Origin of the sequence: Flexivirga meconopsidis (assembly GCF_026162425.1) — a bacterium.
In the GTDB taxonomy this organism is placed as follows: domain Bacteria; phylum Actinomycetota; class Actinomycetes; order Actinomycetales; family Dermatophilaceae; genus Flexivirga; species Flexivirga meconopsidis.
Genome location: NZ_JAOBQJ010000004.1, coordinates 166,334 through 221,542, shown reverse-complemented (window position 1 = coordinate 221,542; position 55,209 = coordinate 166,334). Strand labels below are relative to the sequence as shown.

General features: G+C 68.3%; 58 protein-coding genes, 1 tRNA gene and 1 riboswitch (2 of these 60 only partly in view). Of the genes, 21 read left to right on the top strand and 38 right to left on the bottom strand.

Features of this window, described 5'->3' with window-relative positions; all coding sequences use genetic code 11:
* Positions 1-722, top strand: partial view of an MFS transporter gene (locus N2M23_RS14580; protein WP_265446435.1) — the 3' portion only. The gene continues 757 nt to the left of window position 1, outside the view; the window shows 722 of its 1,479 coding nt (coding positions 758-1,479); its start codon lies beyond the left edge, outside the window; its stop codon occupies positions 720-722.
* Positions 723-733: 11 nt separating this feature from the next.
* Positions 734-1,954, top strand: a complete 1,221-nt coding sequence (locus N2M23_RS14575) for an MFS transporter (protein ID WP_265446433.1) — start codon at positions 734-736, stop codon at positions 1,952-1,954.
* Here N2M23_RS14575 and N2M23_RS14570 read toward each other — a convergent pair.
* Both N2M23_RS14570 and N2M23_RS14565 read right to left on the bottom strand, forming a co-directional pair.
* On the bottom strand, positions 1,951-3,762 hold the full coding sequence (locus tag N2M23_RS14570; protein ID WP_265446431.1) for a glycoside hydrolase family 2 protein: 1,812 nt from the start codon (positions 3,760-3,762) through the stop codon (positions 1,951-1,953). The two genes, N2M23_RS14575 and N2M23_RS14570, sit on opposite strands and share 4 nt — an antisense overlap.
* Positions 3,763-3,764: 2 nt before the next feature.
* The gene (locus N2M23_RS14565) at positions 3,765-4,805 is read right to left on the bottom strand and encodes a LacI family DNA-binding transcriptional regulator (RefSeq protein WP_265446429.1); all 1,041 of its coding nucleotides are present in this window, start codon (positions 4,803-4,805) and stop codon (positions 3,765-3,767) included.
* Positions 4,806-4,882: 77 nt separating this feature from the next.
* Between N2M23_RS14565 and N2M23_RS14560 the strand changes: the two genes are divergently transcribed.
* Genes N2M23_RS14560 through N2M23_RS14550 form a run of 3 tightly spaced genes read left to right on the top strand, consistent with a single transcriptional unit; the run spans position 4,883 to position 8,039 of the window.
* Entirely contained in the window at positions 4,883-6,235 is a 1,353-nt protein-coding gene (locus N2M23_RS14560; RefSeq protein ID WP_265446427.1) for an extracellular solute-binding protein, read from the top strand.
* Between the two features lie 8 nt (positions 6,236-6,243).
* The gene (locus N2M23_RS14555) at positions 6,244-7,191 is read left to right on the top strand and encodes a carbohydrate ABC transporter permease (protein WP_265446425.1); all 948 of its coding nucleotides are present in this window, start codon (positions 6,244-6,246) and stop codon (positions 7,189-7,191) included.
* Positions 7,188-8,039, top strand: a complete 852-nt coding sequence (locus tag N2M23_RS14550) for a carbohydrate ABC transporter permease (protein WP_265446423.1) — start codon at positions 7,188-7,190, stop codon at positions 8,037-8,039. Before N2M23_RS14555 ends, N2M23_RS14550 begins: the two co-directional genes overlap by 4 nt.
* Here the strand turns inward: N2M23_RS14550 and N2M23_RS14545 are convergent.
* From N2M23_RS14545 to N2M23_RS14505, 9 genes are all read right to left on the bottom strand, one after another.
* Entirely contained in the window at positions 8,032-8,892 is an 861-nt protein-coding gene (locus N2M23_RS14545) for a metal ABC transporter permease (RefSeq protein WP_265446421.1), read from the bottom strand. The genes N2M23_RS14550 and N2M23_RS14545 overlap by 8 nt on opposite strands.
* Entirely contained in the window at positions 8,889-9,713 is an 825-nt protein-coding gene (locus tag N2M23_RS14540) for a metal ABC transporter ATP-binding protein (protein ID WP_265446419.1), read from the bottom strand. The genes N2M23_RS14545 and N2M23_RS14540 overlap by 4 nt, the downstream gene beginning before the upstream one ends.
* Entirely contained in the window at positions 9,710-10,618 is a 909-nt protein-coding gene (locus tag N2M23_RS14535; protein ID WP_265446417.1) for a metal ABC transporter solute-binding protein, Zn/Mn family, read from the bottom strand. The genes N2M23_RS14540 and N2M23_RS14535 overlap by 4 nt, the downstream gene beginning before the upstream one ends.
* Before the next feature lie 86 nt (positions 10,619-10,704).
* Entirely contained in the window at positions 10,705-12,039 is a 1,335-nt protein-coding gene (locus N2M23_RS14530) for a C1 family peptidase (RefSeq protein ID WP_265446416.1), read from the bottom strand.
* Positions 12,040-12,101: 62 nt separating this feature from the next.
* Positions 12,102-13,427: an MFS transporter gene (locus tag N2M23_RS14525; protein ID WP_265446415.1), complete on the bottom strand. Its 1,326-nt coding sequence runs from the start codon at positions 13,425-13,427 to the stop codon at positions 12,102-12,104.
* Positions 13,428-13,546: 119 nt separating this feature from the next.
* On the bottom strand, positions 13,547-14,524 hold the full coding sequence (locus N2M23_RS14520; RefSeq protein ID WP_265446413.1) for a quinone oxidoreductase family protein: 978 nt from the start codon (positions 14,522-14,524) through the stop codon (positions 13,547-13,549).
* A gap of 10 nt (positions 14,525-14,534) precedes the next feature.
* A complete protein-coding gene (locus tag N2M23_RS14515) occupies positions 14,535-15,278 on the bottom strand; it encodes a DUF3626 domain-containing protein (RefSeq protein ID WP_265446977.1) in 744 nt (247 codons plus the stop codon).
* Entirely contained in the window at positions 15,265-15,927 is a 663-nt protein-coding gene (locus N2M23_RS14510) for a GNAT family protein (protein ID WP_265446412.1), read from the bottom strand. The genes N2M23_RS14515 and N2M23_RS14510 overlap by 14 nt, the downstream gene beginning before the upstream one ends.
* A gap of 2 nt (positions 15,928-15,929) precedes the next feature.
* Complete coding sequence (locus N2M23_RS14505) at positions 15,930-16,553, bottom strand: L-threonylcarbamoyladenylate synthase (RefSeq protein ID WP_265446410.1); 624 nt, start codon at positions 16,551-16,553, stop codon at positions 15,930-15,932.
* Positions 16,554-16,581: 28 nt separating this feature from the next.
* Here N2M23_RS14505 and N2M23_RS14500 point away from each other — a divergent pair, with 28 nt between their 5' ends.
* Positions 16,582-17,022: a cupin domain-containing protein gene (locus N2M23_RS14500; RefSeq protein ID WP_265446409.1), complete on the top strand. Its 441-nt coding sequence runs from the start codon at positions 16,582-16,584 to the stop codon at positions 17,020-17,022.
* 7 nt (positions 17,023-17,029) lie between these two features.
* On the opposite strand, the gene N2M23_RS14495 is transcribed toward N2M23_RS14500, so the two are convergent.
* Positions 17,030-17,566: a DUF1697 domain-containing protein gene (locus N2M23_RS14495; RefSeq protein ID WP_265446408.1), complete on the bottom strand. Its 537-nt coding sequence runs from the start codon at positions 17,564-17,566 to the stop codon at positions 17,030-17,032.
* Positions 17,567-17,572: 6 nt separating this feature from the next.
* The gene (locus N2M23_RS14490) at positions 17,573-17,998 is read right to left on the bottom strand and encodes an OsmC family protein (RefSeq protein ID WP_265446407.1); all 426 of its coding nucleotides are present in this window, start codon (positions 17,996-17,998) and stop codon (positions 17,573-17,575) included.
* 31 nt (positions 17,999-18,029) lie between these two features.
* On the opposite strand from N2M23_RS14490, the gene N2M23_RS14485 reads away from it, so the two are divergent.
* Positions 18,030-18,641, top strand: coding sequence for a histidine phosphatase family protein (locus N2M23_RS14485; protein WP_265446406.1), 612 nt, complete (start codon positions 18,030-18,032; stop codon positions 18,639-18,641).
* Between the two features lie 146 nt (positions 18,642-18,787).
* On the opposite strand, the gene N2M23_RS14480 is transcribed toward N2M23_RS14485, so the two are convergent.
* Positions 18,788-20,272 carry a glutamate-cysteine ligase family protein gene (locus tag N2M23_RS14480; protein WP_265446405.1) on the bottom strand — a complete coding sequence of 495 codons (1,485 nt, stop codon included), beginning with the start codon at positions 20,270-20,272 and terminating at the stop codon, positions 18,788-18,790.
* A 166-nt stretch (positions 20,273-20,438) separates the two neighbouring features.
* On the opposite strand from N2M23_RS14480, the gene N2M23_RS14475 reads away from it, so the two are divergent.
* The 3 genes from N2M23_RS14475 to N2M23_RS14465 all read left to right on the top strand — a co-directional run bounded on the left by N2M23_RS14475 (position 20,439) and on the right by N2M23_RS14465 (position 25,310).
* On the top strand, positions 20,439-21,614 hold the full coding sequence (locus tag N2M23_RS14475) for an exonuclease SbcCD subunit D (protein ID WP_265446403.1): 1,176 nt from the start codon (positions 20,439-20,441) through the stop codon (positions 21,612-21,614).
* A 13-nt stretch (positions 21,615-21,627) separates the two neighbouring features.
* Positions 21,628-24,822, top strand: a complete 3,195-nt coding sequence (locus N2M23_RS14470) for an AAA family ATPase (RefSeq protein WP_265446402.1) — start codon at positions 21,628-21,630, stop codon at positions 24,820-24,822.
* Between the two features lie 74 nt (positions 24,823-24,896).
* Positions 24,897-25,310 (top strand): glyoxalase superfamily protein, encoded by a 414-nt coding sequence (locus N2M23_RS14465; protein ID WP_265446401.1) that lies wholly within the window; start codon positions 24,897-24,899, stop codon positions 25,308-25,310.
* A 26-nt stretch (positions 25,311-25,336) separates the two neighbouring features.
* Here N2M23_RS14465 and N2M23_RS14460 read toward each other — a convergent pair whose 3' ends face one another.
* On the bottom strand, positions 25,337-25,804 hold the full coding sequence (locus N2M23_RS14460; protein ID WP_265446399.1) for a GNAT family N-acetyltransferase: 468 nt from the start codon (positions 25,802-25,804) through the stop codon (positions 25,337-25,339).
* Between the two features lie 87 nt (positions 25,805-25,891).
* On the opposite strand from N2M23_RS14460, the gene N2M23_RS14455 reads away from it, so the two are divergent.
* The 3 genes from N2M23_RS14455 (at position 25,892) to N2M23_RS14445 (ending at position 28,377) form a co-directional block, all read left to right on the top strand.
* A complete protein-coding gene (locus N2M23_RS14455) occupies positions 25,892-27,109 on the top strand; it encodes a pyridoxal phosphate-dependent aminotransferase (RefSeq protein WP_265446398.1) in 1,218 nt (405 codons plus the stop codon).
* A gap of 7 nt (positions 27,110-27,116) precedes the next feature.
* Positions 27,117-27,713: a histidine phosphatase family protein gene (locus N2M23_RS14450; protein ID WP_265446397.1), complete on the top strand. Its 597-nt coding sequence runs from the start codon at positions 27,117-27,119 to the stop codon at positions 27,711-27,713.
* Between the two features lie 256 nt (positions 27,714-27,969).
* The gene (locus tag N2M23_RS14445) at positions 27,970-28,377 is read left to right on the top strand and encodes a VOC family protein (protein ID WP_265446396.1); all 408 of its coding nucleotides are present in this window, start codon (positions 27,970-27,972) and stop codon (positions 28,375-28,377) included.
* Positions 28,378-28,634: 257 nt separating this feature from the next.
* Here N2M23_RS14445 and gcvP read toward each other — a convergent pair whose 3' ends face one another.
* The 12 genes from gcvP to N2M23_RS14385 all read right to left on the bottom strand — a co-directional run bounded on the left by gcvP (position 28,635) and on the right by N2M23_RS14385 (position 39,008).
* Positions 28,635-31,499: an aminomethyl-transferring glycine dehydrogenase gene (gene gcvP, locus N2M23_RS14440; RefSeq protein WP_265446395.1), complete on the bottom strand. Its 2,865-nt coding sequence runs from the start codon at positions 31,497-31,499 to the stop codon at positions 28,635-28,637.
* An 82-nt stretch (positions 31,500-31,581) separates the two neighbouring features.
* A riboswitch (glycine riboswitch) is annotated at positions 31,582-31,671 on the bottom strand.
* A gap of 58 nt (positions 31,672-31,729) precedes the next feature.
* On the bottom strand, positions 31,730-32,269 hold the full coding sequence (locus N2M23_RS14435) for a MerR family transcriptional regulator (RefSeq protein ID WP_265446976.1): 540 nt from the start codon (positions 32,267-32,269) through the stop codon (positions 31,730-31,732).
* Positions 32,270-32,487: 218 nt separating this feature from the next.
* Positions 32,488-32,976 (bottom strand): bifunctional nuclease family protein, encoded by a 489-nt coding sequence (locus tag N2M23_RS14430; protein ID WP_265446393.1) that lies wholly within the window; start codon positions 32,974-32,976, stop codon positions 32,488-32,490.
* Positions 32,977-32,986: 10 nt separating this feature from the next.
* A complete protein-coding gene (ftsR, locus tag N2M23_RS14425; protein WP_265446391.1) occupies positions 32,987-33,673 on the bottom strand; it encodes a transcriptional regulator FtsR in 687 nt (228 codons plus the stop codon).
* Entirely contained in the window at positions 33,670-34,164 is a 495-nt protein-coding gene (locus tag N2M23_RS14420) for an FHA domain-containing protein (protein WP_279672272.1), read from the bottom strand. The genes ftsR and N2M23_RS14420 overlap by 4 nt, the downstream gene beginning before the upstream one ends.
* A 30-nt stretch (positions 34,165-34,194) precedes the next feature.
* Positions 34,195-34,584, bottom strand: coding sequence for a glycine cleavage system protein GcvH (gene gcvH, locus N2M23_RS14415; RefSeq protein WP_265446389.1), 390 nt, complete (start codon positions 34,582-34,584; stop codon positions 34,195-34,197).
* A 54-nt stretch (positions 34,585-34,638) separates the two neighbouring features.
* Positions 34,639-35,466 (bottom strand): DUF881 domain-containing protein, encoded by an 828-nt coding sequence (locus tag N2M23_RS14410; RefSeq protein ID WP_265446387.1) that lies wholly within the window; start codon positions 35,464-35,466, stop codon positions 34,639-34,641.
* Positions 35,463-35,795: a small basic family protein gene (locus tag N2M23_RS14405; protein ID WP_171157714.1), complete on the bottom strand. Its 333-nt coding sequence runs from the start codon at positions 35,793-35,795 to the stop codon at positions 35,463-35,465. The genes N2M23_RS14410 and N2M23_RS14405 overlap by 4 nt, the downstream gene beginning before the upstream one ends.
* On the bottom strand, positions 35,792-36,742 hold the full coding sequence (locus tag N2M23_RS14400; RefSeq protein WP_265446385.1) for a DUF881 domain-containing protein: 951 nt from the start codon (positions 36,740-36,742) through the stop codon (positions 35,792-35,794). Before N2M23_RS14400 ends, N2M23_RS14405 begins: the two co-directional genes overlap by 4 nt.
* Positions 36,739-37,323, bottom strand: coding sequence for a cardiolipin synthase ClsA (gene clsA / locus N2M23_RS14395; protein WP_265446383.1), 585 nt, complete (start codon positions 37,321-37,323; stop codon positions 36,739-36,741). The genes N2M23_RS14400 and clsA overlap by 4 nt, the downstream gene beginning before the upstream one ends.
* 18 nt (positions 37,324-37,341) lie before the next feature.
* Positions 37,342-38,169, bottom strand: coding sequence for a formate dehydrogenase accessory sulfurtransferase FdhD (gene fdhD, locus N2M23_RS14390; protein WP_265446382.1), 828 nt, complete (start codon positions 38,167-38,169; stop codon positions 37,342-37,344).
* 17 nt (positions 38,170-38,186) lie between these two features.
* Complete coding sequence (locus N2M23_RS14385) at positions 38,187-39,008, bottom strand: class II glutamine amidotransferase (protein ID WP_265446381.1); 822 nt, start codon at positions 39,006-39,008, stop codon at positions 38,187-38,189.
* A gap of 101 nt (positions 39,009-39,109) precedes the next feature.
* Here N2M23_RS14385 and N2M23_RS14380 point away from each other — a divergent pair, with 101 nt between their 5' ends.
* Both N2M23_RS14380 and N2M23_RS14375 read left to right on the top strand, forming a co-directional pair.
* The gene (locus N2M23_RS14380; RefSeq protein ID WP_265446380.1) at positions 39,110-39,643 is read left to right on the top strand and encodes a cysteine hydrolase family protein; all 534 of its coding nucleotides are present in this window, start codon (positions 39,110-39,112) and stop codon (positions 39,641-39,643) included.
* A 122-nt stretch (positions 39,644-39,765) separates the two neighbouring features.
* Entirely contained in the window at positions 39,766-40,269 is a 504-nt protein-coding gene (locus N2M23_RS14375; RefSeq protein WP_265446379.1) for an HNH endonuclease, read from the top strand.
* A 1-nt stretch (position 40,270) separates the two neighbouring features.
* Here the strand turns inward: N2M23_RS14375 and N2M23_RS14370 are convergent, their stop codons facing one another.
* Entirely contained in the window at positions 40,271-41,161 is an 891-nt protein-coding gene (locus N2M23_RS14370) for a cation diffusion facilitator family transporter (RefSeq protein ID WP_265446377.1), read from the bottom strand.
* A 139-nt stretch (positions 41,162-41,300) separates the two neighbouring features.
* Between N2M23_RS14370 and N2M23_RS21025 the strand changes: the two genes are divergently transcribed.
* On the top strand, positions 41,301-43,274 hold the full coding sequence (locus tag N2M23_RS21025; RefSeq protein WP_265446376.1) for a cytochrome c oxidase assembly protein: 1,974 nt from the start codon (positions 41,301-41,303) through the stop codon (positions 43,272-43,274).
* Complete coding sequence (locus tag N2M23_RS14360; RefSeq protein ID WP_265446374.1) at positions 43,261-45,519, top strand: heavy metal translocating P-type ATPase; 2,259 nt, start codon at positions 43,261-43,263, stop codon at positions 45,517-45,519. Before N2M23_RS21025 ends, N2M23_RS14360 begins: the two co-directional genes overlap by 14 nt.
* Here N2M23_RS14360 and N2M23_RS21020 read toward each other — a convergent pair.
* Genes N2M23_RS21020 through N2M23_RS14335 form a run of 5 tightly spaced genes read right to left on the bottom strand, consistent with a single transcriptional unit; the run spans position 45,463 to position 49,540 of the window.
* The gene (locus N2M23_RS21020) at positions 45,463-46,317 is read right to left on the bottom strand and encodes a M56 family metallopeptidase (RefSeq protein ID WP_265446372.1); all 855 of its coding nucleotides are present in this window, start codon (positions 46,315-46,317) and stop codon (positions 45,463-45,465) included. The genes N2M23_RS14360 and N2M23_RS21020 overlap by 57 nt on opposite strands.
* Positions 46,314-46,715 (bottom strand): BlaI/MecI/CopY family transcriptional regulator, encoded by a 402-nt coding sequence (locus N2M23_RS14350; RefSeq protein WP_265446370.1) that lies wholly within the window; start codon positions 46,713-46,715, stop codon positions 46,314-46,316. Before N2M23_RS14350 ends, N2M23_RS21020 begins: the two co-directional genes overlap by 4 nt.
* Complete coding sequence (locus N2M23_RS14345; protein ID WP_265446368.1) at positions 46,705-47,481, bottom strand: ABC transporter ATP-binding protein; 777 nt, start codon at positions 47,479-47,481, stop codon at positions 46,705-46,707. The genes N2M23_RS14350 and N2M23_RS14345 overlap by 11 nt, the downstream gene beginning before the upstream one ends.
* Complete coding sequence (locus tag N2M23_RS14340) at positions 47,478-48,512, bottom strand: FecCD family ABC transporter permease (RefSeq protein WP_265446367.1); 1,035 nt, start codon at positions 48,510-48,512, stop codon at positions 47,478-47,480. Before N2M23_RS14340 ends, N2M23_RS14345 begins: the two co-directional genes overlap by 4 nt.
* The gene (locus tag N2M23_RS14335; RefSeq protein ID WP_265446365.1) at positions 48,509-49,540 is read right to left on the bottom strand and encodes an ABC transporter substrate-binding protein; all 1,032 of its coding nucleotides are present in this window, start codon (positions 49,538-49,540) and stop codon (positions 48,509-48,511) included. Before N2M23_RS14335 ends, N2M23_RS14340 begins: the two co-directional genes overlap by 4 nt.
* Before the next feature lie 121 nt (positions 49,541-49,661).
* On the opposite strand from N2M23_RS14335, the gene N2M23_RS14330 reads away from it, so the two are divergent.
* Positions 49,662-51,143 carry an HAD-IIIA family hydrolase gene (locus tag N2M23_RS14330; protein ID WP_265446363.1) on the top strand — a complete coding sequence of 494 codons (1,482 nt, stop codon included), beginning with the start codon at positions 49,662-49,664 and terminating at the stop codon, positions 51,141-51,143.
* 32 nt (positions 51,144-51,175) lie between these two features.
* On the opposite strand, the gene N2M23_RS14325 is transcribed toward N2M23_RS14330, so the two are convergent.
* Positions 51,176-51,913, bottom strand: coding sequence for a GAF and ANTAR domain-containing protein (locus tag N2M23_RS14325; RefSeq protein ID WP_265446361.1), 738 nt, complete (start codon positions 51,911-51,913; stop codon positions 51,176-51,178).
* A gap of 189 nt (positions 51,914-52,102) precedes the next feature.
* Here N2M23_RS14325 and N2M23_RS14320 point away from each other — a divergent pair, with 189 nt between their 5' ends.
* Positions 52,103-52,909, top strand: coding sequence for a sigma-70 family RNA polymerase sigma factor (locus N2M23_RS14320; protein ID WP_265446359.1), 807 nt, complete (start codon positions 52,103-52,105; stop codon positions 52,907-52,909).
* A gap of 106 nt (positions 52,910-53,015) precedes the next feature.
* Here the strand turns inward: N2M23_RS14320 and N2M23_RS14315 are convergent, their stop codons facing one another.
* Both N2M23_RS14315 and N2M23_RS14310 read right to left on the bottom strand, forming a co-directional pair.
* On the bottom strand, positions 53,016-53,195 hold the full coding sequence (locus N2M23_RS14315; RefSeq protein ID WP_265446357.1) for a hypothetical protein: 180 nt from the start codon (positions 53,193-53,195) through the stop codon (positions 53,016-53,018).
* Positions 53,196-53,270: 75 nt separating this feature from the next.
* Positions 53,271-53,621 carry a nuclear transport factor 2 family protein gene (locus N2M23_RS14310; RefSeq protein ID WP_265446355.1) on the bottom strand — a complete coding sequence of 117 codons (351 nt, stop codon included), beginning with the start codon at positions 53,619-53,621 and terminating at the stop codon, positions 53,271-53,273.
* 117 nt (positions 53,622-53,738) lie between these two features.
* On the opposite strand from N2M23_RS14310, the gene N2M23_RS14305 reads away from it, so the two are divergent.
* Positions 53,739-54,503, top strand: coding sequence for a helix-turn-helix domain-containing protein (locus N2M23_RS14305; protein ID WP_265446353.1), 765 nt, complete (start codon positions 53,739-53,741; stop codon positions 54,501-54,503).
* A 123-nt stretch (positions 54,504-54,626) separates the two neighbouring features.
* Positions 54,627-54,896: a DUF7218 family protein gene (locus N2M23_RS14300; RefSeq protein WP_265446352.1), complete on the top strand. Its 270-nt coding sequence runs from the start codon at positions 54,627-54,629 to the stop codon at positions 54,894-54,896.
* Positions 54,897-54,969: 73 nt separating this feature from the next.
* Here the strand turns inward: N2M23_RS14300 and N2M23_RS14295 are convergent.
* Both N2M23_RS14295 and der read right to left on the bottom strand, forming a co-directional pair.
* Positions 54,970-55,043, bottom strand: a tRNA-Pro gene (locus tag N2M23_RS14295).
* 88 nt (positions 55,044-55,131) lie between these two features.
* Positions 55,132-55,209, bottom strand: the end of a protein-coding gene (gene der / locus N2M23_RS14290) for a ribosome biogenesis GTPase Der (protein ID WP_265446349.1). Its footprint extends 1,389 nt past the window's final position; only the last 78 of its 1,467 coding nucleotides appear in the window; the start codon falls outside the window, past its right edge; the stop codon is at positions 55,132-55,134.

The following is a 55,209-nucleotide window of genomic DNA, read 5'->3' as shown; positions in this document are numbered from 1 at the left end:
CCGCCTCCGCCCTGCTCGCGGTCACGTTCGTCGCGGTTGAGCTCAAGCACCCACACCCCCTGGTGCGCCTCGGGATCCTTCGGTCGCTTCGACTCCTCCACGCGAACATCTCCGGCTTCGTGATGTTCGGTGGCTACGCGGCGTTCCAATTCCTGGTGACCCTCTACGTGCAGGACTCCCTCGGCTGGAGCCCGATGGGCATGTCGCTGGCTTTCCTGCCGGCCGGGGTGCTCGTGGTGGCCTCGGCGACCAAAATCGATCGGCTGCTGGATCGGGTCAACACCACTGCCCTCGTCGGAGCCGGCCTGGCCGCGTTCCTCGCGGCATACGCATTATTCCTGCGCGTGCAGCCCGGCATGAGCTACTGGAACTTCCTCTTCCCGACGATCTTGCTGCTCGGCGTCGGTTTCGCCCTCACCTTCCCCGCGATCAACTCCCAGGCGACCGAAGGTGTCGACAGTGACGAACAGGGCCTCGCCTCCGGCCTGCTCAACACGTTCGTCCAGGTCGGTGGCGCGGTGATGATGGCGGTGGTCACCGCGATCACCGCCGGCGGCAGCGGCGGCATCCGATCCGGCGCACTGTTGCCCGGTATGACGACCGCGGTGGTCGTCATCCTCGGCCTGACCATTGCCGGATTCGCGTTCACCGTGTGGGTGCTGCGTGCCACCCGCAGCCGGGATGACGCCCCGGCCCCGCAGGAGGCAAGTCTGCCGCGATAATGACGGCCGAGATGACAACGACCGAACCCGAGCCGACCGCGGCGCCTGCGGCCCGGCCCGCCATACCCCGCGAGGTATGGGTGATGGTCTGCGCGAGCTTCGTGATCGCGCTCGGCTATGGCGTGGTGGCGCCGGCGTTACCGGAGTTCGCGAGGAGCTTCGACGTCGGCGTCACCGCCGCGTCCGCGGTCGTCTCCGCATTCGCAGTGATGCGTCTGGTCTTCGCCCCGACGAGTGGCCGGCTGGTCCGCAAGCTCGGCGAGCAGCCGGTCTACCTGCTCGGCCTGCTCATCGTGGCGCTGTCGACGCTGGCCGCGGCATTCTCCCAAAACTATTGGCAACTCATCGTTTTCCGCGGACTCGGCGGCATCGGCTCGGTCATGTTCACCGTGTCGGCGATGGGTCTGATCATCCGCATCGCACCCCCGGCTATCCGTGGCCGGGTGTCCGGGCTCTATTCCTCGAGTTTCGTGCTGGGGAGCATCAGCGGCCCACTGCTCGGTGGTGCGCTGGTCGGATTCGGCCTCCGCGTGCCGTTCGTCGTCTACGCCGTTGCGTTGCTGGTCGCGATCGCGGTCGTCCGCTGGCAGCTGCGAGGCAGTCCGCTCACCGCGATCGACACCTCCCCCACGGTCGCCGCGATGCCGATGCGGGCAGCGCTCGCGATCGGCGCCTACCGCTCGGCCGTGCTCACGGCGATGATTTTCGGCTGGGTCTACGCGATGCGAGTTTCGTTGGTACCGCTCTATTTCGCCATCGTGCTGCACCAACAGCCGGGCGTCGCCGGACTTGCCCTCGCCACCTACGCCTGCGGCGACGTCCTGGCGATGTTCCCCTCCGGCCGATTGTCCGACCGCGTCGGTCGCCGGCCACTCATCGTCGCGGGTATGACGGTGCTCGCGCTCGCGACCGCGGCGCTCGCGCTGACCGAATCCGTGCCACTGGCCTTCGCCTTCACCCTCGTTGCCGGTGTCGGCACCGGCATGGTCAGTCCCGCCCAGCAGGCGGCGCTGGCCGACATCATGTACGGCCACGGCCGCGGCGGTCCGGTGCTCGTGACCTTCCAGATGTGTCAGGACGTCGGCACCGTGGTCGGCCCGGTGGTTGGTGGATTCCTCGCCCAGATGTGGGGTTTTCCAGTGGCATTCGGCGTCACGGCTGCCCTCGCTGCCGTCGCCGCGCTCGCCTGGGCAGTGGTGCGTGACACCACGTCAGCGACCGTCGGCAGCTAGGCGTCCGTCGACCGCTCGATAGCGGCTGGACGCTGCTGGACCTTACGGATCCGCTCGACATCCAGCTTCGGCGTGCGGTCGAAGAAGTAGATGCCGTTCTGCTCTTGGAAGACGTCGGTCAGCTGGGTGTAGCAGTAGCCGAACATCCGGGGGTCGTCGAGCAACACGTCGACCAGCCCCTGGAAGCGCTGGTAAACCTCCTGCTCGGACCGGACCGCCTGACCGTAGCCCCATGAGTCGTTCCCCTCTTCGCCCGCCGGGTTCCACCAGATGCCACCGAATTCGCTGCAGAAGTAGGGCTGTCCGGCGTAGGGCAGTGACCATTCGCCGCCCTCGTTGGTGTACGGGCGTCCGTCGGCGAGAGGTGCCATCAACTCGCCGAAGCGTGCCGGATCCTGCTCGTAGAGGTGCGAGTCGTAGATATCGGTTTGGTGCACCCGGTGCGCGTAGCCCGACGCATCCAGCACTGGTCGCGTGCGGTCGGCGAGCTTGGTGGCCAGAAACATCCCGCGCGTGACATCGTCCAGCACGGTGATCCGGTCGTGACGACGTTGATAGGTCTCGTTCAGCGGGCACCAGCCGATGATGCTGGGGTGACTGTAGTCCCGTTCGAGCGCCTCCAGCCACTGGGTGATGTACGACGCGTCCGGCCGCTGGTTCTCCAGATCCGCCGGCCCGGGCTCGCGACAACCCCAGTCGCCAAACTCCCCCCACACGAGGTATCCGAGCCGATCGGCGTGAAATAGAAACCGCTCCTCGAACACCTTCTGGTGCAGACGAGCTCCGTTGAATCCGGCCGCCATGGCCAGCTCGATGTCCTCGACGAGAGCCGCGTCAGAGGGCGCGGTCATGAGGCCGTCCGGGTAGTAGCCCTGGTCGAGCACCAGTCGCTGGAAGACCGGTTGCCCGTTGAGCAACACGGCAGGACCATCGATCACCACCGAGCGCAATCCCGCAAAGGAGGCGACCTCGTCCACCACCTGCCCGTCCGTGTCACGCAACACAAACCGCAGGTCGTAAAGGTGCGGGTCTGCTGGGGACCAAAGTCGGCGGGCGTCATCAGGGATCACGAGCGTAACGGTGACCGTGAAATCGGTTGCTGCCGAGACAGATTCACGGGTGACGACGCGGCTCCCGTCATACAGCTCGGCCACGACCTGCAGCCCGGCACGGTCTCCACGCACTGGCAACTCCACTCGGAAGCACGACGCGCCGACATCCGGTGTCACTCGTGGTCGCTCGAAACGGCGCCGCGGCACCGGCTCCAGCCACACGGTCTGCCAGATCCCCGTCGTCCGGCCGTAGAGCGCACCCCACCCGGTGTAGTCGCGGCTCTGCTTGCCGCGCGCCTGCGGGCCGACGTGGGTGTCCCGGCACCGGACGGTGAGCTCCCGGTGCTCATCGACGAATTCGCCGGCATCACCAAGCGGGACGCTGAACGAGGTGAACCCACCACGGTGCCTGCCCACCTCCTCGCCATCGACCCACACGGTGGTGTCGTAGTCGGCAGCGCCGAAGTGCAGCAGCAGCTCCTGGCCGCGCCAATCATCCGGCACGCGAATCGACCGGCGATACCAGACCGCCTCCAGGAAGTCGGTCTTCTCGACTCCCGACAATGCAGACTCCGGCGCGAACGGCACCGTGATGGCGTCGCTCAGCTCGGTAGTCAGTAGTCCGCGTTCGAGCCCGCTGTCGGCCTGGTCTATCTCAAAACCCCACTCACCGTTCAGATTGAGCCACCTGGCCCTGCGGTATGACGGGCGGGGGTACTCCGGCCGCGGGATCGCCGCGGACAGGGACGCAGTCATGCTCAGCTGCCTTTCGCCAAGGGGTGCTTGTCCGATTGGGCACCGGCCGTGCTGGCCCGCGCCGCGATTTCGTGCGGTATGACGAGGTGCTCGCGCGACGAGGCTCCGGATTCGAGCTGCGCGAGCAGCAATTCCACTGCGGCGGTCGCCACGGCGTCGCGCGACACACTCACCGACGACAGTGCCGGCACTGCATATTGGGCGTCTCGCAGGTCGTCCCAGCCGAGCACTGCGACATCGTCGGGGACGCGTAGACCCAGCGCGTGCAGCGCGTAGAGCACACCAAAGGCGAGTTCGTCGTTGTAGCAGAACACCGCATCGGGCGGGCTCGAGGCGGCCATCAGCCGTCTGGCTGCCGCCGCTCCCTCTGCCCGGTCGTATCCACTCGGTGCCACGACCCAATCTCGTCGCACCCGCAGACCGGCGGCCCGCATCGCGGCGCGGTAACCCTTCGTCCGCATCGCACCGGTCTCGCCACCCGGACCGCGTTGGTCGCCGATAACGGCAATTCGCCTGTGCCCCAGCGAGATCAAGTAGTTCGTCGCATCACGCGCGGCATCGATGTTGTCCGTGCCGACCCATGCCAGGTCGAACGACGCACCGTGCTCACCGAGCACCACGAGCGGAGTCGATGCGTGACGTTCGAGATCGTCACCGGTCACACTGAGCGGGCTGACGATCGCCCCATCCCACAGCTGATCGCGGGTCGCCAGGTCCAACGGCGACAGCTCACCGGCCCGGCGGCCGTCGGTCTGGTCGATGACCAACGACCGACCACGGTGGCGCGCCGCGGTGACGACGGCGTCCGCCAGCTCGGCGAAGTAATGCTCCGCAAGGCGCGGGATCAGCAAGCCGATGACTCCGGTCCGACCGGTCCGCAGCCGCCGAGCGACCAGGTTCGGCCGATAGCCGAGCTCGTCGATGACGGCCTGCACCGTCGCCCTCGTCGCGGGTGAGACCTGCGGAAAATCGTTGACAACGTTGGAAACCGTGCGCACGGAGACTCCGGCTCGGTTCGCCACATCACGCAGAGTCGGTGTCACGCGGTGAAAGTATCAGAAACGCTTGCAACGTTGCATGCAACGATGCAAGGATCCGGGACAGCGCACGAGGAGGTGCCATGTCCCAACGTTCGGGTGGCCGGTCACCACTACCGTCTGTCAACCGCCGGATGGTGCTCGGCGCTGGAGCGGGCTCGCTTGCAACACTGCTCGCCGGTTGTGGATCGCCGGTTGCCACAGGCTTGTTCGGTGCGGCACCGCCCACACGAACCTTGACCTATTGGAATCTGTTCGCCGGTGGCGACGGCGCAAACATGCAGACGATGGAGGATGCCTACCGCAAGGCACACCCGGACGTACGACTCGACTCCACGGTGTTGAGCTGGGGCACGCCTTACTACACGAAACTGTCGTTGGCCACATCCGGCGGTGCACCACCGGATGTGGCCGTGGTCCACCTCTCGCGTCTGGACACACTCGCCAAGGCGGGGCTGGTCAGCTCCCTCTCGCCCGACGAACTGGCGAACGCCGGCTTGCCCACTGACAACTTCACTCCCGCCGCGCTCCAGAAGGCGACGGTCGACGGCACGGTCCGCGCAGTGCCGCTCGACACTCATCCCTTTGTGATGTTCTACAACGTCGAGGTCTGCCGGAAAGCCGGATTACTCGATGGTTCAGGCAAGCTCAAACCCATCAACGGGCCGCAAGAGCTCACCGCCGCGCTCCGCGCAGCGCAGCGCGTGACCGGGCAGTACGGCGGGGTGGTGACCATCACCAACGACCCGTCCACCAACTGGCGATTCTTCGCGACGCTCTACTACCAGTTGGGTGGCACCGTCGTCGCGGACTCCGGCACTCGGATCACGCTTGACGACGACAAGGCCGTCCAGGCGCTGACCTTCATGCAAAGCCTCACGCGCAGTGGCTTGCTCCCGAAATCCGTCGACCCCGGCGGGACCACCTCGCTCTTCTCCACCGGGAAGGCCGGATTCCTCTTCGACGGGGAATGGCAGATACCGACCTACCGCGACACCCCGGTGAGGTTCGACGTCGTGCCCGTCCCACACGTCTTCGGCCCGAAACTTGTCGCGTTCGCCGACAGCCACTCGCTCGTCATACCGCGTAACGGCGCGATGGATGCCGAACGCCGCTCTATCGCATTGGGATTCATCAAGTCCCTGCTCGATTCGAGCATGACCTGGGCACAAGGCGGGCACATCCCCGCCTGGCTCCCGGTCCGCGAATCACCTGAGTTCGACAAGCTGCGCCCCCAGGCAAACTACGTCGAAGCCGCGACGGCTGCCAGGTATGACCCGCCGGGTTGGTACTCCGGCGCCGGCAGCCAGTTCGAGAACATCGTCGGCGCCGCGGTCGCGGCGTCGCAGACCACCTCCCAGACCCCTGCGGGCGCGGTCCGCGCGATGCGTTCCGGACTGCAGCCGTACGTGACCGCCATACCACCGGTCGGATAGGAGCCCCGATGGCCACCACGATCATCGACGACGGAGTCAGTGCGGCCCGGGTGACCTCGGCGGGCAACCGCTCCGGACCGCGCGACGAGCACCGCGCCGGCTGGCTGCTCAGCCTGCCGTTCCTCGTGCTCTACCTGCTCTTCCTGGTCGGGCCTGCGGTCTACGGGATCGTGATGAGCTTCTTCAACGCCACGACGGTGCGCCCCGGCCTCGGCAAGGCGGTCGGCCTCGACAACTACCGGTCGATCCTGACCAGTTCAGACTTCTGGTCCTCGATGGGGCACACGGTCTGGTTCACGACCCTGACGACGCCGCCGCTGGTGATCCTCGCGCTGTTCTTTGCACTCCTCGCCGAGCGCCTGCATCGCGCAAAAGCGTTGGTGCGCTTCATCTTCTTCGCGCCATTCGTCCTCCCGGTGACCTCCGTGACGCTCATCTTCCTCTGGCTCTACGCGCCGGAGGTCGGCCTCGTCCCGCACTGGTTCGAGGCCGTAGGCCTCCCTCCACCCAACCTGCTCGGCGAGACCAAATGGGCGTTCATCTCTGTCGCGGCCCTGACCGTCTGGTGGACAGTCGGTTTCAACTTCGTGCTCTTCCTGGCTGGGCTGCAGGAGGTCCCGCGCGACGTCTACGAAGCGGCGGCGATCGACGGCGCGAATCCGGTGCGGACGCTCACCGGGATCGTCCTGCCGTTGCTACGCCCGACCGTCGTGCTGGTCACCATGCTGCAGATCCTCGCCAGCATGCAGATCTTCAACCAGATGTATCTGATGACTGCGGGCGGACCCGGCACCTCCACCCGACCAGTCATGGAGTTCATCTACGACACGGGCTTCTCCGACTATCGCGCAGGGTATGCCGCAGCCGCCACGATGGTCTACTTCGCTCTCGTGCTCGTGGTCTCGCTCGTGTGGTTCCTGCTGCGTCGTCAATCCAACAAGGAGGTCGGCGCGTGAGCACTCCGCCGAATGCTCTTGACTACAACGGCCGTTCGCGGGTCTTCAAGATCTTCTCTGCACTCGTACTTGCGGTGTTCGCGATCATCTGGATCGTGCCGATGGCATTCGCCGTCGACACCTCGCTCAAGCCCGAGGCTGAGATCGCGGCGAACCCGACGAACTGGTGGAGCGACCATTTCTCGCTCGCTGCCTATCGCAAGGTCATCGACGGCACCCCGATCCTCACCTGGTATCTCAACAGCTTCATCATCGCCGCGCTGACGGTCATCCTCACCGTCGCCGTCACCTCGATGATCGGCTTCGCGCTCGCGCAAACCCGATTCGCCGGCCGTGGAGGAGTGTTCGCGTTCGTCCTGGCCGGGTTGCTGATCCCCGGGCAGATTCTCGCCCTGCCGCTCTACCAGATCATCCAGTCGATGCACCTGCTGAACACCTACTGGGCGATGGTGCTACCCGCGGCGGCCGCGCCCATCGCGGTCTTCATCTTCGAGTCGTTCTTCTCCGGTCTTCCGCGCGAGCTCATCGAAGCCGCCCGCATCGACGGCGCATCCTGGTTTGGGGTCTACTGGCGGGTTTGTCTGCCGCTGTGCCGGCCAGCGATCTCCGCGGTGTCGATCTTCACCTTCGTCGGCAGCTGGAACAACTTCCTGTGGCCACTGCTCGTCCTCAGCAATGTGAAGCAGATGACCATCCCCGTCGGCATGTCGGCGGTGACCGGTGGTTTCGGCATCCTCTATGCACAACTGATGGCGACAGCTGTCCTCGGGGCTCTCCCGCTCTTTGTGGTGTTTCTGCTCTTCCAGCGGCACATCGTGCAGGGCGTGGCTCGCACGGGCATCAAGTGACGGCAACCGATTTCGCCGCCGACGCCCGGGCCCGTGGGTCCCGCCATCGCGCGACGGCCAGCGACACGAGGTAGATCGCGAAGCTGAGGAAGCTGATCATCACGCTTGCCTTCACATCTGCGTCGATGAAGGCCAGGCTCAGCAGGAACCCGCCGTCGGCGGCGATGAGCGCGAACAGGATCGCCAGCCCGCTGACCACCAGCGGGTTGGCCGACCAACGCCGGGCAGCCGCTGCCGGAGTGATCGTCAGACTCAGCACCAGAAGCGTGCCGACGATCTGAGCGGCCTCGGTGACAGTGACCGCGAGCACGAGCAGGAAGACCAGCCCGAGCGGGCCGACCGGCACGCCACGGGCGGCCGCGACGTCGGCGTCGACGGAGGCGAACAACAGCGGCCGGTAGATGACGATCATCACCACGACGACCAGGACCGCGATCACGGCCAGCAGAGCGACATCCTTGGTGCTGACGGAAACGATCGACCCGAAGAGGATGTTGGTCGCTGCCGACGCGAAGCCGTGATAAAAGCTCAGCAGGAAGGCGCCGAGGCCAAGCCCGAAGGCGAGCAGCACGCCGATCGCGGTGTTGCGTTCGCTCCGTTGCCTACCCAGCCACCAGATGGCCACCGCCACGACGACGGATCCGGCCAGGGCGCCACCCACCGCGTCACCCGCGATCAGCAGCCCGGCCACCGCGGTTGGGAACGCGAGCTCGGCCGTGCCGTGCACCGCGAAAGCCATGTCGCGCATGGCGACGAACGGCGCGATCAGGCCGCTGGTGATGGCGATCAGCGTCGCGGCAATGAGCGCGTGCTGCGCGAATGGGTACTGCAGATAGGTCCATAGGTCGCTCATGCTGAAACCTCGATGGGGCCGCAGTGGTGGGAGGCGTCCGGGGTCTGCCCCGCACCGACGACGATGACCCGGCCGCGCACGTGCAGCACGTCGATCGGGGTGCCGTAGAGCGCGGTCAGACGCTCGCTGGTCAGGATCTCGTCGGGGGCGCCGACGGCCCAGTTGCCCGCGGCGAGGTAGACAATGCGGTCCACGAACGGCAGCACCGGATTGACTTCGTGGGTGACCATCAGCACTGCGGAGTCCGAGTCACGCCGCCGACGGTCCAGCAGGTCGAGCACGCCCTCCTGGTGACTGAGATCAAGTGAGGTGAGCGGCTCGTCACACAGCAGCACCTTCGGGTTGCTCATCAGCGCTTGGGCGATGCGCAGTCGTTGTTGCTCGCCGCCGGAGAGGCGACCTACCGGCGCATCGGCGTATGACGAGGCGCCCACGGCGTCGATCATTCGGGCAGCGTCGGCGCGCACCCGCCGGCTCGGCAGCGGCCAGCCGAACCGGTGACCATCGGCTCCGAGCATCACCAGGTCCCGCCCACGCAACGCCAGGTCACGGTCGAAGATCTTCTGCTGGGGCACATAGCCGACGGCGGCACTCCCCCGCCGCGGCACCGAGCCGCCGACCGACAAGGTGCCTTCGCTGAGCGGTTCGAGACCGAGCGCGGCCCGCAGCATCGAGGTCTTGCCCGCCCCGTTCGGACCCAGAATGGCGATGAACTCGCCCGGCATGACGCCGAGGTCGAGGTGCGACCACAGCCGCCGCCCCCCGACCGTCAGACCTGCATCTTGAAACGAAACCAGTGGCGCACCAGGCGTTTTCGTCATTTCGATCCCTTCAGGGCGGCGAGCAGGGCTTTCGCCTGCGCCAGCTGCCACGACTGATAGTCGCGAGCGTCGGTGGGCATTGTCTCGGTCACCGCCACCACTGGCACACCACTCTTGGTCGCAAGCGACCGCAATTGGTCGGTCTGTTTGTCGGTGACCTGCCCGTTGTAGAGCAGCGACTTGACCGCGCGGGTGGTCAACGCCTTGTCGAAGGCGACGGTGTCCGCCGGACTCGGGTCGTCGCCCTCCTCGACCGCGGTCGTGAAACCTGCCGGGATGCCGAGCTTCAGCCCTGCCTCGTCGATCAGGTAGCCGGCGACGCGTTCGGTATAGGCGACCTTGGTCCCGGCGTATTCGTCGCGGATGGTCCGTACGGTGTCGTCCACCGGCTTCATGCCCTGCGCGAAGGCCTTCGCACCCGCGGCGTAGTCGCTGCTGTGCTTCGGGTCGATCTTGCTCAACGCGTCCCGGATCGCATTCGCGACCTTCGGCATCTGCGCGGTGTCATACCAAAGGTGCGGATTCGCGTCCTTGCCCTGCACACCCAGCACGTTCGCCGCGGTGACGACCGACCGGTCGCCTCCGGGCGCGCCCTTCAGCAGATCCTGCATGAAGTCGTCGTAGCCGAGACCGTTGTCCACGACCAGCTTCGCCTTGGCGACGTCGACGGCCGTCTTGGCGCTCGAGTCGTAGCCGTGCGGGTCGACGTTCGGATCGCTCAGGATCGAGGTCACGTGGACGTGGCCTGCGCCAACCTGCCTGGCGATGTCGCCATAGACGTTGGTGCTGGCCACGACGTCGATCGTGTCGCCACCCGCATCGCCGGCACCGCCGCTGGACCCACACCCGGCCAGCCCGATGACCACCGGCATACCCACGGCCGCCGCCAGCACCCGAAACTTCACTGCACACCCACCTGCTCGATATTGAAAACCATTCCCGACAACGGAGAATAGCAGTGCGCCGCGGGTGTGTGCGACGTCGTGGGGAGTCAGCCCTGGGCGAGCGAACCCATCGGGTCCCAGGCGGGCAGCACGATCGGCTCCTGATCGAGCGCCGCCTGCAACTCCTGCGGCAGTCGATCCCGGCGGGCCGCGATCTCGAAGACGTACTCGCCGAACCACGAGTCGTTCATCGTGAAGAAGCCCTTGTCACCCTTGTCGTCACCCCAGGAGTTCTCGACCCGCCACTTGCGCGGAGTGTCGCCGGCGAGGTCGACACCGGTGAAGAGCATCGCGTGCGTCATCAGCGTCTCGTGGTAGTCGAGCCGGTCGGCCTTGTCGAGCTCGAAGCGGGTGTCGTAGACGCCCTCGAGGTCGTAGAGGTGGGCGTCCCAGATGCCGAGCTGCCGCTCCTCCATCTGCCCGACGTCACAGCCGAACCACACCGGTTCTCCGTCTTGGATCGCCTGTGCTGCAACAGTTTTCAGCACACTCGCCGGCACGTTGAGGTAGCACACCGGATCCCCGCCGACTATGTTGCCGAGCTGATCCACGGTGAAGGTGCGTCCGCGTGGGCTGCTCGCGCGGGGGTCATCGACCAGGCACACGTAGTCATCGACATTCACCGTCAGGTAGCGGTCCCGGAAGTCCTGCGGCGTCATCCGGCCGTCGCGGTGGAACTCCCCGTCGTCGTCGGTCCACTGCCACTCGAAATCGGTCGGCGGCGTGCCGAGGTGGATCGCGAGCATCCGGTATGCCGTGCCGAGCGCCTGCGACCGCACCTGCGCGACTGCCTCCGGACCGCTCGCCGCGCGCAGATCACGCGCCGCCTGGCGCAGCACCCGCCGCAGGTTCTTGTTCATCGGCGCAGTGTGCGAGGACGACTCCGTCTCGGGCATAACGGTTTTCGGCACCACACCGTACTTGCGCACCAGGGCCGCGAACATGTTCCACTGGCCACCGTCGCCCATCACGTCGTCGAGCACGTATGCGAGCGTCCGGTCATCGAGCTCGCGATCCTTCATCGCGGCGACCGACTCCAGGAAGTAGTTGCACCGCTCCAGCTTGTCCCAGAAGAGCGTGTGGTTCTGCGAGAGCTCGAAGTCCTTGACTCCGAGTCGCTCCATGACGCCGGCGCGCAACAGGTTCAGGCCGGCGAACATCCAGCATCGGCCACTCTTCTGCTGGTTGGTCGCCGGCCACCTGTCGAGCCGATGCGAGACCGAAGTGTCGATGCCGGTCACGATCCGCCGGTCGAGCGCAACGTCTGCGATCGTCGTTCTGGTCACTGCGTTCTGGAAAAGGCGATTGACCGAGCGGGCCTCGAACTCCTTGCGCAGAAGTTCGACGTCCTGCTCGGTCAGCGGCGTGGAAGAGATCCCCATGGACTCACTGTCTCATGCTGGACGTCCTCCAGCGCGGGCATGACGGCCCATCGATCGAGGGCTCAGCGCACCAGGTCGTTATCGCGCTGCTGTTCCCTTTCGAAGTCGTCCAACGCGCCTGCAGCGCCACCGAATTCGTCTCCGACCTCACCGGCGATCTGGTCGGGCGTATCGGCACCGGACACCTTCTCGCCATCCTCGTCGAGCCCCTTGTCGGCGTCGGCCAGGGTGCGGTGTGCAGTGCTCAACAAGAGGGCCGCAACAACCGCTGCCCCTGCCGCAAGAGCGAACGGCACGTGCAGATTGAATCGCTCCACCAGTTTGCCCGCGGCGAACGGTGCAAGACCGCCGCCGATGAACCGGACGAAGCCGTATGCCGCGGAGGCGACGGGACGCTCCACCGGCGAGATGACCATGACGGCCTGAGTCGTGAGCGTGTTGTTGATGCCGATCACAATGCCCGCGGCGATCACCGCACAGATGAGGACGGTGCGATTGGTCGGCCACGCCGCGATCACCGCGAGGTCGATCGCGAAGAGGCCGAGTGCGGCATACAGAGTCGGGGCGGTGCCGAAGCGACGCTGCAGCGCCGGCGCACCGAAGACCGCGAAGATCGCGACCAGGATGCCCCAGCCGAAGAAGACCAGGCCGAGCTGAATCGCAGACAGCTTCATAGGGAAGGGCGCGTAACCGAGCATGGTGAAGAACGCCCAGTTGTAGAACAGCGCGGCCAGCCCCATGATCAGCAGCCCGCGATGGCGCAGCGCCTTGATCGGCGCGAGGACCGACGTGTGATGATCGGGTTTCGGGGTTGCCGGCAGGAAGAGCACGGTCGCGACGAGCGCGATCAGCATCAGCACCGAGACGCCGTAAAACGGTCCGCGCCAAGAGATTTCGCCGAGCAGTCCACCGAGCAGCGGACCGACGGCGATGCCGACTCCGAGCGCGGTCTCGTAGAGGATGATCGCACCGGCGAAGCCGCCGGACGCCGACGCCACGATCACCGCCAACGAGGTGGCGATGAACAGCGCGTTACCCAGGCCCCAGCCTGCGCGGAAGCCGACGATGCCGTTGATCGAGCCCGCCGATCCGGCCAGCGCGGCGAACACCACGATGATCGTGAGGCCGGCGATCAGCGTCTTCTTCGCACCGATGCGGCTGGACACCGCATTGGTGACCAGCATCGCAACGGCCGTCACCACCAGGTAGCTGGTGAACAGCAGCGTCACTTGGCTCGGGGTCGCGTCCAGCTGCTCGGAGATCGCCGGCAGGATCGGGTCGACCAGGCCGATGCCCATGAAGGACACCACGCAGGCGAAGGCGACGGCATACACCGCCTTGGGTTGCTTGAACATCGACGGCGGGTCGGACGCCGGGGCGTGACTCACGTGAGCTCCTCTCGCTGGCTGGTCTGTGCCGCTCATGAGCCGGGCACATCGCCCGACTATATGCATGTTCTATGTTTATCGCAAGAGGAGCACTGCCGAGACGGACCTCTCAGGTCAAGTCAGGGCAGGAGGAGGAGCTTGCCGGTCGTCGCGCGACCTTCCAACGCCTCGTATGCCGCTGCCGCGTCGTCGAGCCGGAAGCGGCCGCCGATCTCCAGCTTCAACCGGCCGTCCGCGAGCTGGCCGAGGATATCCTCGGCCCGCCAGAGCAACTCCTCGCGGTCCTGCAGGTAGGCAGCGAGCGTGGGCCGGGTGACGAAGAGCGAGCCGAGCCGGTTGAGCACCTGCAGATCGAGCGGCTCCACCTGGCCACTGGAGCCGCCGAAGAGCACACCCATCCCCCGCGGCCGCAGCGAACGCAACGATGCGCCGAAGGTGGCGCGACCGACCCCGTCATACGCGACGTCGACACCGCGGCCGGCCTGCCGACGCACCTCGTCGGCCAGCGCATCGCCCTCGAACTGTCGGTAGTTGATGGTGTGGTGAGCGCCGAGTTGCCTTGCCTTGTCGAGCTTTTCCTCGCTGCCGGCAGTCGCGACGACAATCGCCTCCTTGCCGGCGATCAGTTGCACCAGCAGCTGCCCCACTCCCCCGGCCGCGGCGTGGACCAGCGCGATCTGGCCCTTCTGCACCGGCCAGGTCGAGTTGACGAGGTAGTGCGCCGTCATCCCCTGCAGCATCGCGGCGGCGGCGGTCTCCAGATCCAGGTCGCCCGGCACCGGCACGAGCACGTCGCCGGGGATGTTGGCCAACTGCGTTGCGCTGCCGGTATAGCCGGCCCACGCGACCTTGTCGCCGACCTTGACATCGGTGACGTCCGCGCCGACGGCCTCGACGACGCCGGCGCCCTCCTCGCCGGTGACGAAGGGCGTCTGCATCGGGTAGACGCCCTGCCGCTTGTAGACGTCGATGAAGTTGACGCCGACGGCGGCGACGCGCACCTGCGCCTCACCGGCGGCCGGTGGCGGCACCACCACGTCCTGAACCTGCAGCACGCTGCCGTCGCCCGGTTCGGTCACTACGAGAGCTCGAGTCATGGGATTCAGCCTAGTCAGCCGCCGGCGGATGACACCGGCCCTCCGGGGTGCCGAATCTGGCCGTGCAGTGCCACAGCTGTTTCACCGCCTGCGGATGATGTATGCCGAGGGCCGCGACCTCACCGACACGCCGCGGGTCGAGCACACCACCACATGCGTACTTGGCTGCCAGTTCTACGATTTCGGGCCCGCGGAAGTCTGGGTAGCGCTCGATGTCGGTGAGTTGTGCGACGAAGCCGTCGTGCCATTCCACTGCGCACGGCAGGTCGCGCGCGGCCTCCTCGACGGCTGTGCCGCGAAAGCTCGGATCCAGCACGACCGCCTCGACATCCGTCGCCAGGTCGAGATGGCCGTGCACCTGAGCCTCGACATAATCGTCCAACAGGTCTCGACCGGCGGTGTCGGCGCTGGCGCCCAGATCGCAGGACTGCGCCACACCGAACCGCGACGGCTGGTCGAAGCTGTCCGGGAAACAGAAGGTGGTGCGTCGCAGGGTGTGGGCTGCCAACCTCAAATAGGACGACCCGAACCGCGCCGATGCACCGGTCGGACGATTCCGGTGGTTGAGCGCGCCATACTTCGGCCGCAGGTCGGGATCGGCATCGTCATACGCTCCGGCGAAAAGCTGGCTCTCCCAACGAAACCGGTCGCCTCCCGCAGGGCCTGGTCCAGCGGCGGGCCTGAGGCGAGGCGTGCGACGTGTGCGACAGCGCGCCGCACCGGCTCGGGCGGCAGCGCTGTCACGGCACGTCAGCCGGTCGGAACAACTGCACTCCGGCCACCGGGAGGAATCCAGCGGCCAGGACTGCCCGAGTGCTGGCGACGTTGCCCGGTGACACGGACGCTATCAGCACGTCGTCCGGTCCAGCGAGTGTCCTTGCAGCCCAGAGCATTTCGTTGCCCAGACCGCGGCCGCGTGCCGTCTCGTCCAGCTCGAAGCTCAACTCGGGCAGGCCGCCGATGCCGCGGGCCACAGTGACCACGGCACTGTCGCGGCCAGGAAGTCCGAAGACCTGCACGCCGTCGCGCAGGTCGGCCGCCCGCTTCGCCCGCGGATGACCGGCCAAGTCCGACCGTGGCTCGAGCCGTGCGTCTCCGCCCACGCCCGGTGCGGCGAAGATCGTGTCCAGCGAGTCGATGAAGCCGTCCGTGCCAGCCAGCGCGACGATGACCCGCGGGTCGGCGGCGCCGCCATACCCGTCGGGCCGCAAGGCCCGCAGCGACGCGTCGGTCCAGTCGTCCGGGACGCACAGCACCGCATGCCCGGTGAACGCGATGATGCCGAAAATGCCCGGCCGCCAAGGGCATTGCCGCTCCCATGAGCCGTCGGCAGACGGAGGTCGCCCAGCGAACGCGTCGCGGATCATCCGCCCCACCGGGTGCCAGCCGTCGGAGACCGCCACGCTCAGCCCTCGAACGGCGTTGGGTCACCGGCACCGACCCGCACGACCTGCGGGTAGCCGTCGGAGAAGTCGACGACGGTCGTCGGGTCGACACCCGCCTCCCCGGAGTCGATCACCGCGTCGACCTGGTGGTCCAGCTCCTCCTTGACCTGCCAGCCGTCGGTCAGCGGCTCATCCTCACCGGGCAGCAGCAGCGTGCTGGTCATGATCGGCTCGCCCAGCTCCGCGACCAGCCCCCGGGCTACCGGATGGTCACTGATCCGCACCCCGACGGTCTTGCGCTTGGGCTGCTGCAGCCGACGAGGAACCTCGGAGGTGGCGGGGAGAATGAACGTGTAGGGGCCCGGCGTGGCCGCCTTGATCGCGCGAAACACCTTGTTGTCGATGAAGACCAGCTGGCCCAGCTGTGCGAAGTCGCGACACATGAGAGTGAAGTTGTGCTTGTCGTCGAGCTGGCGGATGCGGACGATGCGATCCCGGCCCTCCTGGTTGCCGAGAGTGCAACCGAGCGCGAAGCACGAGTCCGTCGGGTAGGCGATCAGTCCGCCGTCGCGCAGGATCTGCACGGCTTGGTTGATGCTGCGCGGTTGCGGATCCTTAGGGTGGACGTCGAAGTACCTGGCCATTCCTCAACGTTAGTGCGGAAGGTGACCGATGACCGCCTCATTGCCCTCCTGGGCGCAAGATCTGGGACTGCAACAACATCCGGAGGGCGGCTGGTATGCCGAGACCTACCGGCACACCCGAAGTTTCACCCCCGGCAGCCCGTACGACGGGGCGCGCAGCCTGGGCACCGGCATCCACTTCCTGCTGCTGCCCGGCGAATCGAGCGCGTGGCATCGGGTCCGATCGGATGAGCTGTGGCTCTGGCACCGCGGCGGCCCGCTGACGATCAGCCTCGGCGGTGACGGCGAATCACCCGGCACATCAACCGAACTCACCCTTGGTCCGAGTGTGGAAGACGGCCAGCAACCGCAGGCTCTGGTGCCGGGCGGCCACTGGCAGGCGGCCCGGCCGGCGTCCGACGAGCTGGTGCTGGTCAGCTGCATCGTCATACCGGGTTTCGACTTCGCAGACTTCGAGCTGCAGGGCTAGGACCAACCTAGGACCAACGCTCGGCGAGCGCTCGCACGACCTTGAGGTCGCGGGTAGTGGCGACCAGTCCCCCGCGCTCCAGGACGGCGTTGGACATCCGGGCCTCATGGGTGGACTTGTCCAGCCACCAGTAGATTTCGCTGCCGTTGGCCTGCAGCCGCTCGCCGCGAACGTTCCACGCGGTGAGCTCTTCGGCGCGGTCCTTCGGCACGGGTGCGGCAAAGAACGTGACGTAGCGCCGCTGGGTCGCCCCGTCCAGCGGGTCGGCCAGCGAATCGGCATAGGAGGCAACGTCGGCGAGTTCGGCCGTGGTGCGCACGATGCACGGGATGGTGAAGCCGAAGGCGGTCTCCAGCACGTCCTCGAGGTGCCGGCTCACCTTGCGCGCCGAGCGGAGGCTGCTGGTGACCCGCACGTTGCCGCTCTGGATATACGTCTCGACGTCACCGAAACCCTCTGCGGTCAGCACCTCCCGCAGCCGCGCCATCTTCACCCAGCGCGGTGAGACGTTCACCGCGCGGAGGAAGACGACGTAACCAGGCACGAGGTGTCACGCCTGCTTGGAGGTGACCTCGGTCGGCAGCATGACCGTGCGGCTGACCGTGCACAGGCGCTCGTGCGATTGGCGGATGGCGTCCGGCAGCACCTCGCGGGCCTTGTCCCCGTCGGGCCCGTCCGGGAATCGCACGGTGAAGGTCACGTCGATCGGTCCCATGTGGTTGCCCTGGTCGTCGCGCAGCTTGTCTCCCTCGGCAGTCACCCCGAACTGGGTCGGCTCCGCGCGGCGGGAGGTGAAGATGTCGACGTCGATGGCGCTGCAACCGGCAATCGCGGTGAGCAGCAGCTCGACCGGCGTGAACCGGTCGTCCTGGCCGCTGCCGAAGTCGAGCGTGCCGCCGCGGGCGTTGGCGGCGCGGAAGCTGCCGTTTGCGGTGCGCACGAGGTTGACCAAGCGGTGCGGGTCCTGAGTCGTCATACGACCCAGCCTGCCATTACGGTGGCCAATTGTGAGCGCGCACTCCGAGCACAGCATCATCCTGATCCGTCACGGGGCGACCGAGTGGTCGCGCAACGGCCGGCATACCGGCACCACCGACTTGCCGCTGCTGCCCGAGGGCGAGGCCGACGCACGCAAGCTGCGGGCCGAGCTCGAGCCGCTGGACATCGTCGCAACCTTCTCCAGCCCGCTGCAGCGCGCCCGGCGCACCGCCGAACTCGCCGGTCTGCAGGACGTGCGGCTCGACGACGATCTGCGCGAGTGGGACTACGGCGGCTACGAGGGCCTGTCGACCCCGCAGATCCGCGAGCAGCTCGGCGACCCGTCCTGGGAGATCTTCGCCGACGGGGTCGTGCCCGGCGACACTCCCGGCGAGACCGTCGAGGACGTCGCGGCGCGGGTGAGCCACGTCGTACGACGGGTGGTGCCGCTGCTCGAGATGGGCGATGTCGCACTGGTCGCGCACGGTCACTCACTGCGCATCTTCGCGGCGATCTTCCTGCGTCAGGAGGCGCGCATGGGTGCGCAGCTGATGCTCAACGCCGGCTCGCTGTCGAAGCTCGGGTTCTACCACGGCACACCCTGCATCCAGACCTGGAACACCGGCGGCGATTTCGCCTGAGTGCGGGCGGTCTCGATACGCCTCCCCCGCGTTCCGCTCCTCCGGCTACTCGACCACCAAGCAACGCTGATCGAGTAGCGGCGAGGAACGAGCCGCGTCCTTTGCTGCTGATCGAGTAGCGGCGAGGAACGAGCCGCGTATCGAGATCAGCCCGGCAGCGACCAGGTGTGCACCGGCTCGCCGCCGTGCATCTGCTCCAGGTAGCGCTCCAGCATCCCAGAGAGCGCGCTGGCGCGGTCCTTGCCTTGCGCCTCAAGGGCTTTCACGCAGTCGATCTGCCAGGTGGCGCCGTTGACCCCGGCCCGGCAGCGGTCCTCGATGACGCCGAGGTAACGGTCCCGCACCGATTGTGCGACACCCCACTGCGCCAGCCCCTCGTGAGCGAGCGGCAGCAGGTGACGCAGGACCAGCTCGTCGGCCTGCACCTCGCCGAAACCGGGCCAGTAGACCTTGGCGTCGATGCCCCGGCGGGCGCACGACTCGAAGTTGTCCTCCGCCGCGGAGAAGCTCATCCGGGTCCAGATCGGCCGGTCGGAGTCGGCCAGCATCCGCGCGACGCCGTAGTAGAAGGCGCTGTTCGCCATACCGTCGATGATCGACGGACCGGCCGGCAGCACGCGGTTCTCCACCCGCAGGTGCGGCTTGCCGTCGACGATGTCGTAGATCGGCCGGTTCCAGCGGTAGACCGTGCCGTTGTGCAACCGGAGCTCGGAAAGCTTTGGTGCCTGGCCGGATTCGAAGACCGCGACCGGATCTTCGTCGCTGGATTCGGGCAGCAGCGCCGGGAAGTAGCGGACGTTCTCCTCGAAGAGGTCGAAGATCGAGGTGATCCAGCGTTCCCCGAACCACACCCGGGGCCGGACGCCCTGGTTCTTCAACTCGACCGCCCGGGTGTCGGTGGCCTGCCCGAAGAGCGGCACCCGACTCTCATGCCACAGCTCCTTGCCGAAGAAGTACGGCGAGTTGGCCCCGATCGCCAGCTGCAGCCCGGAGATCGCCTGGGCGGCGTTCCAGTAGTCGGCAAACCGGTGCGGCTGCACCTGCAGGTGCAACTGCACCGATGTGCAGGCCGACTCGGGAGCGATCGAATCGGCATACATCGCAAGGCGTTCGCCGCCGGCGCCCTCGATGTCGATGAAGATGTCCTCGCCGCGGGCGGCGAAGATCGCCTCGTTCAGCGCGGCGTAACGGGCGTTGGCGCTCATCCACTCGGTGCTGAAGTGCTCGGGCATGAGTGTCGGCAGGATGCCGATCATCGCGATCTGAGCGCCGGCGTCATTGGCCAGCTTCTCGGCGCGGTTGAGGCTGGCGCGCAGATCCGACTCCAGCTGCAGCGCCGAATCGCCCGGCATCGGCCGCGGGCTGACGTTGAGCTCGATGTTGTACTGCCCGAGCTCGGTCTGGTAGTCCTCGTCGGCGATGCTCTCCAGCACCCGGGCGTTGCTCATCGTCGGTTGCAGGTCGTCGTCGACGAGGTTGAGCTCGACCTCCATCCCGGTCAGCTGCCGCTCGAACTCGAAGCTGTGGGTGGTCAGCATCCGCTCGAAGACATCGAGGTCCTGGCGCACCTTCTCGCGATACTGCTGCCGTTGCTCGCGGGTGTATGACGTTGCCGCGACGTCCTCGCCCATTGCTCCTCCTTGCTTGGCGCCCGTCCTGCACACCTGGCGGGCGCGTTGGCTGCAACGCTCGCACATTCATCGGCGCGATGCGGCTGGAGCCGCAGATTCGTTCGGGCGGCTGAAACGCCGGGCCACCTCCGCGGCCTTGTCGGTGGCGGCTCTTAACCTGCTGGGCATGCGGCTGATCCACACCTCGGACTGGCACCTGGGACGCAGGTTCCACGGCGCCCCGCTGCTCGATGCGCAGGCCGCCTACCTCGAGCACCTGGTCGAGGTGGTGGGCTCCGAGCGCGTCGACGCCGTGCTGGTGTCCGGGGACATCTACGACCGCGCGCTGCCGGCGCCGGAGAGCGTGCAGCTGCTCGACGACACCCTCGTGCGGCTGCGGGAAGCCGGTGCCCACGTGGTGCTCTCCTCCGGCAACCACGACTCCGCGGTGCGGCTCGGTTTCGGGTCCCGGGTGCTCGAGCTCGGCGGGGTGCACGTGCGCACCAACCCTTCGTCGATTGGCCGGCCGGTGCTGCTCGGTGATGTCGCCATCTACCCGCTGCCCTACCTCGAGCCGTCGGTGACCGCGTCGGCGCTGGCAGCGGAGGCGACTCACGCCGGGGTCCTGCGCGCAGCCATGGACCGGGTGCGAGCCGACGCCACCGAGCGCGGGCTGCCCGCAGTGGTGATGGCGCACGCCTTCGTGGTCGGGTCCACCACGTCCGACTCCGAGCGTGACATCGGCGTCGGCGGCACCTCGGCGGTGCCGGCGAGTGTCTTCGACGGTGTCGCCTACACCGCGCTCGGCCACCTGCACGGCGCACAGTCGGTCGGTGAGATCGGTCGATACTCCGGGTCGCCGGTTGCCATGTCCTTCTCCGAGTCCGATCACCGCAAGAGTTCGGTGCTGCTGGAGGTTTCGCAGGCGGGCACGGCATACGAGTTGATCGAGGCGCCGGTGCAGCGACCGCTGGCTCGGCTGCGCGGCACCCTGGACGACCTGCTCGCCGACCAGTCTCTGGCGTATGCCGAAAGCGCCTGGTGCCAAATCACTCTCACCGACCGCACCCGGCCGCTCGGCGCCATGGAGCGGCTGCGATCCCGCTTCCCGCACACCGTGCAGATCCTCTTCGAGCAGCAAGTGGTTCCGCTGACCGAACGCAGCTATGCCAGCCGGCATGCGGGCCGTAGCACGCTCGAGCTGTGCTGCGACTTCCTGGAGCACACGCGAGGAGGTGCGGCCGCCAGCGAGGCCGAGCGTGACCTGCTGGTCACCGCTGTGGAGCAAACTCGCGTCGCACGCGATGGCCGGGACCGCGCCGAGGGCCAACGTGCCGTCGGCCGGGAGTCGGGCGTGGCATGACCGGCGACACGCGATGAAACTTCATCATCTGCGACTGCAGGCGTTCGGGCCCTTCGCCGGCGTCGAGGAGATCGACTTCGACGAGCTGGGCGCGGCCGGCCTGCACCTGATCCACGGCCCGACCGGGTCCGGCAAGACCAGCATCCTCGACGCGATCTGCTTCGCGCTCTTCGCCGGTGTCCCCGGTGCACGTCAGCGGCACCGGGGGTCGTTGCGCAGCGATCACGCTGCCCCGGACGCCCGGCCCGAGGTGGAGCTCGAATTCAGCGTCGGGGACCGCCGGCTGCGGGTGCGTCGCTCCCCCGACCACGAGGTGCCCAAGAAGCGCGGCACCGGCACCCGGATGCAACGCGCGAGCGTCGTGCTCGAGGAGCGTCACGCCGGCGGCTGGACGACGTCGGCCGCCCGCGCCGACGAGGCGGCCCAGGTGATCGACGACCTGCTCGGCATGGCACTGGAGCAGTTCGCCCAGGTCGTCATGCTGCCGCAGGGCGATTTCGCGGCTTTCCTGCGGGCCAAGCCTGACGAGCGCGGCAAACTACTCGAACGGCTCTTCGACATCACCGACTTTCGGGACATCGAGGACTGGCTGACCGAGCACCGCAAGCAGTTGGAAACCGCTGTCCGAGAAGCAGACTCGCACCGGGCGACCTTGTTTGCCCGAGCCCAGGAGCACCTGGCGGCGGTCACCGAGCCGGCCCCCGAGGGCGAGGCACCTGGGGAGGCCGACGAAGTCGACCTCGACCTGCGGGCGGCCGAGCTCGCGGGCCGATCGACCGCCGCGATGGCGACGGCGGACGCCGCGCAGGTCCGAAGTGAGTCGGCGCGGGTCGTGTTCGACCAACAGCGTGCATTGGCAGCACTGCAGCGGCAGGCCGAGCAGGCCGCCCGGGCCCTCGCCCACCTCGACGCGCAGCACGAGTCGATGCAGGCTGCACAGGAGCGGCTTGAGCTGGCCGACCGTGCCGGGCGCTGTCAGCCGGTGATCGCCGCCGAGTCACGTCGGCGCGCCGCCGCGCGCACCGCCGGCCAGCTGGTCGCGGACAGTCGGCAGCTGCTGGATGCGGCGACCGATTGGTCGGTCCCCGAGCCCGGTGTCGGTGCGTTCGAGGGACGGCTCGACTCCCTGCTCGAACGACGATCCGCCGGGGACGCAGCACTGGCCGGCCATCAGGAGCTCATTTCGCAGCGATCACAGCAGCGCCGCGACCTGCAGGTCGCGCAGCGTGCGTTGACCGCGACCGAACAGCAGGCGGGCAGGCTGCAGGCAGCGCTCAACGCCGCGATCGAGGACTTCGAGCGGCAACGCCAGGCCCGTGCCGACCTGGCCCAGGTCGCCGCACTGCTGACGATTCGTGGTGAGTGGCACCAGGCGCTCTCGGGACTGCGCCGTGCGGTCACATCCGCCATGCGGGCGATCGACCAGACGGTCCATTGCGACCAAGCACATCGGGATGCACAGCAGCGTTGGATCCGTGCGGAGGAGACGGTGATCGCGCTCCGGTCGCGGCGAGTGTCCGGCATCGCCGCCGAGCTTGCCGGTGGGCTGCGGCAGGGCGAGCCGTGTCCGGTGTGCGGTTCCTGCGAACACCCGCATCGCGCAACGCCAGACGAGAAAACCGTGACACCAGAGCAGGTCGACGCCGCCGAGCAGAGCGCCGTCTCCGCGCGACAGGTCGCCGACGAACACAGCGCCGCCCGGTCGACCGCGCGCGGCATCGCCAGCGCAGCGCTCACCGAGGTGCTCGACCAGGCCGGACACTTCGCCCGGATACCGGTGCCCGGCTACGCCGAGCTCGACGACGACCCGCACGCCGCGATCGCCGCATCGGTCCAGGTGCTGCAGCCAGGCGCAGCCGCGCTGGCCCGCGACACAGATCAGCTCGACGCCCAGGTGCCGTTGACGGTGCGTGCTCTGGCGGACCTGCTGGCGCCGGCGGCCGAACAGGCAGCTCGCGAGGTGCGGGACGCCGAAACGGCCGCTCGCGAAGTCACCAACGCCGACCGAGAGATCGAGGCCGCGAGACAGCGGCTCGAGATCGATCATCAGGAGATCGCGGCGGCACGCGAGTCGGTGGTGGCCGCCCGCACCCGCGTGCAGGAGGCGACCACCCGGTTGTCCGCATCGGAGGAGCGGCTTCAGGACATGCTCGAAGAGCACCGGACCGCTTGCGGCTGCACGACCTCCGCCGACGTGCTTGCCGGCCACTCCAGGGTCGCGGGTCTGCTGGACGACCTGCTCGCCGCGGTCCGCAAGCAGGTCAGCGCGGACCAGGAGGCGCGCGACGCCCGCGCCGAGCTCGAAGCCGTGCTGGCCGAGTGCGGTTTCGACACCGCGGCTGCGGCCGCGGAAGCGCGGATGACCCCGGTCGAGGCGACCCGGTTGGCGCAGCAGCTTGAGTCCGCCCGCACGACCCGGGCCAAGGCGACCGGGGTGCTCGAACAGCCAGACGTGGCGACGGCAGTCGCCGCGCCGCCCGCCGAGGTCGCTACCGCCGAGCGAGAGTTGCACGAGGCGGAGCGCCTGGCCAAATCGGCTTACGACGACGCCCGCACGATCGAGCGGGCGCATCTCGCGGTGCAACGCATCGCGGCCGAAGCCGCCGAAGCCGAACGGAAGTCAGCACCACTGCGTGCGCGGTCGGAGGTCGCGACGAGGATCGCCGCGGCCGTGACCGGCGGTGGGGAGAACGCGCTGCGGATGCGGCTCACGTCATACGTCTTGGCTGCGCGACTGGAGACCGTCACCGCGCTCGCCAACGAGAAGCTCGCCGTGATGACCGACGGTCGCTACCGCCTGGAGCACACCGACGAGCTCGCGGCACGTGGCGGCAAGAGCGGTCTCGGCCTCCGGGTGCGGGACGCCTGGACCGGTCAAACCCGTGACACCGCAACGCTTTCCGGCGGTGAGTCGTTCATGGCCTCGCTCGCGCTCGCACTCGGTCTTGGCGAGGCGGTCCTCGAGGCCGCGGGTGGTCGTCACCTGGAGACGCTGTTGGTTGACGAGGGTTTCGGCTCGCTGGACGACGAGACACTGGAGCTGGTGATGACGGTGCTCGACCAGCTGCGCGCCGGAGGCCGGTCGGTCGGCATCGTCAGCCACGTGCCGGAGTTGCGCACCCGCATTCCGGCGCAGGTGCAGGTCCGTAAGACGGCCACCGGATCCACCCTCGAAGTGCGCGGCGGGGACGCGGCCGAGGTCGCGTGACTCTGCGGACCGACTCTGTCCGCTCCTTCTCCTAGCGTGAGTCGCATCAGATCGGCACCCACCGAGGAGATGCGATGGACCTGAAGCTCGAAGTCGTCCCGATGCCCGTCACCGACGTCGACCGCGCCAAGGCGTTCTACACCGACCAACTCGGCTTCCACGCCGACTTCGACGAGCGGCCCGTCGAGGGCATCCGCTTCGTCCAGCTCACCCCGCCCGGTTCGGCGTGCTCGATCGTGATCGGCGAAGGCGTGGTCGAGATGCAGCCGGGCACCCAGCAGGGCGTCATGTTCGTCATCGACGACGCCGACGCCGCCCTCTCCGAACTCACCGGCAAGGGCGTGCAGACCGGACCGGTCGACGAGCAGGAGTGGGGGCGCTTCCTCTACGTCACCGACCCGGACGGCAACAAGCTGGTGTTGCAGCAACTGCCGTCATACGCGCTGAAGGACGACGGCAGCCGCAAGACTGTGGACGAGCGCAGCTGAGGGCTGCGCGCCGCCGCGGCGAACTCTCAGGGCAGGTCCTTGACCATCCACAGTTCGTCGCGGCCGTCGCGCACGTGCTCGCGTGCCCCGGTCGCCACGAAACCGTTGCGTTCATAGGCGCGAATGCCGCGCGGGTTGTCCTCCATGACGCCCAGCGTCACCCGGTCCACGCCGGCCCTCCGGACGAAATCCGCACAGGCGCATATCAATTCGTCGACGATGCCGGCACCGCGGACCTCCGGAGCCAGCCACATCCCCATCACGCACCACGCACCGTCGAAGTCGAAGACCCCCGTCATACCGACATCGGCTCCGTCGACGGAGGCGAGGAACGTCACCGGTCGGGCAGCCCGTCGGCGCCACTCGGCTTCGTCGAAGGCCTCCTCGCGGGCCAGGTTCGAGCCGAACATCTCCGGGGCGTCGGCAAGCGCACGCAGCCGCACTGCGCGCAGCCGCGCCCAGTCGTTTTCGGTCACCTGCTCCACCTTCGCCATGGCCGGATCGTAGTGAGCGCGCGACACCAGATGTCCACCGGTTAAACGTGCGTGCTCCGGGACGCGACACGTGCGAGTCTTGAGTTCGTGCGCCAGATCAAGCAGTCGAACAAGCTCCAGGACGTCCGCTATGACGTGCGCGGCCCGATCCTCGTGGAGGCCGAGCGTCTGGAGGCCGAGGGTCACCGGATCCTCAAGCTCAACATCGGCAATACCGCCCCGTTCGGCTTCGACGCGCCCGATGCCGTGCTGCAGGACATGATCCACAACCTGCCGCAGTCGCAGGGTTACAGCGACAGCCGCGGCATCTACTCCGCCCGCACGGCCGTCGCGCAGTATTACCAGAGCCACGGCCTGACCGACACCCATGTCGAGGACGTCTTCATCGGCAACGGCGTGTCCGAACTGATCAGCATGGTGCTGCAGGCCTTCGTCGACGACGGCAACGAGATCCTGATCCCGGCGCCGGACTATCCGCTCTGGACCGGGGCCGTGTCGCTGGCGGGGGGCACGCCGGTGCACTACCGCTGTGACGAGTCGAACGACTGGAACCCCGATCTCGCCGACATCGAGTCCAAGATCACCGAGCACACCCACGCGCTCGTCATCATCAACCCGAACAACCCCACGGGTGCTGTCTATTCGGAGGAGACCGTCAAGGGGCTGGTCGACATCGCGCGCCGCCACGACCTGGTCGTGATGGTCGACGAGATCTACGAGAAGATCCTCTTCGGCGACGCCGAGCACCACCACGCGGCCACCTTCGCCGGTGATGACGTGCTCTGCCTGACCTTCAGCGGACTGTCGAAGGCCTACCGGGTCTGCGGCTACCGTGCCGGCTGGCTGATGATCTCCGGGCCGAAGAATGCCGCGGCGGACTTCCTGGAGGGGCTGACGCTGCTGGCCAACATGCGGATGTGTGCCAACGTGCCCGGGCAGCACGCGATCCAGACCGCACTCGGCGGCTACCAGTCGGTGGGCGAACTCATCGGGCCCGGCGGCCGCTTCTTCGAGCAGGCGACGACTGCGTCCCGGCTGCTCAACAAGATCCCCGGCGTCAGCTGCGTCGAGCCCCGCGGGGCGCTCTACTGCTTCCCACGACTGGACCCGGAGGTCTACCCGATCGAGGACGACCAGCAGTTTGTGATCGACCTGCTGCGCGCCGAAAAGATTCTGGTCACCCACGGCACCGGCTTCAACTGGTTCGAGCCCGATCACTTCCGGCTCGTGACGTTACCCGACGTCGAGGTGCTCACCGAGGCGATCGACCGAATCGGCAACTACCTCAGCACGATTCGCGCCTGAGACTGGTATGTCGCTGCACTGCCCGGCCACCGTGATCCTCGCCCGGCACGGAGAAGCCGGCTATGAAGCCCCGACCTGGGCGGACGAGGGCGGCAGCCTGACCTCGGTCGGCCGCGCGCAGGCTGCCGGACTGGCGGCGGATCTGCACAGTCGCCGAGTGGCGCACGCCTACTGCAGCACGATGGCGCGGGCCGTGCAGACCGCCGAGATCGCGGCGGCGGCCCTCGGCGTGGACGTGACCACCCGAAGCGCGCTGCAGGAGTTTGCGGTTGGCGATTTCGCCGGCGCCGACCGCACCGGTGACGACCCCTTCGCCCCGACTTTCCGCGCCTGGCTGGACGGCGACCTGTCCGCGCGTATTCCGGGCGGCGAGTCGGGGGCCGAGGTCGTTGCGCGAGGGCGCGCCGTGCTGGAGGAGATCGCCGACCGGCACCCCGGGGAGACTGTGCTCGTGGTCGCGCACGGCGGCATACTCACCCTGCTGGTGCGGCACCTGCTCGCCATCGAAAACGGTGTCACCCCAAGGGCTTTCGTTAATTGCGGCTATGCCGAGACCGAGCTCGGCGCCGACGGCTGGCGACTCACCGGCTGGTCGGCGGACTGACGGTCACGGGCCTGTCCCGCGTGCACAAGGCGCAACTGTTTCGAGTTATGCACGCCACCGGCCGGCCCCGCGTGCACAACCCGCAACCGTTTCGAGTTATGCACGCCACCGGCCCGCCCCGCGTGCACAACCCGCAACCGTTTCGAGTTATGCACGCCACCGGCCCGCCCCGCGTGCACAACCCGCAACCGTTTCGAGTTATGCACGCCACCGGCCGGACGCACCCCATGTCCCCGGCCGCTGGCAGAGTGGCTGCATGCCCGATACGACCTCAGCCACCACCCGCACGCCCGCTGTCGGCACCTTGGCATCGGTGTCCGTGCAGTGCGCCGACACCAACCAACTCGCCGACTTCTACCGCCAACTACTCGACGGCACCGAGTTCTTCCGCTCGCCCGACGACGCGGTGATCGTGACCGACGTCGGCGGCGTCTACCTGACGGCGATGCGGGTCGAGGACTACCGGCGCCCGACGTGGCCGGCGCCGGGCGAAGCCGGGATCATCCACTTCGACATCGCCGTCGACGAGCTCGACGGGCCGGTTGCCCGCGCGGTCGAGCTGGGCGCGGTCGAGGCCGATGCCCAGCCGCAGCCGGATCTGTTCCGGGTGCTGCTCGACTCGGCCGGGCACCCCTTCTGCCTGACCACCGCGGGGCCCGACTGAGCGAGCAGCGCTCGGTTGCGTCAGCGACCACCGATCGCGCGCAAAACTCACCGAATAGGTCCGCGACGCGCCGTGATCTGCCGCGCCCACGGCGCGTCAGCCACCTTTTCGGTGAGTTATGCGCGGTTGGGGACTCCAACCGGCCTCGCGCGCCGGCTCCGGCCTCGCGCGCCGGCTCCGGCCTCGCGCGTCGAGCTCGCACTCCGGCTCCAGCCTCGCGCGCCGGCCCCAGCCTCGCGCGCCGGCCGCAATCCGGGTCAGTCCTCGAAAGCCTCCGGCGCCGGGCAGGAGCAGATCAGGTTGCGGTCGCCGTGCGCGCCGTCGATGCGGCGGACCGGTGCCCAGTACTTCCGCATCGGGTCGACACCGGCCGGGTAAGCGGCCTCGGCGCGGGTGTAGGGGTGCTCCCACTCGGCGGTCAGCGACAACGCAGTATGCGGCGCGTGCCGCAGCACCGAGTCGGCCGCCGTGACCTTGCCGTCGAGCACGTCCTGGATCTCGCCACGGATGGCGATCATCGCGTCGCAGAAGCGGTCCAGCTCCTCCAGCGACTCGCTCTCGGTCGGCTCGACCATCAGCGTGCCGGCCACCGGGAACGACATGGTCGGCGCATGGAAGCCGTAGTCGATCAGGCGCTTGGCGACGTCGTCGACGGTGACGCCGGACTCCTTGGTGAGGCCGCGCAGATCTAGGATGCACTCGTGTGCGACGAGGCCGTCGTCACCGGCGTACAGCACCGGGTAGTGCGAATCCAGCCTCTTGGCAACGTAATTGGCCGACAGCACCGCCGTCTCGGTGGCCTTCGTCAGACCCTCGCCACCCATCAGCCGCACGTACGCCCACGAGATCGGCAGGATCGACGCCGAGCCGTATGGCGCGGCCGACACCGGCCCGGTCTCCCCCGTGAGCTCCTGTGCGAACGGGTGCGACGGCAGGTATGGCGCCAGGTGCTCCCGCACGCCGATCGGCCCGACGCCGGGACCGCCGCCGCCGTGCGGGATGCAGAACGTCTTGTGCAGGTTGAGGTGCGACACGTCGCCGCCGAACTTGCCCGGCTGCGCCAGGCCCACGAGCGCGTTGAGGTTGGCGCCGTCGACGTAGACCTGGCCGCCCGCCTCGTGCACCAGTGAGCACAGCTCGGAGATGGTGTCCTCGAAGACGCCGTGCGTGGACGGATAGGTGACCATGATCGCGGCGAGCTGCTCGCCGTGCTCCTTGATCTTCAGCTTCAGATCGTCCATGTCGACCTCACCGCTCGGCGCGGTGCCGACCACGACGACCTTCATGCCGGCCATCACCGCAGACGCAGCGTTCGTGCCGTGCGCCGAGGCGGGGATCAGGCAGACGTTGCGGCCGGTCTCACCGCGCGCCTCGTGGTAGCCGCGGATCGCGAGCAGACCGGCCAGCTCCCCCTGCGAGCCGGCGTTGGGCTGCAGGGACACCGAGTCGTAGCCGGTGATCGCGCACAGCCACTGCTCGAGGTCGGCGATCAGCTCGCGGATGCCCTCGGTCTGGTCGGCCGGCGCGAACGGGTGCAGCGACGCGAACTCCGGCCAGGTGATGGCCTCCATCTCGGTGGTCGCGTTGAGCTTCATCGTGCAGGAGCCGAGTGGGATCATCCCGCGGTCCAGCGCGTAGTCGCGGTCGGCCAGCGTGCGCAGGTAGCGCAGCATCGCGGTCTCGCTGTGGTGGCTGGAGAAGACCGGGTGGGTCAGGTAGTCGCTGGTCCGCTGCAGCGCCTTTGCCCAGGTCGGCTCGCCGTCGCCGGGCACCGGAGCGTTGACCCCGAACGCCGCTGCAACTTCGGCGAGTTCGGCGTCGGTGGTGGTCTCGTCGACGCTGACCGACACGTGGTCGCCGTCGACCCGCCATACGTTGATGCCTCGCTCGCGCGCGGCCTCGACGACCGCGTCGGCGCGGCCCGGCACCACCACGGTGATCGTGTCGAAGAATGCATCAGCGGTCGTCTCCAGCCCGCCGGCGCCCAGCGCCTCCGCCAACCCGGTCGCCTTGCCGTGCACCTCGCGTGCAATGCGGGCCAGGCCCTGCGGGCCGTGCCACACGGCATACATCGAGGCCATCACGGCGAGCAGCACCTGGGCGGTGCAGATGTTCGACGTCGCCTTCTCGCGGCGGATGTGCTGTTCGCGGGTCTGCAAGGCCAGCCGGTATGCCGGGGCGCCATCGGCGTCCACACTCACCCCGACCAAGCGGCCCGGCAAGGTGCGCTCAAGACCCTTGCGGACGCTCAGGTAGCCCGCGTGCGGGCCGCCGAAGCCCATCGGGACGCCGAATCGCTGACTGGTGCCGACTGCGATGTCGGCACCCCACTCGCCGGGCGGAGTGAGCAATGTCAGCGCCAGCAGGTCGGCGGCGGCGGTCACCAGGGCACCACTCTCGTGCGCCGCGTCGGTCAATGCGCGCCAGTCGTGGATCGCGCCGTCCGCGCCCGGGTACTGCACGACGACTCCGAAGACGTCACGCTCCCCCGCTGCGGCACGCAGGCCGGCGGCGTCGGTCACGTCGCGCAGGTCGGCGACGACGACCTCGATGTCGAGCGGCAGCGCGCGGGTCTGGGTGACCGCGATCGACTGCGGCATCGCCTGGGCGTCGATCAGCAGCACGGCGTCCTTGGGCGCCTTCGACCCGCGGCGCATCAGCGTCATCGCCTCGGCGACCGCGGTCGCCTCGTCGAGCAGGGACGCACCCGCGGTCGCCAGGCCGGTGAGGTCGGCAACGACCGTCTGGAAGTTGAGCAGCGCCTCGAGACGGCCCTGCGAGATCTCCGGCTGGTATGGCGTGTAGGCGGTGTACCAGGCCGGGTTTTCCAGGATGTTGCGGCGCACGACCGGCGGGGTGTGCGTGCCGTAGTAGCCCAGCCCGATCATCGAGGTGAGCACCTGGTTGCGGTCGGCCTTCGCGCGCAGCTCGGCGATCACCGCCGGCTCGGACTCGGCGGCGGCGACGTCGAGTGCTGCGGTGGCGCGGATCCCGCCGGGGATCGCCCGTTCGATCAGGGCGTCCTTGCTGGCATAGCCCAGCAGGTTCAGCATTTCGATGACGTCGTCGTCGGCCGGGCCGATGTGGCGGGAGACGAAGTCGGGCAGATTCTGCACAGTCATGAGGCGGCACCTTCGAGGCGAGTCGGACTGGTGGGGTCACGCCTCCCCAACTGTCGCCACCTGGCGGTGCCTTCAGAATTGCCTCACCCGAATGGTCCTGGTGCCTGAGAGGTTCTGAGGAGTGTTGCCCCTTCGGCGCTCCGCTGCAGCGGAACTCTCCCGTCCGGTGTCGTCGGCAGCTCAAATTTTAGCATCCGGCCGGCGGGCTGCCGGCGCGCACGCGCGCGGCGTCAGCCGGCGGCGGTGCGACGCGCGCGTCGCTCGCGCAGCTCGTCACCCGGGTGGTCGGCCGGAGCTTCGGCCTCGGGGCGCTCCCCGGGCAGCTCCGACAGGGAGCCCTCGACCTCTCGCCAGACCGTGCCGAGCGCGATGCCGAAGACGCCCTGGCCACCCCGGACCAGGTCGATCACCTGGTCGTCGGAAGTGCACTCGTAGACGCTGGCACCGTCCGACATCAACGTGATGCCGGCCAGCTCGGAGACGCCGTGCGACCGAAGCGCGCCGACCGCGACCCGGATCTGCTGCAGCGAGACTCCGGTGTCCAGCAGTCGCTTGATGACCTTGACGACCAGGATGTCGCGGAAGCTATAGAGACGCTGGTGACCAGACCCCGAGGGGTTGCGCACGGACGGCTCGAGCAGCCCGGTGCGGGCCCAGTAGTCCAGCTGCCGGTAGGTGACGCCCGCCGCACGGCAGACCGCCGGGCCGCGATAACCGACCGATTCGGTCATCTCCTCCGGCAGGTCGTGGGTGAACAGCGCTTCCTGCATCGGCGCGGGTGCACTGGACTGCACGCTCTGCGCTTCACTCTTGCTGGTCACGACATCCTCCACTTGCTGCGGCGCGTTTTGACTGGGACATCAAGCCCAGACTGCGGTGCGTGATGCTCCGCCAAGGTATGGCGACGGGCCCACCGAATCAACGACCGCCGCGCGTGTCGCGGCCGCGGATTCAACACTAACCTTCAACTCCACCGTGAAGCTTCCGGTCATCGTTCCGTCGGTCCCTCGTCACCGGTTTCGAAGTCCTCGGCGGAGACATTGTCCAGGAACTCCCGGAATCGCTCCACCTCATCCTCTTCCTCCACCGGCACCTCGACCCCGACCGAATCGAGGATGTCCTCGTCGACATAGATCGGCACGTCCGCCCGCAACGCCACCGCGATCGCGTCCGATGATCGCGAACTGATCCGCCGGTCACCGTCCACGACGAGTTCGGCGAAGAAGATGTTGTCCTCCATGCGGGTGATCACCACGCTGGACAACGTGTGCCCAAGGCCGGTCACCACGTCGACCAGCAAATCGTGGGTCAGCGGCCGCGGCGGGGTGACGCCCTGCTGGGCATACGCGATCGCGGTCGCTTCGGGTGCGCCGATCCAGATCGGCACGTAGCGCTCCCCGTCGCGTTCCCGTAACAGCACGATTGGCTTGTTGGTCGGCATCTCGACCCGCACACCCATCACGTCGACCTGTCTCACGGAGTCAACGCTACTCCCGCGCGAGGTCGGCGCGCACCAGAGCGAGGTGCAGAGCAAGGCATTGCCGCACGAGCTCCTCCCGGTCCGAGCCGTTCGGCCCAGCGCTCAGACCCTCGACCAGCGCAACCTCGCGCTCGGCTGCCAGGCGGAACGGACGCAGATGCCGCGCCTCCACGCCGTAGGACAACAGGCTCGCGGCGGCGTGCGCGACCTGCAGGTCGAGCCCGCCGAAATGGCCGTCCGGCCCTGCCCGCAGCAAACCGAACGACTCGAGATCCTGGAGCGAGTCGCGGTGCAGGCCGGTTGCGCGCAACAGCTCTTCGGGGGTGATCCGCACCTCGGACGCCGGCTCAGTCTCGAAGGCACGCACGCCGTCCAGTGCTGGGTCAGCGGCCGGGGCCGGTGCGGTGGGGCGGCCGTCGGGCTCCGCCGCCGGCCGCAACCCGCGGTCGTAGGCGTCGAGCGCTTCCCGGATGACCTTCAGGGGCCAGAATTTCTCCCGCTGGCACGTCAGCACAAAGCGCAGCCGGTCGACGTCGCGCTCGTCATACCGGCGATAGCCCGACGGGGTGCGCTCGGGAGACACCAAGCCCTGAGCGTCCAGGAAACGCACCTTGGACAGCGTCAGGTCGGGGAATTCCTCGTGCAGCCTGGCCAGCACCGCGCCGATCGTCAGACCGGGCGCGCGGCCCGTCACGACTGCGGCGTGCCGGCGCCGTAGAAGACGAGACGGAACTTGCCGACCATGACCTCGTCGCCGGTCTGCAGGTCGCGCGAGTCGATCAGTGAACCGTTGACATACGTGCCGTTGAGCGAGCCCACGTCGGTGACCGCGTATCCGCTCTCGGTGCGCCGGAAGACCGCGTGCCGCCGCGAAACCGTCACGTCATCGAGGAAGATGTCGCTGTCCGGGTGACGTCCGCTGCTGACCTCTGCGTCGTCGAGCAGGAAGCGGGCCCCGGAGTTGGGTCCACGCAGCACCAGCAACAGCGCGGTGCCCGGCCGCAACGCGTCGATGGTCGCCTGATCAGAGGCGGAAAGACGCACCTCGGACTGGCTGATGCGCTCCGGGGCGGACGGCTCGCCGACCGTCGGGATGCGCGCGGTCGTCGCGTCGCCCCCGGCGTAGTCCTGCTCGTCCGGGAGGCTCCGGCCGTCGCCGCCGGCGCCGCTGTCATCGTTGGTCATCTCAAGCACCCTAAGTCAGAGGTATGACGGTCAGCTGAGCGAGGCTTTGTACGCCTCGACGTCCAGCAGCCCGTCGAGTGCACCGGCATCGGCGACCTTCAGCTCATACATCCAGCCGTCGCCGTACGGGTCGCTGTTGACCAGCTCCGGGGTGGCGTCGAGCTGCTCGTTGATCGCGGTGACCTCACCCTGCAGCGGGGCGTAGAGGTCGCTCACCGACTTGGTCGACTCGACCTCACCGCACGAGTCGCCGGCGCTGACCTGGTCGCCGACCCCCGGCAGGCTCACATAGACCACGTCGCCGAGTGCGTCCTGCGCGAACGCCGACACACCGACCCGGACGATGCCCTCGCCCTGATCCTTCACCCACTCGTGATCGGAGGTGTAGCGCAGGTCGCCGGGGTATTCGAGGTCGCTCATGAGTCTCCTTGCCGATGGGACGTTGACGCAGTCGAACGGTCAGGGCGCCCCGACTCACGGACTGCTCGGCTGAGCGTAACGAGGCGTGCTCTCCGCCCGCAACGCAGTCACCGAAGCTGTCTGCACCGAGGTCACCGTCGGCGTCGCGCCGAGCTGCTTCATCGCGTCCACCACACCACCCGGAATCGCCATCGCGGTCGCCATCGTGTGGGAGTCGCCGATCGCGGTCAGCACGTATGGCGGGGTCAGCGACTTGCCGTCGGCCACCATCCGGCCGTCGGCTCCAGTGCCGAACCAACTGTCCGCGACGATCCGGACGTCGTTCAGCTGGATCGCCTCCGCGCCGGCGTCTCGCAGCTCCTCGACGGCATTGAGGATGTCCGAGGACTTCACCGCCTTGCCGGGGTCCTCGATCGTCATCCGTATGCCGGGCCCGGTCGCTGGCAACGTGCCCGCGAGGATGCCGAGGGTCTGCAGTCGGTCGGTCGCCGCCTGCAGCGCCGCCTGGTCTCCCCCGCCGCTGCGCAACCGGTCGCGGGTGGTGGTGAGCCGGTCGGCCTCCTGCCCGAGCTTGATCGACTGCTGGTTCACCCCGTCGAGCAACGCGACCAGATCGTCCTGACGCAGGTTCTCAAGCCCGGAGGAGCGAGTCTCGCGCACCTGGGCCACCATCGCGACGCCGAGCCCCAATGCCAGCACGGTGATCAGCGCGTTCGCCTTGGTCGCCCGCGGCCGGGCCGCGCGCCAGAGCCTGGACCAGCCGGTGCGGACGCTCTCGGTCTCGGCCGGAGCCGCCTCGCCGGCCGGCGTGTCCTCGCCTGCGGGCTTGTGCTCACCTGCGGGCCGCACTGCGTTCGTGTCCTCGTCTCGGTCGGCACTCATGCGTGAAAGAGGTGTCGCCGGATCGCCGCGACGTTGCTGAAGATCCGCACGCCGAGCACGACCACCACACCGGTCGACAGTTGCGAGCCGACGCCGAGCTGATCGCCGAGATAGACGATCAACGCGGCGACGACCACATTGGACAGGAACGACACCACGAAGACCTTGTCGTCGAAGATGCCGTCCAGCACCGCCCGCACCGCACCGAACACCGCGTCCAGCGCGGCGATCACCGCGATCGGCAGGTAAGGCTGCAGCGACAGTGGCACGTCCGGATGCAGGACGATGCCGACGACAAGTCCGACGACGAGGCCGATGGCCGGGATCATGGGCGGGACGCTCCCTGAGTTGTTCGGGACGGGTTCGGTCGGGTCGAGGGCGAAGAACTCGAGCCTGTGGCGGGCGGCGGATGCGCGTAGGCCAGTGCGGGGGTGGCAGCGGCCGGCAACGACACCGACTTGCTCGTCTCGAGCTTTTCCTTGATCTGGTAGTCGTCGACGAGGCCGCGCAGATACGCACCCCCGGAGTCGCCCCGGAAAGCGTCCGCCATGCCCGGGCCACCGATCGCCGAGATCGTGTATGGCGGTGTCAGTGCCCGGAAATTGACTAAAATCGCCTGGCCGGCAAAGCGAATCGCGGACAGCGACGTCAGCCGCTGACCGTTGATCGCGATGCCTTCGGCGCCGGCCTGCCACAGGCCGTTGACGACGATCTGCAGATCGGTGGAGGTGAGCCGACCGGTGGAGCTGTCGGTGCGCGGGTTGCCCTGGGCGTCCGTGCCGGCGCCGGGTGCGTCATCGACGGTGAGGGTCAGTCCCGGCCCGGTGGCCGCACCGCCGCCGGTCTGCGTCTCCAGCTTGCCCAGCCGGTCGGACAGCGAGGTGTCGTTCTGTCGGGTGAGCGCCTGCGACTGCAGCCGGTTGATCTCCGCCTGGGTGTCGTTGATCGTCCGGGTGTCTTGGTCGATCTGCTTCTGCCGGCTCCCGATGCTGTCGATCAGGTTGGTCCGCTCCTTGTCGGCAACCCCGGCGGGCACCCGCAGCGCGTGCGCAGCGATCGCCAGACCGACGCCGATCACCACCATGGCAACGACGAGCAACGGGGACCGCAAACCGGTCGAACGCGGCGCCCCGGCCGCCTGCCGCTTGCGAGCGGCAGCCGCATACCCCGGGTCGAGCGGCGCCCGCATCAGATTGTTGATCAGCGACATCGTCCACGCCGGGTCGGCCGGTTTGCGGCCGCCCGCCTCGGGCTCGTCGTCCGCAGCCCCCGTCATACCGTGCGAATCCGCTGCACCATGCCGCGGACCTGGCCGACATACATCAATCCGGCAAGCCAGTAGAGCGCGGTCCCCCACCACACGAACGCCCAGCCGAAGACCCGCCCGGTGTGGCCCCACGCGTTGTCCAGACTGCCGAGCAGGACCAGCGGGAAGCCGTAGATGAGACAGAACGTGGCGGCCTTACCGATGAAATGCACTGGTGGGATTGGCAATTGGTGCTTGCGTAGGGTCGGGCCGAGGGCGAAGACCATCACCTCACGCAGCAGCAGCACCGCGACCAGCCACCACGGGATCATGCTGCGCCAGGCGAGGGCGACGATCGTGGAGAGGATGTAGAGCCGGTCGGCCAGCGGGTCGAGCAGTTGCCCGAGGCGGGTGACCTGACCCCATCGGCGGGCGATCTGGCCGTCGAGGTAGTCGGTGACCCCGGAGATCACCAGCACCCAGAACGCCCACAAGTCATGGTGCTCGGCGATCAGCCAGAGGAAGAGCGGGACCCCGATGAGGCGCGCTATCGACAGCAGGTTGGGCACCGTCCACAGCTGCCCGCGCAGCGACCTCAGGTCGTCGTTCACGCCCCCGATGCTAAGCGGTCACCCCGCTCCGGCCGGGACGACCACCCGGCCGGTGTGGCTGCACACCGTCATCCGGCGACCGCGGGTATAGGCGATGAGGGTGATCCCGAGCTCCTCGGCCGCCTCGATCGCGAGGCTCGACGGCGCCGACACGCAGGCGAGGACGCCGATCCCGGCCATCGCGGTCTTCTGCACGATCTCGAAGGATGCCCGCGAGGAGACCATCAGGATCTTGTCCTCGGTGGGCAGCTGTTCCAGCAGCGCCCAGCCGGTGACCTTGTCCACCGCGTTGTGCCGCCCGATGTCCTCCCGTATGACGTGCGCCGGCCCCTCCAGACCGAACAGCCCGGCCGCGTGCACCCCGCCGGTCCGCTCGAAGACGTCCTGCCCCGCGCGCAGCAGATCCGGCAGTTGCGCGATGCGCTCGGCCGGCACGCGCAGGTCGGACCGGGCCGGCCCGCCACCGAACGCCGGCGACTGCGTGATCGCGTCGATGCTGGTCTTGCCGCACAGCCCGCAGCCGCCATGCGAGATGAGGCTGCGCTGGGCCGTCGCCGGCACCCCGCCGGTGCCGCGCAACAGCACCTGCAGGACGTTCATCTGCTCGGTGTCGGCGCAATAGCGCGCCACCTGCACGTCGTCACGGCCGGTGATGATGCCCTCGGCCTGAAGGAGGCCGTGCGCGAGTTCGATGTCGTGCCCGGGCGTGCGCATGGTCACGGTCAGCACGTCGTCGCCGACCCGGATCTCCAGCGGTTCCTCGACCGCGACCGTCTCCACCCGGCGGGACTCACCATGGTCGAGGTCGATGCGTAAGACCTTGTGCCTGCTGGTGATTCGACCCATCGATGATCCTGGGGAGCTCAGGCGCTGCGGCGCAGCGGGTTGACGATGCGTTCGGTGATCTGACTGGTGCGCGTGACGCGACCGGCGTCGTCCAGCGTGACCACGCTCGCCGGGTCTACCTTCGTCGTCCCGGCCTCCTCGCGCAGGATGCCGCTCGATGCGACCACGGCCAACCCATCGCGCTGCAACAGGTCCAGATCGAGGTATGGCGGATGCGTCGGGTAGTCGGCCGGCCAGACCTGCACCGTCGGCTCCGCCTCCGGGTCGTGCAGGCTGATCAGGTGCAATTCGCGAGGGGTGAGCAGCAGCGCATTCAGGCTGTTGGTGGACATGTCGTGCCAGCGGATGCGGGACAGCACCCGACCGGCGGCACGCGCGACCGCGGCACCGCCTTGCTTGTGTCCGAGGTTGCCGCGCAGTCGGGCGAAGTACCGCTCGCTGTCCGTGCTGCCTTCCGGCTCCTCCGCGCCCGGTGGCAGCAGCAGATCCAGCTTGTCGATCGGCCCGATCGCGCCGTTGTGTGCGAACGCGAGGCCGCCGGCGACGAACGGGTGGGTGTCGACCAGGCCGAGTCCGAGCCCGGGCGTGGCGAGGCGCAGGTGCAACAGGCCGCGGGTGCTCGGCGTCTCGTGCACGAACCGCTGGAAGTCACCGTCTTCGCCGGCGGCGGACACCGAACGGTGCCAGTGCAATTCGGGGTCGCCCTCGGCATACCAGGCCATCCCCCAGCCCTGTGCGTGCACGGTCGCGAGCTCCTGCAACCGAGCCAGAGCGGGGGCACCGAGCACCTCGGACACCGTGACCGGGCGTTCGCAGGACCAACCGAGCAGTCGACACATGAGGCGCACCATCCCCTTCCGACGGATCGAATTCACCTTCGATCCATCATGCGCTCACCGATAGCTCCCTGCGGACCCGGGTGGGTGCGTACTGTGCGGGCATGTCCGAGACGTCCGCGCTGATCGTCATCGATGTGCAGCAGGTCTTCACCGACCCGCACAGTCCGTGGGGGTCACCGATGGCGCAAACGGTCGTGCCACGGATCGCCGGCCGCATCAGCTCGTATGACGGCACGGTCGTCGCGACCCGCTACCTGGCTCCGCCGGATCCGAAGGGTGCCTGGCAGGAGTACTTCGAACGCTGGCCGTTCGCGTTGCAGCCTCCGGACTCGGCCATCTATGCCTTCGATCCACTCGTCGCGCCGCTGCTCGACCAGGCCCCGGTGGTCGACGCGCCCACCTTCGGCAAGTGGGACACCGCACTGCGCACGGCGATCGGTCCCGTGCAGTCGGTCGACCTGGTCGGCATCGCCACCGACTGCTGCGTCCTGTCGACCGCCCTCGCAATTGCCGACACCGGCATCCGGACCCGGGTGTGGGCTCCCGGCTGCGCCGGCTCAAGCCCGGAGGAACACCGCAACGCGCTCGGCATCATGCGACTCTACGAGCCGCTGATTGAGGTGCTCGACGACTGACCTGGCACCGGTAACCCGCCGAGAAGTGCCCGGAAAGCGCAGAGTTTCGCCAAAGTTCGCGGATAATGGCTCGCGGGTGACGCTGTTGACCGGTGACCATACCTCCTGGAAGGAGGTCTGCCATGTCGGTGTTGGTGCTGAACGCTGGGTACGAGCCGTTGCACACGGTGTCGATCAAGCACGCCATGAACATGCTGTGGCGCGGGGTCGCGACGGTCGAGGAGTCCCACCCCGAGGAGACCTTCGGTCCGTTCCCGAAGCCGACGGTGCTGCGTCTGGTCCGTTACGTGAAGATGACGTGGGCTTACGCCAAACGCGGCGGGATCAAGCTCACCGAGGTCGGGGTCAAGATCACCTGGGAGCAGTTCTCGCACGGCACCCCGACCTACAGCCAGGCGGGCGTGCTCAAGCGCGACCACGGTCAGTGCGCCTACTGCGGACAGCCGACGGCCACCACGATGGACCACGTGCTACCGAAGTCGCGTGGCGGCGCGACCTCCTGGGAGAACGCCGTCGCCGCGTGCGCACCGTGCAATCAGCGCAAGGCCGACCTGACCCCCGACGAGGCCGGGATGCGGCTGCTGTGGGAGCCGTTTGTCCCGACCCGCGAGGACCTGGCCTGGTAGCTCACCAGCTGACCTGGTCGCAGCCGACGTGCACGGTCGGCTCGACCTGCAGCGTGGCGTGCTCGACGTGGAAGCGCTCGGCGAGCATCGCCCGCGCCTGGTCCAGCACCCCGTGCGGCTCACCGTCGGTGACCAGGTGCGCGGTGACCACGTCCATGCCGGAGGTCAGTCGCCATACGTGCAGGTCGTGTACGCCGCTCACCCCCGGCACCTCCTCCAACGCCTGGCGCACCTGCGCGGGAGGCACGTCCGCCGGAGCCTGCTGACCGAGCACCGACAGCACCTCACGGCCGAGAATGATTGCTCGCACCGCCACGAAGCTACCGATGAAGAGCGCAATCACGGTGTCCCACAACGGGTTCGAGGTCATCGCCACGGCGATGCCGGAGGCGATGACGCCGACGGATCCGAGCGTGTCGGCCATCACCTCCAGGTAGGCGCCCTTGACGTTGATGCTCTCCCCCGAGCCCGCGCGGAGCAGACCGAGCGCGATCAGATTGACGAGCAGTCCCAGGCTGCCCACGATCAGCACCGGCCCGGTCTGCACCTCCGGAGTGGTGCCGATGCGACCGATCGCCTCCACCACGATGAAGACCGAAACCCCGAGCATGAGCAGCACGGCGAGGCCGGAGGCGAACAACTCGGCGCGGTAATAGCCGTAGGTGCGGCGGTCCCCTGCCGGCTTGCTGGCCAGCCGGGTCGCGACGAGTGCCGCACCGAGCGCCACGACGTCGGCCGCCATGTGCCCGGCGTCGCTCAGCAGCGCGAGCGATCCGGCGATCAGCCCATAGACCAGCTCGACGAAGAAGAAGCTGAAGACCAGCACGAAAGAGACCTGCAGTCGCCAGCGGTGCACTCCGCCGGCGTGTGAGTGATTGTGTCCTGAGCCCATACCCAGCTCCTCAGCTGTCGCATTCGGTAATACCTTCACGTATGCGCATATGTTATCCAGTAGTGCGAAGCGATCGCAACCACGCGGGCCGCGGACCGGGCTGCGCAGCGTCGTTCTACAAACTGTAAAATCGCCGTTCGTGAATGCCGAGCCGACGACCGCCCGACCGGCGACGCTGCCCACGGCCGCCCGCTCGCTAGCTCCTTTAGGGCTCGTCCTGCCCGCCGTCGTGGTGGTCGTTGGCGTGCTGCTGCTCGGTGACGGCGGGTACACGCCGGTTCACCTGTCCTATCCGGGAGCGGCCACCGCGCTCGCCAGTGCCGTGCTGCAGCTGTCGGCATACCTGGCCTCGGCATACGCCTTCGGCTCCTGGTTGACCGTTGCCTTCATCAGCCCGCGCCGCGGCGGGAGCCGACTCGCGATCGGGCGCGACCAGGAGTTGCAACCGGCGATGTGGGCCTCGCTCCAATGGGGTGTCACCGCGACCGCGCTGATCTTCGTGGACAGTGCCGACGCCTCCGGGCAGGGGCTGGACACCCTCGGGCAGCAGGGCGCGGTCAGCTACCTCGCCCAGGCGGCCTACCTCCCGCGCGCCTGGATGGTCGTTGCCGTGCTTGCCTTCCTCAGCGCAGGTATGGCGCTGCTCGCCGCCAAGTGGGAGATCGTCGCGTTCGCGCTCCCGGTGGTCGTCGTCGGGCTCCTCGCACCGGTGCTGGTCACCCAGGTGCTGGTCGGTCCCAATCACGACTTCGGCGGTGACGCGGCGATGTTCGCCTCGCCCACCCTCGCGGGACTGATCGGCCTGCTGATGGTCGCGGTCAGTCGCCCGCAGGTGCTTCGTCACGAGCTGGGTGCGCGGCGAATGCGCTTGTGGTGCTTGGCGTTCGGAGCCATCACGATCGCCGCCGACCTGGTGATCAGTGCCTTCGAACTCGCTGGGGGCGCGCCCTGGGCGACGTGGACCGGGCGGCTGTTCGCGGTGAAGTTCGTGCTGCTGGTCGTGATCATGGTGCTGCTGCGCCCACGTCCGGTCCGCGCAATTCCGGCCTGCTGTGCGGCACTGCTGACCGCGGGTGTGACGGTGCTCATGGGGCGCATCCCGCCGCCGCAGTACTTCGAGCCCACGTCCATCGCCCAGAATTTTCTCGGGTTCGACGTCACCGAGCCTCCCGGCCTGCTGACCTACCTCACCAACTGGCGGCCGAACCTGTTGTTCATCACGCTTGCCGTGGTCGCCATCGCCGGCTACCTGCTCGCGGTCCGCCGGCTGCACCGGCGCGGCGACAGCTGGCCGGTCGGCCGGACCATCTCCTGGGTCCTCGGCTGGCTGGTCGTCGCCGTGTCCACGTCGTCGGGCATGGGTCGCTACGCCGGTGTGGAGTTCAGCGTGCACATGGCGTTGCACATGACGTTGAACATGCTGGGCCCGATCTTGATGGTGCTCGGTGGTGTGGTCACCCTGCTGCTGCGGGCCAGCACCCCACACGCCAAGGGCCAGCCTGCCGGTCCGCACGAGTGGCTGACCGCACTGATGCATTCGGGGTTCATGCGGTTCATGTACCACCCGTTCCACGTGTTCGCGATGTTCGTCGGGTCGTACTACGTCTTCTACTTCACGGCGTTGTTCGAGGAGACGCTGCGCTTCCACTGGGCACACCAACTCGCCTATCTCGACTTCGTGATGATCGGTTATCTCTTCTACGGGCTCGCGATCGGGGTCGACCAGCCGCCACGTCCGCTGCCGCACCTGGGCAAACTGGCGATGATCCTGGCCGCCATGCCGTTTCACGCGTTCTTCGGGATCGTGGTGATGACCCGTGACACGGTGATCGCCGAGACCTTCTACCGTTACATCGACGAACCCTGGATGACCGATCTGCTCGGCGATCAATACGTCGGCGGCGGAATCGCCTGGGCCGCAGGTGAATTCCCGCTCGTCATCGTCATCGTCGCGCTGGTGCTGCAGTGGTCCCGGGAAGACTCCCGGATCGCCAAACGCAAGGACCGACATCTCGACAGTGGGCTCGACACCTCACACGACGCATACAACGACATGCTCGCCCAGCTGAGGGGCGGAAGGCAGCGAGAGGGGTCGACCCATGACCGCGGTTGAGACAGCACGGGACGCGCACACCGCACAGTTGCAGTTGGACATCGGCGGTATGACGTGCGCAGCCTGCGCCAACCGAGTCGAGCGCAAGCTCGGCAAGCTCGACGGGGTGCGGGCGACCGTCAACCTGGCGACCGACCGGGCAACGATCACCGGCCTCGGGCCCGAACAAGCCGAGATCGCCATCGCCGCAGTCGAATCCGCTGGTTACACCGCTGCTCTGCACGATCCGGAGGACGACACCTGGTCGGAGCGCGCCGCTGCGGTTCGGTTGTCGTCCTTGCGGCGCCGACTCGCGGTCGCCGCGCTCCTCGCGGTGCCCTTGTGTGACCTGACCATCCTGCTCGCCCTGGTGCCGTCCTGGCGCTTTGCCGGCTGGCAGACCGTCTGTGTGCTGCTCGCGGTGCCGATCGTCACGTGGTGCGCGTGGCCCTTCCACAAGGCGACGCTGCGCGGTCTGCGGCACGGGGCGTTGTCCATGGACACGCTCGTATCCCTCGGCGCGACAGTGTCTTTCGGCTGGGCTCTCTACGTGCTGCTGATAGCGCCGGCCGACGCGCCCGGTTACTGGCTCGGCTTCGGCACGACCCCCGCAGGGGCGGACGCCATCTACCTCGACGTCGCCGCCGGAATGGTTACCTTCCAGCTCGGCGGCCGCTACTTCGAGACCCGTGCCCGCGGCCGCGCGGGCGACGTCCTGCAGGCGCTGGCGGGCTTGGCCGTCAAACAGGTGCGTCGACTGTGCGCGGACGGCACCGTGGAGACCATTCCGACCGAGGACCTCAGGGTCGGCGACCGGTATGCCGTCATACCCGGCGAGCGGCTCGTGGCCGACGGCGTCATCGCCGACGGCCTCTCGACGGTCGACACCAGCGCGATGACCGGTGAATCAATGCCGCTGGAAGTCGGTCCCGGCGATGCAGTCCTCGGCGGAACGAGCAACCTGACGGGTCGGCTGGTGGTCCGCGCGGAAGCCGTCGGTGAGCGCACCAGGCTGGCCCAAATGGCCGCGATCGCGGACGAGGCACAACGTCGAAAGTCCCGCGCGCAGAAGGTCGCCGACAAGGTGACCGGCTACTTCGTGCCGGCGGTGATCGCCATCGCGGGTGCGGTCGGGGTCGCCTGGTGGGCCCTCGGAGCCACGGTCGATCAGGCCCTGGCCAACGGTGTCGCGGTGCTGATCATCGCCTGCCCGTGCGCGCTGGGTCTCGCGACGCCGACAGCGCTGATGGTCGGCGTCGGACGCGGCGGCCAGCTCGGCATCCTCATCAAGGGTCACGACGCACTCGAGATGAGCGGCAAAATCGACACGGTCGTCTTCGACAAGACCGGCACGTTGACCACGGGCACGATGGCGGTGCGACAGATCACCCCGCTCGGCGAGCAGTCCGCCGACGCAGTGTTACGCGTGGTGGCGGACCTGGAGTCGGCGTCGGAGCACCCGGTCGCACGAGCGATCGTGCGGCATGCCGAGCAGACAGTCGGCGCGGTGCGGCAACCGGCCTCGTTCAGCGCACTGCCCGGGTCCGGCGCCGAGGGCGTGGTCGACGGGCGGCGGGTGCTGGTCGGCCGGCCCGGCCTGTTCCCGGAGCGCGGCCTACCGATTCCCTACGCCGGGGTGGAAGCAATCGCGCGAGCCGAATCCGACGGAGCCGCAACGGTGGTCGTCGCGCTCGACGACGAGGTGGTCGCCACGATCAGCATCGCCGACTCGGTCAAACGGTCCGCTGCGCCCGCCGTGGCCGCGCTACGAGCACTCGGCCTGCGCACGGTGCTGCTCACCGGTGACTCAGCGGGGGCCGCCCGCAGCGTCGCCAGATCGCTGGGTGTCGACGATGTGCGTGCCGGTGTGCTGCCCGACCAGAAGGCCGCCACGATCTCGCAGCTCCGGGCCGGCGGGCACTGCGTGGCGATGGTCGGCGACGGCATCAACGACTCCGCCGCGCTTGCCACCGCCGACCTCGGGATCGCGTTGGTGCGGGGCACCGATATTGCGATGAAGGCGGCCGACGTCATCGTGGTCCGGCACGACCTGCGCGCGGTCGTCGACGCAGTGCGCCTGTCGCGACGGACCATGGGCACCATCCGCGGCAACCTGGTCTGGGCATTCGGTTACAACGTGGCTGCCATCCCGATTGCGGCAGCGGGGCTGCTCAACCCGCTGATCGCGGCAGCTGCCATGGCGATGTCGTCAGTGCTGGTGATCTCGAACTCGTTGCGGCTGAAGAACTTCGAGCCGCTTCGGTGACGTGGCGGCGCTCAGGCCGCAGCGCAGTCGCCGGGCCCGCAAGGTAGCCGAGGGAAGGTCCTGGAGCTCGGCGACCCGTTCCAGTGCTGACGCTGTCGCATCGACGCCACAGACGCGTGCGGCGTGGTCGTCGGCGGACATCTCGACCAGCAGATGGACCGATTTGCCGAACGCCCGCGCGCCACGCAACGACGGGAAACACGCCCGGTTGAGTCCGGCGAGGCGCAGCACGAGGTGGTGCCGACGCCTCAGGTGCGCACGCTCGTGCTCGAGCACGGTGCGCAACTGTCCGGTGGTGAGGCGTTCGCGCAGGGCGCTGGTCACGATGATCCGGCGCCCTCCGCATCGCACGCCCATCGCGGCCAGGCGGCTGCCGTCGACGTACACCACGGGGATTCCGCCGACCTCGTCCCTCCCGTATCCGGACCTCGCGGCGAGGAGCTCCAGCTGCAGGTCGGTGGCCCGCTCCGCCCGCGACATGGGCTCGAATCGTGCTGCCACCAAGGCAATCAGGGCACCGACAGCGGCCAGACCGGTCCAGGCGAGGATCGTGACTGCGGTCGGTCCGAGCCAGGTGCTGTGGTGATGCCGGCCGGCGCTGATGATCGCCAGCGTGAGGGCGGCGCAGATGCTCAACGCGAACAACGCGCAGCCGGCAAGGATGAGCGACACCCACGCCCCGATGGCCAGGTCCGGGTGGCGCACGCTCCACCGCTCCGACCGCAACGCGTGCGGTGCGGCGAGCATCACGCCGAAGGCGACGACCAGCGGGGCGAGGACGTAGACGAGCCGGATCACTTACCGCCGTCTCCGAGCACCCGCCGCAGCAGGTCGACGTCGGCGCCGTCGAGCTGACCGGCGAAGTGGGTCAATGCCGCCTGCCGGTCGGTGACGTGATCGAGCGTCTCGGTCATCGAGTCGGCAGCCTGTGCCGCGTCGGTGCGGATCGCGCTGAACAACGCGCCGCCGTTGCCCGCGACTCGCTGCACCTGACCCTTGCCCTCCAGGCGGCTCAACACGGTGAGCAACGTCGTGCGGGCCGGGCGTCCGTCGTCATCGAAGGCGTCCCAGAGCACCCGGCTGGTGACCGGTTCGTCATAGGACCACAGGAGGCGGAGCACCTCCGCCTCAAGCCCTCCGTGGCTGCGCCGCAACGTCTCCTCCTCGACTCGTGCGGAGCACAATCTACCCGGCACCGGCACTGGGCATGGTCAGCAGCCTGCGCCGGCCGCGACTGTCGATCACCGGCTCCACCGCGATGTCGAACACCTCTCGGACCAGGTCCGGCGTCAGCACCTCGTCCGGGGAGCCGGCGATGCGGAGGCGACCGCCGTCCAGCACGATGACCTGGTCGGCGTGCAACGCCGCCAGGTCGAGCGAGTGCAGCGCAGTGATCGTGGTGAGCCCGGCTCCCGCGGACAGTTCGAGCACCTCCAGCTGATGGCGTGGATCCAGGTGGTTGATCGGTTCGTCGAGGACCAGCAGGTCCGGCTGCTGCGCCAGCGCGCGTGCCAGCAGGACGCGTTGCCGCTCGCCGCCGGAGAGGGTCGACATGGGGCGTGGCGCGAGGTCTGAGGTGCCGGTCTGCGCCATACAGGACCGGACGTGGGCGCGGTCGGCCTCGGTGGGCCGGGCGAACAGGCCGAGGTGGGGTGTCCGTCCGAGCAGCACCATCTCGCCGGCGGTGAAGTCGTGACCGAGCGGCGGTTGCTGGGTGAGAACACCGACGCGCCGCGCGCGCTGCTTGGCGGGCATGGCGAGCAGGTCGTCCCCACCGAGTCGCGCGCTGCCCCTGTATGGCGTGAGCCCGCCGAAAAGCGTTGCCAGCAGGGTGGATTTGCCGCTCCCGTTGGGACCGACCAGCGCCGTGAACGAGCCGGCCGGCACCTCGAGAGTCACGTCGTGGATGACGGCCGCGCTCCCCCACCCGGCGGTCAATCGGTCGATCTGCAAAGCCGTCATCCGGAGGCCTGCCGACGCACCGCGAGCACGAAAACCGGCACCCCGACGAATGCGGTGAGGATCCCGATGGGCAACTCGGTGGGAGCGAGGATTGTTCGCGCCGCGGTGTCGGCGAGCAGCACGAGCAGGGCGCCGAGCAGGGCCGCGACCGGCAGCACCCGCCGATGGTCGGCGCCGACGAGCACGCGAGCCAGCGCCGGCATCACCAGTCCGACGAAGCCGATGGTGCCGGAGCAGGCGACGACCACACCGGTGAGAAACGCTGCGAGAGCGAAGAATCCGGCCCGTGCGCGTGCCGGACGCATGCCGAGCGCCGCCGCGGAGTCGTCACCGAGCGACAGCAGGTTCAGCCTGCCGGCCCGCAGTAACGCCACACCGCCGGCCAGCAGGACGAGCGGTGCGCTGATGATCACGAGGCGCCATTCAGCCCCGGACAGGCTGCCCAGCAGCCAAAACATCACCTGTCGGGCGGCATCGCCGTTACCGGTCCGCAGCAGCAGGAAGGAGGTGATGCCCGACAGCAGGCTGCCGACCGAAATGCCCACCATCACAATGCGACTCGGGTCCAATCGGGTGCCGGAGCGCGCCATGATCAGCACCACGAGCCCGGTCAGGAGCGCGGTCACGAACGCCGCCAGCGGGAGGGTGAGCGAACCGGCAACACCCACGCCGATCGTGGTGATCACGGCGACCGCTCCCAGACCGGCTCCGGACGACAGGCCGAGGACGTAGGGATCGGCGATCGGGTTGCCGACCACGGCTTGCGCGATCGCCCCGGCGAGAGCCAGGCCCGCACCCACCACGATCGCCTCGAGCACTCTGGGCGCGCGCAGGTTCCAGACGATGAAGTCCGATGGTCCGCTCCGCGGCTGCCCGGTGCTTCCCCGCCACAGTCCGGCAACCACGTCGTTCGGGGCGATCTGCACCGCACCGACACCGGTCGCCAGGATCGCCAGCAGCCCGAGCGCGGTGACGCCGACGACGAGCAGAGCCGACAGCGGGACCTTGCGCCAGATGCCCGAGCTGTTCACCTCGCTTTGGCTACGGCGTCCGCGACGGTCGAAACTGCCTGCGGATTAAGCACACTCGGCGACAGCATGATCGACTGCGGCACCGCGACCACGTTCCCTGACTTGACCGCATCGGTGCTCTGCAGCAGCGGACTCGCCTTGATCGCGTCGACGAGTTCCTTGTCGGTCTGCGGGCCGAGTCCGCTGACTGCGACGATCACCTTGGGGTTGGCGAGGCTGACCTGTTCCGCGGAGAGCTGCGCCATGTCGGCCTTCACCGACTCCGCGACGTTCTTGCCGCCGGCGAGGGTGATGATGCCGTTCGCGAGACTCGTGGCACCTCGGGTGCTGATGCCCTGACCACCCGTCGGCACACTGGACAGTGCCAGCACCGGGGTATCTCCCGAACGGCTGCCGGCCTGCTTGGTCATGGTGGCGACCAGTTGCCGGCCGGCGCTTGGCCGACCGACAAGAGTGGCCAGGTCGTTGACGTACTTGTAGGTCGGGGTCAGGTCGGTGACCGGCGCCGTCGACGGACAGGCGACGTACGCCGCAATGTCGTTCTCCGCCAACTGTTCTGCGGTGGGGTTGCCGTCGAACGAGCCGAGTTCGTACACCGAGATGCCGGTGACGAAATCGGGTTTCGCGGCCAGCACAGCTTCCCGGTTGCCGCGGCCCGGGTCGATCACCTTGACCTTGTCGAGATCGCCGCGCGCCACCCCGGTGAACGCGTCGCGAAAGTCGGGTGCGGCCGTGCCGACGAGCTGGTCACCCGCGCCGAGTCGCTGCACGAATGCTGCGGCGCCGGCGTCCATGGTCACGATCCGGCGCGGTGCCGCGGCGAGCTTCGGCACCGGGGTGCAGTCCGGCGCACCCGCCATGTTCATCCCGCTGCCGCCGCCCTTCATCCCCCCGCTCGGCTGCGCCGAGCCGGTCGTCGGCGAAGCGCTGCTCCCCGCACCGCTCGAGGTCGAACTGCCGCACGCAGCAATGCCCGTCAGCGCAATCGCCGCCCCCGGGATAGCGAGACGGCGTGGGGTGAGACGCATGGTTTCTCCGATCCGGCAGTAGTTCTACAAAACGTAGAATAACGTGCCGGTTTTACTTGCCCACGCTTCGGGTAGGCCAGCAACCGGAGGCCGAAACAGCTGGCGTGCAAGGAGGTTGCCGATGTCACCCACGCCCGGGGTCGTCATACCCACCCGCGACGAGCTCTCCCTCCAACCGCTACTGGTGAGCCTGGCCGCGACACCACTCCCCCCGACCGCCCAGGTGGTCATCGTCGACGATCGGTCGAATCCGTTGCCGGACATCGCGATTCCCCGAGAGCTGCGCGCCCGCAGCGCCGTCCGGGTCCAACGATCGTGGGGCCGCGGACTGCCCGCCGCAGCGAACCTGGGCTGGCGGGTCTGCGATACGGAGTGGGTGGTCTTCCTGCCGACAGACGTCCGCGTCACCCTCGAATGGGCGGATCAGCTGATGCGGGAACTGGCGGCCGCCGGCGCCCGAACCGGCCTCAGTCAAGGACAGTCCCCGGCGGGACGCAGCCGCCACGGCGCAGTCTCACCCTGGTCGCTCGGCGACCTCGCAGCGCGCAGAGATGCGCTCAACGAAGTCGGCGGCTTCGATGAGCGTTACCGGTGCGGCAGCCGTGCCGCGATCGACGTAGCACTACGCATGCACCGAGACGGCTGGTTGCTGCGCCAAGCTGCGCGGCAGCTGGATCACCGCGCAACACAACCCCGTCCGGCTCCAGCCCCTCCCTACCGTTGTATGGCGGACGACGCCCTGCTTCGTCGCATGCACGGGCGGCGTTGGCGACAGACGATTGGTGCGCCACGTGGCCACTTCGGGTGGCATGCCGGGACGACCGCCGCTGCCGCAACTGCCAATCTGGCAGCGGCAGCGCGTGGCGTCGGTGCGCCGATCCCCCGCCGCCTGCCGCTCCTCTTGGCGGGAGCCGCAGTCACCTCGAGCGCGGCGCTGGTCGCGACTCGCGTCATACAGCGGCAACGTCCGGGCCGTAGCCGCTGGTCGACGGCCGCCGCCGGCATCATCGAGTCACCGGTCGCGGTCATGCAACGGCTGCGCGGTGAGCTGCGGCACCGGGTCGCAGCGGCGTGGCCCACCGAGGTGCTGGCCGTGCTGTTCGAACGGGACGGCACGCTGATCCGCGACATTCCGCTCAACACCGACCCGGGGCAGGTCCGACCGCTTCCGGGCGCCCGGGCGGCCGTGGACCGGTTGCGCAGGAAGGGTGTGCGGGTCGGGCTGATGGCGACCGAGACCGCGGTCGGGGCGGGTGACGTCACTCGCCACCAGATGCGCGCCGTCAACGAGCAGGTGGACCGCCTGCTGGGGCCGTTCGACACCTGGCAGCTGTGCACGCATGCGCCCGACGCCGGTTGTTCGTGCCGCCTGCCCGAGCCCGGTATGCCGAGCCGTGCGGCGCGCGAGCTGGACGTGCCGGTGAGCGCACTCGCCGTCGTCGGTCACCTCGGGGAGGACGTCACCAGTGCGCTGCGCGCAGGTGCTCGAAGCGTGCTCGTACCAGGCCCGAACACGTCTGCGGCAGCCATCGCCACTGCACCGCGAACGGCGCGGGATCTGCAGACCGCAGTCGAGCTGATCGTCCGCGGCGACGTGCCCTGACGCAACGACGACTCAGGGGCCTGCGAGGCTGCTCAGCCGTCCTCGGCGGCGGGCAGACTGCCGGTGCCCACCAGGTGTGCCGCGACATCGCGCAGCTTGAGGTTCTTCTCCTGCGAGAAGCGGCGCAACACCTCGAAGGCCCGGTCGGGGTCGAGCCGGTAACGCTCCATCAGGATGCCCTGTGCCTGACCGATCAGCTTGCGGGCGTCGAGCGCGGTGCGCAGGCCCTCCTGCGTCTGGGCGACCTCGAGGGCGATCGCCGCGTGCCGGGAAAACAACGTCGCGAACGCGATGTCGTTGGAGTCGAACGCATGCGGTTGACGCCAAAAGAGATTCAGCGCTCCGAGCCGCCGCCCGTCCCGGCCGCTGAGCTGAGTGGCGAGAGCACTCTCGATGCCCAGCCGAGCCGCGGCCGGCCCCCACCCGCCCCACTGGTCGTCGATCGCGAGGTTGGCCGAGAAGACCGTCTCCTGCTCCGTGGCACTCTCGCTGCACGGCCCGTCGCCGACCTCCTCCTGCAACTCGTCCAGCCGGCCGACGAGTGGGTCGGTGGGCGCGACGGTCTGCAATCGACCGCCCCGCGCCAACAGGGTGATCCCGCCGTGGTCGGCACTGAGCTCGCGGCAGGCGAACTGCACGACCTGGTCGGCGGTGGCGATGGGGTCCGCCGCCGCATGGAGTTCCTCGGCCAGACGCGCCAGATCATCCGCCTGCTCGGTCACGATTTGCTTCATCCGCTGCCCGCTCTCGCCGCGCCCCGTCGTACACATGTCCTGGTCACCATACGCCGCCGCGCTCCGCACGTCCGTCGTAACGCAAACCCATTGCTGCATCGGCGAATTCACCCGACCAGTGTGGCTCTGTCTTGTGAGGAACGCGGCAGGTGTGGTCTGCTGATGGTGACGACATCAGCTCAAGCAGCCGGGCTGGTCCAGGTTCATTTCTGCGATTGGGCAGACATGCCTCCCGTCAATCAGGCTTCCCGTGTCGACGACGCGGTCGAAGCACGCACCAACACACTCCTCACGCTCGCCCATGCTGCCCCCGATGCGACCCAGGCGGCCCGATACCGCGAGCAGGCGATCCTGTTGCAACGCCCGCTGGCTCGGCACCTGGCACGCCGGTTCGAAGGTCGCGGCATCGAGGCCGATGACCTTCGACAGGTCGCGTTCGTCGGTCTCGTGCTGGCCGTCCACCGATTCAGTCCACAACACGCCCGCACCTTCAGCGCGTTCGCCGTCCCGACGATCTCGGGCGAGATCAAGCGGCACTTCCGCGATCACGGCTGGGCTGTCCGGCCGCCACGTGCGGTGCAGGAGAACCGGATCAAGGTGCTGGCCGCCCAGCAGCAGTTGCTGCAGGAGTTCGGACGGTCACCGAGCGTCGACGAGGTGGCGAGCTGCGTCGGTGAGTCCCCTCAGGCGGTCCGTATGGCGCAGGCCGCCGATCAGCAGTACCGATCGGAATCGTTGGATGCGCCGCTGCGGGACGGCACGTTGGTTTCGCTGGTGGAGATGCTGTCCGATCCGGCGGCGCACGAGGCTTTCGAACGGGTTGAGGCAATCGACCTCCTGCGCCCTGCCCTGGCAACCCTGACCTGGAGAGAACGCGAGATCGTCCGTCTCCGGTTCGTCGACAACCTGACCCAGCGGGAGATCGGCCTGCACATCGGCACCAGCCAGATGCAGGTCTCCCGGCTGCTCACCGGCATTCTGGAGCGCCTGCAGCAACACCTCACCGCGCGGTCGGCCGACGCCGACGCGTGAGACTGCGGGGCACCCCTGTGGCCGGGCCGCGGGGGCGCCCCGGCCACAGGTCGGCTAACAGTCAATCGTCCGAACCGTCCGGCCCGGCGGTTTCGTCGGAGTCCTTTCAGGCCTCAGTGTCTCCGGTGGCCTCGTCCTCGCTACTGCCCGACTCGGCATGCTCGGAGCTGCCGCCGCTCGCGACGTCGTTGCTGCTGCCGGATGCTCGCGCGCCGCGACCACCGTCGGCCCGCTCGTCGTCCTCACCCGGTGCGCCGGATCCGCGTGCCTGTGAAGCGTCGGTCATGGTTCTCCTCCTTCGCCTGCGGCTGTTGCACCAGTCGCCTACCCGGCACAGCGGACACCAAACGGCATCTCGCGATCAGGACGGCACCTTGTCGAGAAAGCCGCGCACGTCGGCGACCCGGCCGTCGCCGTCGAGCACGACCACGTCGAACCCGATGACGACCGGCTCCGCTCCGGCCGGGCCCAGGCCCCACTGGAAACGCACCTGCGAGTGATGACGGTCCGGCTCCCCGATCGGGGTGAACGTCATGCCGGCGAACTGCCGTTGCACCGCATCGATCACCGCATCGAGCTCGGCGCGGCCGGTCGTCTCCGCCAGCGGATCGGTGTAGGTGACATCCTGCGCGAAAGCCTTCTGCAGCAAGGCAGTTCGCTGCTCGCCCTGTGCGTTCCAGGTGGCCAGGTAGTCGTTGACAACGGTGTCCATCACGGCTTCCTTTGCATTGGTTCCTCACTGACGTGACGAGCTTCTGCCCCGCGACGACGATGCGCCATGACCTCGCAGGTCATGGCGGCGAGGAAGCCGCGCCATACGCTGGCCACCATGACTGCTGCCGTGGGTGAGTTGTTGCGCGAATGGCGGGAGAGTCGGGCGCTCAGCCAGCAGGCGCTGTCGGACATCTCGACGGTGTCGACGCGCCACCTCAGCAGGGTCGAGACGGGCAAGGCGAGACCCACGCCACAGATGATCCTGCATCTGTCGGAGCAGCTGAATATCCCTCTGCGAGAACGTAATCGGCTGCTGCTTGCCGGCGGCTTCGCGCCGCGGTATGGCGACAGCTCGCTCGACGACGACTCGCTCGCGGGAGTCATGGCTGGCCTGCGCGACCTGCTCGACGCTCATCTGCCCTACCCGGCGCTGCTGCTCGATGACTACTGGGACGTGGTGGACGCCAACGCCGCGGTGGACGCACTGCTCGTCGGCTGTGCGCCGCATCTGCTCGAACCGCCGATCAACGTGCTGCGGCTCTGTGTCGACCCGCAAGGGCTGGCGCCGCGCATCGCCAACCTCGCCGAGTGGTCCGGGCATCTGCTGCGGCAACTGCGACACCGGGCGCTCCAGACCCGGGATGCCCGGCACGCCGGTCTCGTCAATGAGCTCGACGAGCTCGCTGCGCTCGTCGACGCGCCTGACGGCCCCGCGGTGACCGGCCCGGTCGTCACGCTGGAGTTGGAGACGGCCGACGGCACGCTGCGGTTCTTCAGCACGACGGCACGCCTCACGACTGCGACGGACGCGGCCCTGGAAGGTTTGCACCTGGAGACGTTCCTGCCGGCGGACGCCTCGACGCGACGCCGTTTCGGCTGACCCCTGCCCGGTGCTCGAGTCAGGCGCTCGGGTCAGGTGGTCGGGTCAGGTGGTTGTGTCAGGTCGCCGCGACCGGGTAGGCAGAAGGGTGCACATCCGCCAGTCGGAGAGGAGCACCCGCACATGCCCGAGAAGAAGCCCGGACCGTCGGTCAAGGATGACGAGCTCTACGAGAAGCTGCGCGACGAGGGCAACAGCAAGGAGAAGTCGGCGCGGATCGCCAATGCGGCCGCCGACACCTCGCGCTCCGAGGTGGGCCGCAGGGGCGGCGAGCACCCGGCATACGAGGACTGGACCAAGGACCAGCTCGACAAGCGAGCCGCCGAGCTCGAGATCTCCGGCCGGTCCTCGATGAGCAAGGACGAACTCATCGACGCCTTACGCAGTCACTGACCGCGCCCGATCACCCGGCGAAACTGCCGACGAGAATCGCGAAAACCGCCGACAAGTCGGCGGTTTCGTGACGTCGGGCTGACAGGATTTGAACCTGCGACCCCTTGACCCCCAGTCAAGTGCGCTACCAAACTGCGCCACAGCCCGATGCCCCGGAGGGCGACGGAAACGATATCGCACGGGCACCCTCCTCACCCAATCGGCCGGCTGGGTGCCCGACGCCCGGCGCGGGCCGCTATCGGCGGCGCTTCTCGCGCACCCGCACCGACAGCTCGATCGGAGTCCCCTCGAAGCCGAACTGTTCGCGCAGCCG

Bases quoted from the DNA above. Each gene is read 5' to 3' on its own strand.
- N2M23_RS14575 (WP_265446433.1), top strand. From the start codon at position 734: ATGACAACGACCGAACCCGAGCCGACCGCGGCGCCTGCGGCCCGGCCC.
- N2M23_RS14570 (WP_265446431.1), bottom strand. From the start codon at position 3,762: ATGACTGCGTCCCTGTCCGCGGCGATCCCGCGGCCGGAGTACCCCCGC.
- N2M23_RS14560 (WP_265446427.1), top strand. From the start codon at position 4,883: ATGTCCCAACGTTCGGGTGGCCGGTCACCACTACCGTCTGTCAACCGC.
- N2M23_RS14555 (WP_265446425.1), top strand. From the start codon at position 6,244: ATGGCCACCACGATCATCGACGACGGAGTCAGTGCGGCCCGGGTGACC.
- N2M23_RS14545 (WP_265446421.1), bottom strand. From the start codon at position 8,892: ATGAGCGACCTATGGACCTATCTGCAGTACCCATTCGCGCAGCACGCG.
- N2M23_RS14540 (WP_265446419.1), bottom strand. From the start codon at position 9,713: ATGACGAAAACGCCTGGTGCGCCACTGGTTTCGTTTCAAGATGCAGGT.
- N2M23_RS14530 (WP_265446416.1), bottom strand. From the start codon at position 12,039: ATGGGGATCTCTTCCACGCCGCTGACCGAGCAGGACGTCGAACTTCTG.
- N2M23_RS14520 (WP_265446413.1), bottom strand. From the start codon at position 14,524: ATGACTCGAGCTCTCGTAGTGACCGAACCGGGCGACGGCAGCGTGCTG.
- N2M23_RS14505 (WP_265446410.1), bottom strand. From the start codon at position 16,553: ATGGCCAGGTACTTCGACGTCCACCCTAAGGATCCGCAACCGCGCAGC.
- N2M23_RS14500 (WP_265446409.1), top strand. From the start codon at position 16,582: ATGACCGCCTCATTGCCCTCCTGGGCGCAAGATCTGGGACTGCAACAA.
- N2M23_RS14490 (WP_265446407.1), bottom strand. From the start codon at position 17,998: ATGACGACTCAGGACCCGCACCGCTTGGTCAACCTCGTGCGCACCGCA.
- N2M23_RS14480 (WP_265446405.1), bottom strand. From the start codon at position 20,272: ATGGGCGAGGACGTCGCGGCAACGTCATACACCCGCGAGCAACGGCAG.
- N2M23_RS14475 (WP_265446403.1), top strand. From the start codon at position 20,439: ATGCGGCTGATCCACACCTCGGACTGGCACCTGGGACGCAGGTTCCAC.
- N2M23_RS14470 (WP_265446402.1), top strand. From the start codon at position 21,628: ATGAAACTTCATCATCTGCGACTGCAGGCGTTCGGGCCCTTCGCCGGC.
- N2M23_RS14465 (WP_265446401.1), top strand. From the start codon at position 24,897: ATGGACCTGAAGCTCGAAGTCGTCCCGATGCCCGTCACCGACGTCGAC.
- N2M23_RS14460 (WP_265446399.1), bottom strand. From the start codon at position 25,804: ATGGCGAAGGTGGAGCAGGTGACCGAAAACGACTGGGCGCGGCTGCGC.
- N2M23_RS14450 (WP_265446397.1), top strand. From the start codon at position 27,117: ATGTCGCTGCACTGCCCGGCCACCGTGATCCTCGCCCGGCACGGAGAA.
- N2M23_RS14445 (WP_265446396.1), top strand. From the start codon at position 27,970: ATGCCCGATACGACCTCAGCCACCACCCGCACGCCCGCTGTCGGCACC.
- gcvP (WP_265446395.1), bottom strand. From the start codon at position 31,499: ATGACTGTGCAGAATCTGCCCGACTTCGTCTCCCGCCACATCGGCCCG.
- N2M23_RS14435 (WP_265446976.1), bottom strand. From the start codon at position 32,269: ATGCAGGAAGCGCTGTTCACCCACGACCTGCCGGAGGAGATGACCGAA.
- N2M23_RS14420 (WP_279672272.1), bottom strand. From the start codon at position 34,164: ATGACCAACGATGACAGCGGCGCCGGCGGCGACGGCCGGAGCCTCCCG.
- gcvH (WP_265446389.1), bottom strand. From the start codon at position 34,584: ATGAGCGACCTCGAATACCCCGGCGACCTGCGCTACACCTCCGATCAC.
- N2M23_RS14410 (WP_265446387.1), bottom strand. From the start codon at position 35,466: ATGAGTGCCGACCGAGACGAGGACACGAACGCAGTGCGGCCCGCAGGT.
- N2M23_RS14405 (WP_171157714.1), bottom strand. From the start codon at position 35,795: ATGATCCCGGCCATCGGCCTCGTCGTCGGACTTGTCGTCGGCATCGTC.
- N2M23_RS14400 (WP_265446385.1), bottom strand. From the start codon at position 36,742: ATGACGGGGGCTGCGGACGACGAGCCCGAGGCGGGCGGCCGCAAACCG.
- fdhD (WP_265446382.1), bottom strand. From the start codon at position 38,169: ATGGGTCGAATCACCAGCAGGCACAAGGTCTTACGCATCGACCTCGAC.
- N2M23_RS14385 (WP_265446381.1), bottom strand. From the start codon at position 39,008: ATGTGTCGACTGCTCGGTTGGTCCTGCGAACGCCCGGTCACGGTGTCC.
- N2M23_RS14380 (WP_265446380.1), top strand. From the start codon at position 39,110: ATGTCCGAGACGTCCGCGCTGATCGTCATCGATGTGCAGCAGGTCTTC.
- N2M23_RS14375 (WP_265446379.1), top strand. From the start codon at position 39,766: ATGTCGGTGTTGGTGCTGAACGCTGGGTACGAGCCGTTGCACACGGTG.
- N2M23_RS14370 (WP_265446377.1), bottom strand. From the start codon at position 41,161: ATGGGCTCAGGACACAATCACTCACACGCCGGCGGAGTGCACCGCTGG.
- N2M23_RS14360 (WP_265446374.1), top strand. From the start codon at position 43,261: ATGACCGCGGTTGAGACAGCACGGGACGCGCACACCGCACAGTTGCAG.
- N2M23_RS14345 (WP_265446368.1), bottom strand. From the start codon at position 47,481: ATGACGGCTTTGCAGATCGACCGATTGACCGCCGGGTGGGGGAGCGCG.
- N2M23_RS14335 (WP_265446365.1), bottom strand. From the start codon at position 49,540: ATGCGTCTCACCCCACGCCGTCTCGCTATCCCGGGGGCGGCGATTGCG.
- N2M23_RS14330 (WP_265446363.1), top strand. From the start codon at position 49,662: ATGTCACCCACGCCCGGGGTCGTCATACCCACCCGCGACGAGCTCTCC.
- N2M23_RS14325 (WP_265446361.1), bottom strand. From the start codon at position 51,913: ATGTGTACGACGGGGCGCGGCGAGAGCGGGCAGCGGATGAAGCAAATC.
- N2M23_RS14320 (WP_265446359.1), top strand. From the start codon at position 52,103: ATGCCTCCCGTCAATCAGGCTTCCCGTGTCGACGACGCGGTCGAAGCA.
- N2M23_RS14315 (WP_265446357.1), bottom strand. From the start codon at position 53,195: ATGACCGACGCTTCACAGGCACGCGGATCCGGCGCACCGGGTGAGGAC.
- N2M23_RS14310 (WP_265446355.1), bottom strand. From the start codon at position 53,621: ATGGACACCGTTGTCAACGACTACCTGGCCACCTGGAACGCACAGGGC.
- N2M23_RS14305 (WP_265446353.1), top strand. From the start codon at position 53,739: ATGACTGCTGCCGTGGGTGAGTTGTTGCGCGAATGGCGGGAGAGTCGG.
- N2M23_RS14300 (WP_265446352.1), top strand. From the start codon at position 54,627: ATGCCCGAGAAGAAGCCCGGACCGTCGGTCAAGGATGACGAGCTCTAC.